The following is a 57,671-nucleotide window of genomic DNA, read 5'->3' as shown; positions in this document are numbered from 1 at the left end:
TTACTGTTTTACGGTGGTAATTTAGTTTTGGTGGATAAGTCACTCGACGGCTCGTTGTTTATCGCTTACATTGGCTTAGCTTATAACATTTTGACTCCTGCCAAAGCCATTTCCAAAGCCTCTTATCAAGTTAAAAACGGATTGGCTGCAGCCGAACGTGTTTTTGAAGTCTTGGAAGTGGAAAACACCATTACGGACAAAATCGATGCTGTTGCTGTTACGCAATTCAATCATCAAATCGAATTAAAAAATATCACCTTCGCTTACAATGAAGAACCGGTACTGAAAAAATTCTCGCTCACTATACCAAAAGGAAAAACAGTGGCCTTGGTTGGACAATCCGGTTCCGGGAAAAGCACCATTGCCAATTTATTAACTCGTTTTTACGATGTTAACGAAGGTGAAATTCTAATCGACAACCACAACGTGAAAGACGTAACGATGAAGTCGTTGCGCGGGCTAACCGGTTTAGTGACGCAAGACAGCATTATGTTTAACGGTTCTATCAGAGACAATATTCGTTTGGGAAAATTAGATGCCACTGATGCAGAAATCATCGAAGCCTTAAAAATTGCCAATGCTTACGAATTTGTTAAAGATTTACCGGAAGGCATAGAAACCAATATTGGCGACAGTGGTAATAAACTTTCGGGCGGACAAAAACAACGCTTGTCTATCGCTCGTGCGGTATTGAAAAATCCTCCGATCATGATTTTGGACGAAGCTACTTCCGCTTTGGATACGGAAAGCGAAAAATTTGTACAAGTTGCTTTGGAAAACATGATGCAAAACCGAACTTCCGTGGTGATTGCGCATCGTTTGTCTACCATTCAAAAAGCCGATGTGATTGTAGTAATGCACAAAGGGGAAATAGTTGAACAAGGCACACACGACGAATTATTAGCCAAAAACGGAACCTATTCGAAATTGGTGGCCATGCAGTCGTTTGAATAAACCGCTCACTTTTTTACAGTAAAATGCTAAAATATTTATCCCTTTTGTATGAATATATTTTCTATTTTAGGGCAGTAAAACAGACTCACTATGGAAAATATCCTTTGTAAAAACTGTCAAACTACTACCGGTGGTAACTTCTGTTCCAATTGTGGTCAAAAAGCCAAAACCCTTAGATTGGATTGGCAGTATATTAAAGACGAAGTAAAATATACAATACTTCACGTAAACAAAGGTTTCTTTTTCACTTTAAAAGAATTATACACTCGTCCGGGAGACACCATCAACGAATTTATTCAAGGTAAAAGAATCAACCATTACAAACCTATTCTCCTCTTGTTTGTTTTGGCGGGTATAAGTGGATTTTTATCGCTACAAGTAGACATGAACGCCCTTATGCAAGGCTACAATTCTCAAACCTTAAACTCCAAAGCCATGATGGAATACAACAAGGCGATGACTTGGATGTTTAGCCATTACGCCCTTTTTGAAATTTTAGCCTTGCCCATAGTCTCTTTTTTATCGTGGTTATCCTTTAAAAAATGGGGATACAACTATATAGAAAACATCATTATCAACTGTTTTGCCGGTGGCCAACGATTGGTTTTCAGCATTATCAGTATTTTATTGTATCTAGTGGTTCCAAAAGAAGCTTTGGTAAAGTTTTCTTCTATTACAGCCATAATGACTTTTGGTCTTACAGTTTGGACTTATGCTTCTTTATACAAAGACAAGCCCAGAACGGCATTGATTCTGAGAATTTTATTATTTCTCTTCTTACTTATGCTGGTGTTCTTTATTTTCCTTGTAATCTTCACCATCATCTTTATGGTGTACTTGATTAAAGCCGGTATAGTGCCGATGCCCGGAAAATAAGTTTATTGTAAAGACTTAATCTCAACCGCTTTCCACTCTTTCGCCAGTAAATCTAGGTAGAAATAGTGCAAACGGTCTTCTTTATCGAAAGCGCCGTTTTTGTTGGTATCTTCCACCGTTCTAAAGTACAAACGATGGCGACTGTCGATTACATTCCAATCGATTAATTCTTGAAAGTCAACCGAAATTTTGGTGAAGTTTTTCCCTGAAATCTCGCTTAAATACAACGATTTGATGTCGTTGTTATCCAGTTTGCTGTCTTTGTTAGTATCCATATCGGCCACGGTATAAACCATCAGTTGCTTTTTGGTTTTATCGGCAGTCGATTTTAAATAAGTAGCCGTTTCGATTAGTAAATTGGCATCACTTAGGGCATAAATGGTGTCCTTCCCTATTTCCTGAAACTTCAAATTCTTGAGATAGCCCGAAATTTGATACTCGCTGTAATTGGAAACAGTGTAACCTGTATTAGAATCGTAAGAAGCTTTGATGCCTTTTTTATCACCGGATACAGTACCAATAGGAAAAATCAAATAATTAGTACCGTCCATGTTTATTGGTAAATCGGCTATCTCAATTTGTGTGGTATCCTCGGGAACTTCCGTTTTGGTTTTGGTCGTTTCTTGATAAATCACTTTAGGTTTTGGTGCTTCTTCTTTTTTACAACTAACAAACATTACTCCTAAAACCAAAGCTATACAGAAAGGGTACTTTTTCATCTCAATTCAATTAGTCTTTCAAAAATACAGATTTATTTTTAGAGTTTGGCCGTCAATTTCACATTGAAGACACGCGTAGTCATATAATTCGGAATACCATACTGATTTTTGGTATACACATCGCGCACCCAAGTATTGGTAATGGCGTTTTGGTTGTTGAATAAATTGAAGATTTCAAAACCTAATGACAAATCTTGGAATCTTTTAAGCCAATGTCCGTTTGGACGTTCATTATTTCTTTCGGTTAACACATAAGAAAAACCAACATCAGCTCTGCGATAATCGCGCAATCTGCTTTGATACACATAAGCATCTGCATAAGATGGCGAACCTCCGGGCAATCCGGTGTTATAAACCAAATTCAAATACAATTTCATATTGGGTAAATTCGGCATATAATCTTGGAATAAAATCCCAACTTTCAATCGCTGGTCGGTTGGACGCGCAATAAAACCTCTGCCATCCTGATTCTCTTCTGTTTTCATGTATCCCAAACTCAACCAAGATTCGGTTCCCGGGACAAACTCACCGTTCAAACGCATGTCCAATCCATAAGCATAAGCTTCGGCATTATTATTAGCACGATAACGAATACGAACATTTTCCAAAGTATAGGTATTTACATCGGTCATCGACTTATAATAAGCTTCTGTTACCAATTTAAATTGACGTTTACTCATTTTGAAATTGTAATCGTTACTCAACACAAAATGCAGCGATTGTTGGGCTTTAACATTCGGATTCACCACTCCGTTCAAATCTCTCAACTCCCTGTAAAATGGCGGTTGGTGGTATAAACCTGTGGCAAAACGAAATACCATGTCGCGATCCCAATTGGGTTTTAAAGTAAATTGGGCTCTCGGACTCACTACAATCTGGCTTTTCGCATTCGAAATTCCGTCACCCGAAACCGTCCAGTTATGGAAGCGCGCTCCGGCAGTAATCCAGAAATCGCTGTTGCCCAACTTAGTTTCTGTTCGCCATTGGGCAAAACCGGAAATGCGGTCGATATCAATAAAATTAGTCGCTCTCACATTTTGGTAAGGCACCAATGGTCCGACATACGGATTGTACGGCTGATCGTTCGGAATGTCAATGATAGGCGGATTGATGGAAAATCCGGCAGAATCAATCACTTCCCATTCGACTATACGGTCGCGGAAATTCTCACGCGTGTATTTAATACCCCAATCGATTTGGTGTTTTTTAAGATTGATAAAATGCGTTCCCTTCACTTCAGCATTTACAATTAAAGCATCCAAATCGTTGCGCGCATGATTCAATTGGGTACCGATGCCTTGGGAAAAAGTCACTTCACCCAGGGTTTCCGAACCAATGTTGGTATCGACTTCGCCTAAAAAATAAGCCGCGAATATATCAAAGTACTCTTGTTCTTGAGTATGGTAAACCGAAGTAATCAAACGGTAATTGTTGTTGTCATTCGGACTAAAAGAAGATTTGAAAGCCCCGAAAAGGGTTTGGTATTTGTCGTTTTCCTGACCTTCGTAAAAAATTTGCAGGGCAATTGGTTCGTCTATGGTTCCGAAGTTGGTTTGACGCGTTAAAGGCTGGTAATTGTATTTATTTTGCGACGCATTTCCTAAGAAACTAAAGTGCCATTTGTCGTTAGGGGAAAAATTCACATTGGTTTGCACATCTACAAAAGTCGGCCTAAAATTAGTTTGCGTTTCCTGACTGTTCACCAAAAGTGAGTTGTCTCGATAACGAATTCCGGTTATAGCAGACCATTTTTTATTTTTAGAAATGCCTTCTCCGGTTAAACTTCCGCCCAGGAAACTGGCTTCAGCGGTTAGCCCGAATTTGGTTGGTTTTCGGTAAGTAATGTCCAAAACCGAAGACATTTTATCACCGTATTTCGCTTGAAAACCACCGGCGGAAAAGTCAATTTTCTGCACCATATCGGTGTTGGTAAAACTCAATCCCTCTTGTTGACCGGAACGAATTAAAAAAGGGCGATACACTTCTATTTCGTTCACATACACCAAGTTTTCGTCGTAATTCCCGCCGCGTACGTTGTAGCCTGAACTCAATTCGTTGTTGGCATTCACGCTCGGCAAAGCTTTTAAAACACTCTCCACTCCGGGCATAGCACTCGGATTGGTTTTGATGGTTTCAGGTTCTATAGAAGTTATGCCTTGTACTCTTCTTCGGTTGCTGGTGATGATAACGTCTGAGAGCTGCTCGGCTTTGTCATTCATCATTACGTGGTATTCGAATTCCTCGTTAGGCTTTAATTGCAAAGTTACCGTAATGCTTTTGAGCGAAGTATGGGTAAAAACCAACACTACTTTTTGATTGGCCGGCACCACGATTTGGTAAAAACCGTTTTTATCGGTAGAAGACGTTTTGGTTTGATAGCTGACATTAACATTTTCAACGGGTTGGTTGTTTTCGTCTAAGACAACTCCGGCCACTTTAGCCGTTTGATTTTGGGCCGAAACCACACAACTGAACGCCAAAAAAAGAAGCGTAAAAAGGATTTGATTTGTTTTCAAACTGTGATTTTAAAGTTTTTGACTTCTAAAAAATTGTGTTTCAAAGATAGTAGAATTTCCAACATTATCGGTAATGACGATTTTTAAATCATTTTTGCCTTCCACCACTATGCCATCGTCAAAATGATGGACCAGCTTTTTGGTTTTCGGCTCATATTCCAATAAAATCCATTGACCATTCAAGTATCCTTCCCAAGTTTTGATACCTGATAAATCGTCGGAAACCGTAAATCTCAACTCTTTTTGTTGGCTGATCCATTGGCCTCCAATACGTTTATCTGACTTGATTTTGGGTGGCATACTGTCTTTAAACAACTTGTAAGTTCCCAAATATTTGGTGTAAGTAGTAAACGAATTTTTGTACCGTTTAGTATAATTGTAATAGGTCTTTTTACCATCTACTGTACCGATAAACATACGTTGACGCTCGGATTCAGTGGTTAAACTATCTTCAAAAGTAATGGTCAGGTTGGCAAAAGCCGGTTCCACATCGTCATGTAGGTAAGCAATACCGTTTTTAACCTCAAAATCCATTTTAAAATCCTTCAAAAAAGCTTTAGGCGGAATGGTAACAGTTACATTTTCCAAAGCAAAAACCGATTCCTTATCGGCTTTGACCCAATATTTAGCAGTTACCGGCTCTTCCGTAACTTTAACCGTCATAGGCGAATATTCAATCGGAATAAAAACGCGAGTGATGTTTTGACTGTAATCAGCAATTTCAATCTTGTAATTTTGGGTGATGTTTGATGCTATTTCCAAGACACCGTTTTGGGTTCCGTGTTGGATTATGCTTAACGGATACGGTTTTTCAGCGAAGAGTTTTTGGACGCGTTGACCCGTTTTTTTGTACCTGCCATAATCTATCAAAGCATTCACATAACGCGTTTCATCAAAGGAAAATGTATCAAATTGGTATTGAAAATCGAGTTTGCCGTTTTTAAAAGTTTGGACTTTGTAAATGCCGTTTCCGTTCCACGAAACATCGTCGTAATCAAAGGCTGTGATTCCAAAACCAACAGTGCCGTTTACCAATACTTTATCAGCTATATAACTGCCGTCGTCTTGTTGCGAAATGGCCACAGCAACCGGTCGTTGTGACTGATTTACCACCGTATTTTTGCCCAAGGGATAAACTATCAAATTACTCAACATCGGCCGTTTTGAATCGGTAATTACGGAATCGAATCCAAAAAACATCGGATTGATAATTTTTTCCGACGCAGTATCGCGAATTTCAAAATGCAAGTGCGGACCGTCAGAACCACCTGTATTTCCGGATAAAGCAATCACATCGCCTTTTTGAACTTGCAATTCATTCGCAGGCAAATACACATCAATTTCATACGATTTGGCTTGGTATTGTTCGGCTTTGATTCGTTTTTCAACAGCACCGACACCGGATTGTAAGTGACCGTAAACCGTGGTGTATCCGTTAGGATGGGTGATGTAAATAGCCTTTCCGTATCCGTTTACGGCAATTTTAATACGTGACACATAACCATCGGCAGCAGCATATACCGCCAATCCTTCTTTTTGTTGGGTTTTAAAATCGAAACCTGAATGAAAGTGATTCGGGCGCAATTCACCGAAATTTCCGGAAAGCTGTAACGGGATATCCAAAGGCGAACGAAAATAGTCTTTCGGATACTGATTTTGACCAAAAACCAAAGTGCAAAAACACAAAAACAAGCCAATTAATTTCATACAAAAGAAGTTTAGGCTAAGATACTTAAAAGTAAGTTTAAATTTACATAAAAATAAAAATCGATTATAATTCTCTCAAAAACAAGAAATTACAAAGCGGTTAAATTTAGTGAGAAATAATCATCAAAACTATTGTGCAAACAAAATAGAATCCTAACTTTGTAAAGTAAGTAATGAATAAAGAAATTTATGAGTGAAATTGCAGAAATAATTGATTCTGTTGAGAGTAGAATTCAAAAACTTTTTACCAAAATAAATAGTTTAGAGCAGAATGCTGCGGCTTTACGAACAGAATTATTAAAAGCTGCAACTTTGATTCAGCAACAAAATGAACAAATCAAGACGTTGCAGTCTGAATGCGAATCACTCAAAATGACCAATTCATTATTAGGCGGTGAAGAAAACAAACGAGATACGAAGCTTAAAATAAATTCATTAATCCGAGAAATAGACTATTGTATTGCGCAACTAGCTGACTAAGATGGAAAATAAGCTTAAAATAAAGTTATCAATTGCCGACAGAGTTTACCCGTTAACGGTTGACCCTTCGCAAGAAGAAGGACTGAGAAGTGCTTCGAAAAAAATTGAGGCTATGATTAAGCAATTTGAGGAAAACTATGCGGTACGTGACAAACAGGATGTATTGGCCATGTGTGCTTTACAGTTTGCCTCGCAAGTAGAACAGAAGCATGTTGACAATGCCATAGACGGAAAACAAACGCAGGAAAGACTGCAAAAGCTTAATGATTTATTGCTCGATTATCTCGAAAAAAAATAACGTTCTTAACATAGATTACGACACTGCCTACATTAGATTTTAATTGGTAAACTCAACACTAACAAATTAGAATGAGCAAATCGTCGCTACTAAAGCAAGCCGCTGAAACCGCGGATCCTTGAACAGCGAGTTAGCTCAAAACTTGTCTTTACGAGTTTATGCATTCACCTAATGTGGGCTTTTTTTATAGATAAATACTAACTTAAACATGGAAATTACACTAATAATAATTGCACTAATTGCCGGAATCGGCGGAGGTTTCGGAATTGCCAAATTCCTGGAGAAAAGCAATGTCTCCAACATGATTAAAAACGCCAAAAAAGAAGCGAGCTCTATTTTGAGAGACGCCAATATCGAGGCTGAAAACATCAAAAAAGACAAGCTACTTCAAGCCAAAGAGAAGTTTTTAGAGTTAAAATCGGAACATGAAAAAGAGATTTTAAACAAAGACAAAAAAATCGCTGAAGTAGAAAAAAGAACGCGCGACAAAGAATCGCAAGTATCCAGCGAATTGGCCAAAGCCAAAAAAGTAAACGACGATTTTGAAGCCAAAACTAAAGAATACGAAGCCAAAATCGAATTACTTGACAAGAAACACCAAGAACTAGAAAGATTACACAAAAGCCAAGTAGAACAACTGGAAGTGATTTCAGGGTTGTCTGCGGAAGACGCGCGCGAGCAATTGGTAGAAAGCCTCAAAGCAGAAGCCAAAACCAAAGCGATGTCGCATATCCAAGACACTATTGAGGAAGCGAAACTTACTGCACAACAAGAAGCTAAGAAAGTTATCATCAATACCATCCAACGCGTCGGCACCGAAGAAGCCGTTGAAAACTGTGTATCAGTATTTAACATCGAATCTGATGACGTGAAAGGTAGAATTATCGGTCGTGAAGGAAGAAACATTCGCGCTTTAGAAGCCGCTACCGGAGTGGAAATTATTGTAGATGATACGCCGGAAGCTATTATTTTGTCTTGTTTCGATCCGGTGAGAAGAGAAATCGCTCGTTTATCATTACACAAATTGGTAACCGATGGTAGAATTCACCCGGCCAGAATTGAAGAAGTAGTAGCCAAAACCACCAAACAAATAGAAGAAGAAATTGCGGAAGTAGGTAAACGTACGGTAATCGACTTAGGTATTCACGGTTTACACCCGGAATTGATTAAAGTAGTTGGCCGTATGAAATACCGTTCGTCTTACGGACAAAACTTATTACAACACTCGCGTGAAGTAGCTAAATTGTGTGGTATCATGGCGGCCGAATTAGGCTTGAATGTAAAACTAGCCAAACGTGCCGGTTTGTTACACGATATTGGGAAAGTACCAGATACCGAAAGTGATTTACCACATGCTTTGTTAGGAATGCAATGGGCTGAAAAATACGGAGAAAAAGAAGAAGTATGCAACGCCATCGGAGCACACCACGACGAGATTGAAATGAAATATTTAATTTCACCAATCATTCAGGTTTGTGATGCGATTTCAGGTGCAAGACCGGGCGCTCGTCGTCAGGTATTGGATTCTTACATCCAACGTTTGAAAGACCTAGAAAACATTGCATTCGGGTTTAACGGTGTGAAAAACGCTTATGCCATCCAAGCCGGACGCGAGCTACGTGTAATAGTAGAAAGCGAAAAAGTAAGCGATGATATGGCGGCTAACTTATCGTTTGAGATTTCACAGAAAATCCAAACCGAGATGACTTATCCGGGTCAAGTTAAAATTACGGTAATCCGCGAAACACGAGCGGTGAATATTGCAAAATAAACATCAAAAAAGGCGACTTAACAGTCGCCTTTTTTATTGGAATATATCTTTAATGAGTGCTACGGTTACCGGCTTGGTGTAGTATTTATGAATTTCTTCCTTAAACAACTCAGCTTTATTCAAATCTTCCTTATCATCTGAAGAGGTCAGTATGTTAATCACGATGTCTTTGGACAAATTATTTTTGATGGTTTTGTATTCTTCCAAAAACTGCCAGCCATCCAGCACAGGCATATTGATATCTAATAAAATCAAATCGGGCAAATTGGCACCGCTGTTGATGCAATTTTTCAAACCATTAATAGCTTCAAATCCATTTTCAAAAAAACTGGGATTGACCTCTATTTGATTGTTTTGCAATAGTTTTTTGATCATAAAATGATGAATCTTATCATCATCCACCACAAAAATTTGGTTAAATTTCATTGTAAACAGTTTGGGGTTATTGTTGTTTGACGCGGCAAAAATAACAAAAAATCGACAAACTACACTTTTCTCGGATGAAATGTATGTATTATTTGTGTTAAGTGTTTGCGATCCAAATGCACATAAACCTCTGTAGTGGTAATAGATTCATGTCCAAGCATCATTTGAATGGAACGCAAATCGGCACCGTTTTCCAATAAATGGGTCGCAAAAGAATGCCTCAACGTATGGGGACTGATATTCTTTTGCAAATTGATTTTAACGGCTAAAGTTTTGATAATCGTAAAAACCATCGCCCTAGTGAGTTGCTTTCCTCTTCGATTTAAGAACAAGGTATCTTCGTGACCTTTAGCAATGTTGAGATGATTTCGAATGTTATTTTTATAACTCTCGATATAGCGCTGTGTGCTTTGAGCAATGGGCACAAAGCGCTGCTTATTGCCTTTACCGGTAATTTTTACAAAACCTTCATCGAAAAACAAATCGGATATTTTAAGTGAAACCAACTCCGAAACCCGCAAACCACAACTGTACAGCGTTTCTAAAATAGCACGATTGCGTTCGCCTTCGGGTGTGGATAAATCGACCGCAGCTATTAAATTGTCAATATCTTCCACACTGAGTGTATCAGGTAATTTCCGACCAATTTTAGGCGCTTCTATCAATTCCATCGGACTGTCGGAACGATAATCTTCGAAAATTAAATAAGAAAAAAAACTTTTCAATCCGGAGATAATTCTGGCTTGCGAGCGGGCATTGACTTCTTTTGAAACGGCATAAATGAATTGTTGAATGGTTTCTTCAGCAATTTTTTCCGGAGCCACGCTAATGTTGTTGTCATTTAAAAAAGCGCACAAACGCTCTAAATCGAAGGTGTAATTGGCTATGGTGTTTTTTGATAAACCCCGTTCAATTTTGAGATACGATTGAAAACTCTTGATATAAGGACTCCAGTTCATACCACAAAGAAACGAAAAGTGAAGGTATAAAAAAACCTCTCGAATGGAGAGGTTGTAAAGGAATACCGGATTTTTAAAAAATATACCCTAAAGACAACGAAAACACGCTATTCTTCATTTTTGTATTATCACCGGGTTCTGTATCCGCTATGTTAGACAAACCGAAATTGTATCTGGCACCAACGAGTACATTTTTAGAAAAATTATACCCTAAACCAACATTCATTCCGAAATCAACGGTTTTAAAAAATTCTTTCACATCATCACTACCGGAACCAAAACCGACCACATCAACATCAACTTTGGCAGAGGTTAACAAACCCAATTGCGGTCCTGCCTCAAAATAAAATTGACTTTGCGGATAATATTTAAACATCAACGGAATATTCAAATAGGCAAATTTCAAAGTATTATTAGTATCGTAATTAGTACCCTCAACATTTATAATTTGGCTATACTTAGCGCCTTGCATAGAGTAAAGCAATTCTGGTTGAAAAGCTACTTTTTTGTTTATTTTAAATTCAGCAAAAGCTCCAATATGGAGATTTACAATTGAATTCATGCTTGGTGATGCTTCCCCGGAAACATTAAGATTAGCAATGTTCAAACCGCCTTTCAATCCGTACTTAACATTTTGGGCTTGGAGTGATCCCAAACCAATGAACGCTACGATAGCCACAAAAAATTTTTTCATTATCAGTTGTTTTAAGTTTGACGGTAAAAGTAGTATTTTATTCACACAAAAACTATTAGACATAAAAAAACCTCTCAAATTGAGAGGTTTTCTGTTATAATCTTTGGTAAGATTAGAATCTGTATCCTAAACCTACGTTCAATGAATTCTGTGTGATTTTCGCAGTATCAAATCCAGAACCAGCAGGAAAATCGTTTAAATCAGAGAAACCTAAGTTATATCTAGCGTCAAAGAACAAACCTGACTCTAATTCATAACCGGCACCAATTCCTAAACCAAAATCAAAAGATTTTAAATAATCTTTTGCTGCACCTCCACCCGCAACAAATCCAAATTGAGGACCTGCTTGTAGGTTGAAACCATCGGCAACATAATACTTAGCCATAACTGGGATTCTAACAAAATTTAAATCAAAATCAGTTTCACCATTACCTTCCATAGTATATAATAACTCTGGTTGCACGTGGAATTTTTCCGAAACTGAAAAGTCTACTAAACCTCCCAAATAAAAACCTGATCTTGGATCACCGTCGTTCGCATCTGATCCATAATTAGCGTTAACATATCCAGCTTTAACACCAAATTTCATGTCGCTAGAACCACCTTTTTTGTCTTGTGCATTTGCAAAAGATACAGCAAATACAGCAGCCATAGTTAAAATAATTTTTTTCATGTTTGTTTAATTTTAAAATTAATTGAGACAAAGTTATAAGTTTAGTCCAATAGGAATAATCAGAGGATTTGTACTTATCAACAAGGTTATTAACAATAAAAAAGGCTGAATCAACTGTTTTACAGCATTTTAAATAGAATAAGCCATAATTAGGTTTTTGTTAACAAATTTAAAAACCCCGCTTTTTATAAGATTTTTTTCAATAAAGTCTAAAATTTCACCGCCAAATAATAAAAGTCTATTTGCGCCGTTTATATATAAACTTAAAACTAGTACACTATGAAAAGAGCAATTGTTTTATTAGTATTATTGAGTAGTATGGCCGGTTTACAGGCGCAAACCTTGAAGTTCGGACTCAAAGCCGGAGCCAATTTTGCCAACTTAGAAGGTAACAATGTGGAAGGTTCAACATACACCAGCTTCCATTTTGGAGCTTTGATGGAAGTAAAAGTATTTGAGAACTTGTCGTTACAACCGGAATTGGTTTACTCCTCGCAAGGGACTAAAGTGGACGAAGCTGCTTTTGACGACATCAATTACAACTACATTACTGTTCCCGTGTTAGCCAAATTCTATCTAACCAAAAACAAGTTGAGTTTTGAAGCCGGACCGCAATTTTCCTTCTTGGTCAATGAAAATGTACCGGATCAGTTTGAAGGCGAAACGTTTGATTTTGGATTAGCCGGTGGTTTGGGTTACAATATCACGGATCATTTCTTACTCCAAGCTCGCTATGTAGCCGGTTTAACAGAGGCCAACAAAAATGCTGAAGTCAAAAACAGAACGATTCAACTTTCGCTAGGTTATCGATTCTGATAAAAAAAGAAAGTTTACCGCTAAACCGTTGTCCGTTCGACAGCGGTTTTTTATTTTTACTTAAAATTCATCCTATGAAAATCATCATCATTAATGGTCCCAACTTAAACTTACTGGGCAAACGCGAACCGGATATTTACGGTGCCGCAACTTTTGAAGACTTCTTTGCCGACTTACAAAACAAATATCCTAACGTGGAGTTGCGTTATTTCCAAAGTAATGTAGAAGGCGAACTCATTACCAAAATTCAGGAAGTCGGATTTTCATACGATGGCATCATTTTAAATGCCGCAGCTTACACCCATACTTCGGTTGGCATAGGCGATGCTGTTAAAGCAATCATAACACCGGTTATTGAAGTACATATTTCTAATACATTTGCTCGTGAGTCTTTCCGCCATCAATCGTTTATCTCACCAAACGCCAAAGGAATTGTAATTGGGTTTGGTTTGAAAAGCTATGAGTTGGCATTGCAATCGTTGCTGTAGTTTCACAGAGATTCACAGAGCAAACGGAGATACACAGAAAATTATGGAAACTGATTTATTAACTGAGAAAATCATCGGATTAGCCATCGAAGTGCATCGTCATCTTGGTCCGGGTCTTTTAGAATCTGCTTACAAAGAATGTCTTTTGTATGAAATAAAAAAACATGATCTTGATGTAGAATGTGAAAAAACATTTCCTTTAGTTTACAAAGAAATAAAGCTAGATCAAGGCTACAGAATTGATTTATTAGTCGAAAACAAAATAGTAGTAGAACTCAAAACAGTAGAAGCTTTCACCGATGTTCATTTTGCCCAAATTCTTACCTACATGAAACTTGGCAATTACTCCACCGGATTGCTCATAAACTTTAACACCAAAATGCTGAAACAAGGAATAAAAAGATTCAAACTATAAGCTCAGTGTATCTCATTTTTACTCTGTGAATCTCTGTGAAACTCTATATCGCTGTATAACAAACTATTAAACATGAAAAAAAAACTAACACTCTTCTTTCTTTTTATTATTGCTTTAACCAATGCCCAAGTCCGCGGAAAAGTCACCGACGAAAAAGGAAATCCGCTACCCTTTGTCAACATCTTTGAAGAAAACACCTATAACGGAACTACGACCAACGAGCAAGGTCGATTTGAAATCAACATAAAAACACCGGGAAATCATACCTTGTTGTTTCAATATTTAGGATACAAAACCGCCAAGCAAGTCGTTACACTCGACAAAACGCCCGTGGAAATAGAAGTGGTTTTAGTAGAAGAAAACATCATCTTGAATGAAGTAGTCATTAATCCTAAAGACAATCCGGCCAACGAAATCATCCGAAACGCCATAAAAAACAAAAAAGATAACTCGGCCAAAACAGCACGTTACACAGCCGATTTTTATTCCCGTGGGATTTTCAGAGTTAAAAATTTACCCAAAACCATACTAGGACAAAAGTTAGATTTTTTTGACGAAATTATCGATTCCACCCGCAGTGGTATATTGTATTTATCTGAAACGGTTTCCAGAATTACGTTCCAAAAGCCGGACAAAATGAAAGAAGAAATCATAGCTTCTAAAGTTAGCGGTCGCGACAACGGTTTTAGCTTTAACAATGCCTCATCGGCTAACTTCGACTTTTACGACAACTACCTGGAGTTTGACGCCAATGTGGTTTCACCCATAGCCGACAATGCGTTTAACTATTATCGCTATCAGTTTGAAGGTTCCTTCTTTACAGAGAACCGCCAGCAAATCAATAAAATCAAAATCATCCCGCGCCGCGAAACCGAACCGGTGATGTCGGGTTACATCTATATAGTAGACGATACCTATGCGATTTATGCTGTGGACGTGAATTTTACCGGAACCCAAATTCAGAATCCGGCTTTAAATACTTTAGCCTTAAAACAAAACTTCAGTTACAATAGCGCTACTAAAGTTTGGGCCAAAAACACCCAAACCCTAGATTTCGATGCCGGTATGTTTGGCATCAATATGTCGGGGCGATTTACGTATGTGTTTACCAACTTTACGTTTCCGGAAAAGTTTGAAAAGAAAACTTTTACTGCCGAAGTCATCAAATTCGAGGAAAATGCCAACAAAAAAGAGGATAGTTTTTGGAACACCATTCGTCCGGTGCCGCTAACCGGTGAAGAAACGACCGATTACATCAAAAAAGACGCTTTGCAAGAAAAGAAGAAGTCGAAAACCTACTTGGATTCGATTGACGCCAAGAGAAATAAATTCGGTTTTACTGATATTTTAAATGGCTACAGTTATTCTAATTCGTTTAAAAAATGGTCGATTAACTACAACGGACCTTTATTAAATACTTCGTTTAACACGGTTCAGGGTTGGAATACCAATATTGGTTTGTCTTACTTTAAACGAAACGAAGACAAGAACACCTATTACGGATTTGGCTCTTCCCTAGCCTATGGTTTCTCAGACGAGCGATTCCGACCAACCGCTTTTTTCTCCTCGAAACTCAGCAATAAAAGCAAAACTTACTTATCCGTTTTCGGCGGTAATTCGGTAAACCAATTCAACCGAGAAGAACCGATTTCTAAGTTAATCAACTCGGTGAGCAGCTTGTTCTTTAAAAACAATTTTATGAAATTGTACGAGAAAAACTTTATCGCCAGTAACTTTTCCCGAGAAATTTTAAATGGTTTAGACATGAGTTTAGGGTTGGAATATGCCGAAAGAAAACCGTTGTTCAACACTACCGATTATGCCGTTATCAAATCGGAAGACCAATACAGCTCGAATCATCCGTTGTTGCCGTTGGATGAAACTGCCGCCATTATCGACCGTCATAATTTGGTGAAAATGAATATTGGGGCAAGAATCAAATTCGGCCAACAGTACATTACTCGTCCGGACGGCAAATACAATTTGGGCAACGACAAATACCCGTCGATTTCCATCAATTACGAAAAAGGTATGGCCGGCAATGAAGACAACTACAACTACGACAAAATTTCGGCGCGCTTGCAATATTCGCTGACCTTAAAAAACAAAGGCGAAATTGATATCAATACCAAAGCCGGGAAGTTTTTCAATGCTGACGGTATGTCATTTGTAGATTTCCAACACTTTAACGGCAACCAAACGCATGTGGTTTTCGGCAGCTCATATACCAATCAGTTCAACTTGTTGCCTTATTATGCAGCCAGTACAAACGACAGCTATTGGGAAACACACATGGAATACAACGACAAAGGATTTATCATGAATAAAATTCCGTTACTGAATAAGTTGCAATCCAAATTGGTGTTGGGCTTTAAAAACCTTTCCATTCCTAACCGCAATCCGTACCAGGAATTCTCTGCCGGTTTGAGTAACTTAGGGTTTGGCAAATACCGAATTTTACGCATCGATTACGTCCGCTCTTACCAAAACGGTTATCAAGGTGACGGGATTATGTTTGGCTTGAATTTTTAAGCGAAGAAAACATCATACCCAAAACGCAAGAGCGTAAGGATTACAACAAAAAGGAAAAACTTTCTAATGAAGGTATTTCCTTTTTTTATGGCCAATTTAGCGCCCAACCAGCCACCAAAAGCATTACAAAATGCCATAGGAATGGCAAAAGCCCAGATGATTTTGCCTTTTATTACAAACAAACAAATCGAACCGAAATTGGTGGCCAAGTTCACCATTTTGGCATTGGCCGAAGCGTGCAAAAAATCGAATCCCAAAATCGACACAAAACCCAAGACCAAAAAACTGCCTGTACCGGGACCAATAAAACCGTCGTAAAAACCCACCAGTATACTGATGACGACAGCGTACACCATTTGGCGTTTAACCGAATGTGATTTTTCTTGTTGCTGCCCGAAGTTTTTCTTTTTAAACGTATAAATCGCCAAGCCTATGAGAATGAAAAACAATAGCGGCTTCATAAAATCGTTACTCACTACGGTAAGCAAAGCCGAACCGCCAAAAGCAGCACCAAAAGCCAGAACCGACATTAATATCAGCAATTTCCAATTCAGCACCACTTGTTTCAAATACTGAAAAGCGGCAAAACTCGTTCCGCTGAAAGCCGGAATTTTAAGCGATCCGATGATACTCGCCACCGACAAATTCGGCATCAATATCATGGCTACGGGAGTTTGGATTAAACCTCCTCCGCCCACGATAGCATCGACAAATCCGGCGAAAAAAGAGGCAATACAAAGTAAAACGATGATGTAAGTTTCCATCTGACTAAAAAAACAAAATCCCAAATCTTAATAAGTTTTGGGATTTCACATATACTATTTAATGTTTATAATCTACTATTCCTTAAACTCTAACAATATTGGCTCCTAGAGCACGCAATCTCTCATCGATTCTTTCATAACCTCGGTCAATTTGCTCGATGTTTTGAATGGTTGACGTTCCTTTAGCAGAAAGTGCCGCAATCAACAACGAAATTCCCGCACGAATATCCGGTGAAGACATCGTAGTGGCTTTTAACTGCGATTGGAAATTGTGCCCCATAACTACAGCTCTGTGCGGATCACACAACATGATTTTGGCTCCCATATCAATCAATTTGTCTACAAAGAACAAACGGCTTTCAAACATTTTTTGGTGAATCAACACATCGCCGTTGGCTTGCGTAGCTACCACTAAAACGATACTCAACAAATCCGGTGTAAAACCGGGCCAAGGCGCATCGGCTATCGTTAAAATCGAACCGTCGATATCGGTTTTCACGGTGTATCCTTTGGTGTGTGCCGGAATGTAAATATCATCCCCTTTTTGCTCTAAGGTAATTCCCAATTTGCGGAACACATTCGGAATGACACCCAAGTTTTCCCAGCTTACATTTTTAATGGTAATTTCACTACGAGTCATAGCAGCCAGACCAATCCACGAACCAATTTCAATCATATCCGGTAGGATTCGGTGTTCGCATCCGCCTAATTTCTCAACGCCTTCAATGGTTAGTAAGTTGGAACCAACTCCGGTGATTTTGGCACCCATCGAGTTCAACATTTTACACAATTGTTGCAAATACGGTTCACAAGCGGCATTGTAAATGGTGGTTGTCCCTTCGGCCAAAACCGCTGCCATTACAATGTTAGCTGTTCCGGTTACCGATGCTTCATCTAACAACATGTAGGCTCCTTTCAAACGGGTTTTGGTTTCTACGCCGTAAAAGTGATCTTCTCTTTCGTAACGGAATTTAGCCCCCAAATTGATAAAACCTTCAAAGTGCGTATCCAATCTTCTTCTTCCGATTTTATCACCGCCAGGTTTCGGAATATAACCGCAACCAAAACGAGCTAATAGCGGACCAACTATCATAATCGAACCTCTCAAACTACCGCCTTCTTTTTTAAAAGCTTCTGTTTTCAAATAATCGATATTCACTTCATCGGCTTGAAAAGTATAATCGCCCGGACCGTTTTTCTGAATTTTAACGCCCAAGTTTCCTAACAATACGATCAACTTGTTGACGTCGATAATATCCGGAATATTGGTTACTCTAACTTTCTCCGAGGTTAATAAAGCCGGACATAATACTTGTAACGCTTCGTTCTTAGCCCCTTGCGGTTGTACTTCCCCTTTTAGTTGGATACCGCCTTCTATTTTGAATGTTCCCATATTATAAGTTAATAGGTTGTGTGTTATAAGTTGTAAGTTACATTGGATTAAACATAGAACCCAGAACTTACAACCTACAACTATTTCTGATTGTTATTGTTATTATTTTTCTGAAACGGCTTCTTCCCGTTTTTGTTTTTGTTCTGCTTGTTGTTGTTTTGTTGCGGTTGGTTTTTGTTGGACATTTTTTTATTGGTTCGCATCAAATCATTAGTGTTTAACAACTCTTCACTGCTTTGCAATAAGTTCAATTTCCCGCCGGACAATTCATACAAATGCTCAAAAATTACGGTATCGGTCACCGTGTCTTTGTTCCAACTCAAATACGATTTTTTCATGTGATTGGCAATCACTTTCACCAAGGCACTCTTCATTTCACCTTCTTCCCAGCTGTTGGCCACATCAATCATGTTCGTAATGTTATTGCCGTAAAATCGGTATTTCGGATTTCTTTGCGGATAAGGCAAACGCTCCGGTTTTAAGTTGATGACGTCACGCGTTGGAATAGGATATGGCGAATCAACATCCAAACGAAAATCAGACATGATAAAAATCTGATCCCACAATTTGTGCTGAAAATCGGGTACATCGCGCAAGTGCGGATTCAAGGTACCCATCACTTGTATGATGTATTTAGCGGCTTTGTTGCGCTCTTCCCTATCCGGAATTTCAGTAGCCTGATCGATCAACTTTTGCAAATGACGACCGTATTCCGGTATAATCAAATGCGGTCTTTCGGCATTGTATTCCAAATGACAAACCACATCATTGGCATTCTCTTTTATATATTTTTCTGCCATTACAGTGAAATTATTCCTTCAATAGTTGATACTTCAATATACTTTTCTACCACGCTGTCCGGATTTTCCATCATCACATTCACCGACAAACTGGTGTACTTGCCGTTTTTGGACTGTTGGGTTTGGATTACGGCACCCATATTGTCGAAAGCATTTTCCACTTCCTCAATCTTCTTGGCATCTGTTGGCACTATAAACTTGTATAAGTACTCGTTCGGCCAAGTAGAAGTGTTCGCCAACTCCTCGCGCAATCTGATATAAAATTCTTCTGTCTTCTTGTCCATTACATCAAAAATAAAGGCAAATATACAGTATTGCTTTCAGATTCTGTTGCAGAAATCCATCCGTTTTAGTTATTTTTTTGAACGAAAGGTTCGGGCTTTATCGGCCTGCCGTATTCCCGCTTTCCATCTCGTCTGACAACGAGACTCCAATCGGAGTTAAGGGAGCCGCTTTTGGCACTTTGGGCAACGTCCGAAATAAAAAACCAAAATCCTTTTCAATATCCCATTAGTTTGAATAAATTTGCGCCTTATTTCCAAAAATCTTGAAAAAAGAACTCATTGTCATCACCGGAGGTCCCGGCACCGGTAAAACCACCATCATCGATGCACTCATCGAACAAGGTTATGCGTGTTTTCCCGAAATTTCAAGACAAATAACCCTCGAAGCCAAAAAGCAAGGCATAGAACAATTGTTTTTGGAAAAACCACTGCTTTTCAGCGAATTACTACTTGAAGGCCGCAAAAAGCAACACCAACAAGCCCACGATGATGTATCGGAAATTGTATTTTTAGACCGAGGCATTCCGGATATTTTGGCATACATGCACTACATAGGCGATAGTTATCCGGCGTTTTTTGACCAAGCCAGTAGAGAACATCAGTACTCCAAAGTGTTTGTTTTACCGCCTTGGGAAGAAATTTACGAAAGTGACGAAGCCCGTTATGAGAATTTTGAACAAGCCAAACTCATCTTCGGACACCTTTTGGAAACTTACCAAAAATACGGGTACGAACTCATCGAAGTACCGCGTGGAAGTGTGGAAGAACGCATTCAGTTCATATTGAACCAGTTGGTTTAGCAGTTTGATGGGTTAAAAGTGTAAGCTGTAGGTCAAAAAAAATAAGTAGTTTTGAGAACATACAACTTACAACATAGAACTTACAACAAACAAAATGTCTAAACCACTCGAAATCCTTAAGCAATACTGGAAGCATACAGCTTTTCGAGAGCCACAAGAAGCCATTATCCAATCGGTATTGGCAGGAAACGACACTTTTACCTTGATGCCAACGGGCGGCGGAAAATCGATTTGTTTTCAAGTTCCGGGAATGATGATGGAAGGCATTTGCTTGGTCATTTCGCCTTTGATTGCTCTGATGAAAGACCAAGTGCAAAACCTCCAAAGTAAAGGCATCAAAGCCATCGCTTTAACCGGAGGTATTCATCAAGACGACATCATCGATTTGTTAGACAACTGTCAGTACGGCAACTATAAATTCTTGTACCTATCGCCCGAGCGTTTGCAAAGCGACTGGATTTTGGAACGCCTCAAAAATTTACCTATTAACCTCATCGCTATTGATGAAGCGCACTGTGTGTCGCAATGGGGACATGATTTTCGACCGGCTTACCTGAAAATTGCCCAACTGAAAGAATACTTCCCAAAAGTGCCTTTTTTAGCACTGACAGCCTCGGCTACACCGCGAGTGAAAGAAGATATTGTTACACAGTTACAGCTGAATAATCCTCAAACTTTCTCGAAGTCGTTCTACCGCGAGAACATCGCTTACATGGTGTTTGAAACCGAAGATAAATTGCATTTGTTGCAACAAATACTACAAAAAAACCCACAACCTTCCATAGTGTATGTAGGCAACAGAAAATCTTGTTCAGACATAGCCAAACAACTCGAAAGCTTAGGCTTTACGGCTACCTTTTACCACGGGGGTTTATCGGCTAAAGACAAGGAAAAACAGATGCAACTTTGGATGACAGAAAAGGCCCAAGTTATTGTAGCTACTAACGCCTTCGGTATGGGCATAGATAAGGCAAATGTAAAAACCGTTGTGCACTTGCACTTGCCGCAAAACCTGGAAAATTATTATCAGGAAGCCGGTCGTGCCGGAAGAAACGGCGAGAAAGCATTTGCAGTATTGTTGCAAAACCCTTCCGATATGATACATGCCGAAGCGCAGTTCATCAATGTTTTACCGGACAAGGCTTTTTTGAATACGGTGTTTTCAAAATTATGCAACTATTTTCAAATTGCTTACGGCGAGGGCATCGATGAACAATTTGGTTTCAATTTGCATCAGTATTGCACTAAGTATAACTTCCCTACACTAAAAACGTACAATGCTTTGCAGTTTCTGGACCGACAAGGCATCATTACCTTATCCCAGGAGTTTTCGGAAAAAATCAGTTTACAATTCATTATACCGTCTAAAGAAGTCATTCGCTATATGAGTTTGCATCCCAATGACGAAGTCATACTGTTAACCATTTTGCGGACTTATCCCGGGGTTTATGAAATGCAAACCGCTTTGAACATTTCGTTAGTCGCCAAAAAATCCAATCGAACCGAAACCGAAGTCCTTTCACTGTTGGAAAACTTAAAAGAAAAGAACATCATCGAAATGATTGCCAAAAACAATGATGCTACCATTACTTTTAATGAAGTCAGAGAAGACGAGCGCACGATAAACCGGGTTTCCAAATACCTCGAAGCCCAAAACAAATTAAAAACCGAACAACTCAAAGCTGTTTTGGCGTATTGCGAAGACCAAAAGACTTGCAAAAGTAAATTGCTGATGGCGTATTTCGGCGAAGACCAAAAGAAAGATTGCGGCATTTGTTCGTATTGTATCCATCAAAATAAGAAAACAGTAGCGCCGGAAACAGTCGCTGAAAAAATTGTGGACTTATTAAAGTTACAAGACTTTAATTCGAGAGATATTCAAAAACTCACCAAACTTCCCAAAGACGATGTTATCTTTGCCCTGCAAAAACTGTTGGAAGAAGAAACCATCAGCATTAAACCTAACAATTTGTACTCCTTAAAATAAATCATGGAAAAATTACGCATTGTTTTTATGGGCACGCCCGAGTTTGCCGTTGGCATTTTGGACACCATTATCAAAAACCATTACGAGGTTGTAGGTGTGATTACTGCCGCAGACAAACCGGCCGGTCGCGGTCAGAAATTGAAATATTCAGCCGTTAAAGAATACGCTTTGGATAACAACTTGAAATTGCTGCAACCTACGAACCTCAAAGACGAAACTTTTTTAGCGGAATTGCAAAGCTTGAATGCCAATTTACAAGTCGTAGTAGCCTTCAGAATGTTGCCTGAAGTGGTTTGGCGTATGCCGAAATTGGGCACTTTTAATTTACACGCTTCGTTATTACCGAATTACCGCGGTGCTGCCCCTATCAATTGGGCGATAATTAACGGTGAAAGTAAAACCGGCGTAACCACTTTCTTTATCGACGATAAAATAGATACAGGCGCTATGATTTTGAGTAAAGAAACAATGATTGGCTCTGAAGAATCGGCCGGAGAATTGCACAACCGTTTGATGACCATAGGCAGTGAAGCCGTGATCGCAACTTTAGCCTTGATTGAAAACGGAACTGTTACTACTACTATACAAGTAGATAATGCTGATATCAAAACGGCATACAAACTCAACAAAGACAATTGCAAAGTGGATTGGCACAAATCAGCTGCTGAGATTCACAATTTAATTCGAGGCTTATCACCTTATCCTGCAGCTTGGTGTTTTTTTAAAGACAATGGCGAAGAATGGAACGTTAAACTATATGAAGCCAAGGTCATTTCAGAATCGCATGCCTTGCCAGTAGGTCAACTCATTACTACCAAAAAAGAGATGAAAGTAGCGGTTAAAGATGGTTTTATTCAGATTTTGAGTTTGCAATTGCCCGGAAAGAAAAAAATGGCGGCGCATGAGTTGCTAAATGGGGTATCATTTTCCGAAAGAGCGCAAGCAGAATAAGGTCTGACACCGCTTTCAAAGAAAAAAATCGCCAAAAAGCAACTGTTTATCAACAAAACCCTGAAGTTATCAACAAAACCCTGAAAAAAACGCCAAATCTCTTGTGTGGTAAGGAATTCCTATTAAATTTGTTATCATTAACAGAATGTTTAACCAACAATTAATAACTAACATTATGAACAAATCAGAATTAATCGATGCAATTGCAGCTGACGCTGGAATCACAAAAGCTGCTGCAAAATTAGCTTTAGAATCATTTTTAGGAAATGTAGGTAGTACTTTGAAAAAAGGCGGAAGAGTATCTTTAGTAGGTTTCGGTTCTTGGTCAGTATCTAAAAGAGCTGCCAGAGACGGAAGAAATCCACAAACTGGAAAAACTATCAAAATTTCTGCTAAAAATGTAGTTAAATTCAAAGCTGGTGCTGAATTAGACGGAGCAGTAAACTAATAAATTAGTACTTCTGATATATAAAAACCACCTCAATATATTGAGGTGGTTTTTTTGTTTTTGTTAAAATCATTTGGATTTGTAAAAAAAATTTCCCAACTTTAATAAAATTTTTTGAAGGGAATGATTTCAGAAAAATTACAAAAAGGGCAATTATTAATCGCAGAACCTTCGATTATAGGAGATTTATCTTTTAATCGGTCAGTAATTTTATTAGCCGATCACAACGAAGAAGGATCGGTTGGCTTTATACTGAACAAACCTTTAAAATACACTATCAAAGATGTACTACCGGAAATTGAGGCCAAGTTTAAAATTTACAATGGCGGTCCGGTTGAACAAGACAATTTGTACTTTATCCACAATGTTCCCCATTTGATTCCGAATAGCATTGAAATATCCAACGGTATATTTTGGGGTGGGAATTTTGAATTAACCAAAGACCTAATCAATCAAGGCTTAATCAAAAAGAAAAACATTCGTTTTTTCTTGGGCTACACCGGTTGGGATTCCGAACAATTGGAAAGCGAAATGCAATCTAACTCTTGGATACTGTCTAAAAACATCTACAAAAAAGACATTCTGGGAAAATCTTCTGCTCACTTTTGGAAAGAAAAAATTCTGGAATTGGGTGGCGACTATCTCATTTGGTCGAATGCCCCCGAAAATCCTATTTTAAACTAAGCTTGTATTGCTTGGTTTAGTTTTTCCAACAACTGTTTGTCAATTGTTTGTTCAAATTCCTTTTTGCGGTATTTAGTTACGGATTGGATACCTACAATGACATTGGTAATAAACAGCTCATCGGCTTTTTGTAAATCGAAGGGTGATATAGGCTGTTCTAACACCTCAATACCATCCAATTCTTTAGCTAATTTTAGAATTTGCTTACGCATAATGCCGTTCAAACATCCTTCTGATATTGGCGGTGTTATCAATTGTCCATTCAACAACACAAACAAATTACCATAAGCTGCTTCGATTACATTTTTATCGTCATTTATTAACAAGCATGTATCGAGTCCATTTTCTTGAGCAAAAATACTGGCCGTAATTTGGATGAGTTTGTTATTGGTTTTTAAAGTTGACAACAACTGTTTAGGCACTATAAAATCTTTGTACAAATCTACTTCAAAAGGTGTTTCACTTGCGGTATATGATTTTACAGATAAAGCAGAAGTCTGAATCACAAAAGAAACCTTATTATCAGTAGGCGTATAATAACCGCCGTCATTTCTAAAAACAGTTAATCTGACACGAGCGGAATCTTGAACACCTTGTTTTCTGACTAAAGTCAGAATTTGCTCTTCAAGATATTCTAGGGTAAAACTCATTGGGATTTGCATGCGTATAATACGCATAGAAGCCAACAATCGGAAATAATGATCTTCGAAAAATAAAATTTGATCGTTCAGTACTTTCAGCGTTTCAAAAACACCATCGCCGTATAAAAATGAACGGTTGGATACTGACAGCTGTACTTCTTCCTCTGTTATAACACCATTAAAATTCACCATAAAAAAACCCGTCTTGTATTTAGAATAAGACGGGACAAATATAAGTTTTAAATAGGATTTAGATAGAACCTATCACATGTTTTAAATCGGAGATTTGATTTTCCCACAATAATTTGGACTCATCAATTTCATCTTCAAAAGCATAATCCACTACCATTAAAGAAACGTCTTTTGTGATTTCATCTTCTAAAATACGTAATTCAAAATAGTAATCAGTGTCTTTCTTATTGTCGTCAACCCATTTGAATTTTACTTTTTCTCCAGTCTTTTTAGAGGCCAAACGTGCATTTTCCTCCACATCATCCCAAATGAACGTAAAAAATTCACCTCTGGAATTTACGTTATCGGCAAACCACTCTTGCAAACCTGATGGTGTTGAGATGTATTGATACAACAATTGTGGTGATGAATTTACCGGAAACTCGAGTTCGTAACGTACTTTTTGATCCATGATTAAATAAATTTTTGGGAAATATATAGAATATAAAGTCAAAAAAAAAACGTTTTTTAAAAATAAAAAAAATAACCAATATATGTTTGCAACCAATGATTTTAATTTTATATTTGCACCCGCATTCAGGGAATGCAAAGTCTTGGCGAGGTAGCTCAGTTGGTTAGAGCGCAGGATTCATAACCCTGAGGTCGAGAGTTCAAATCTCTCTCTCGCTACTATTAAAGGTTCGGTATTTTCCGAGCCTTTTTTTATTCTCTTAAACCCTTTCCTACACTTTAACCTTCAAATAATTACTGAATTGACCCTCATTGAGTTGTGATTATTTTGTAAGTTTTTTATATTATTTTAAATTAAAAAAATGTATTTCATCGATTTTATCTTGCTTTTAATCGTTTAAAAAATGAATGTCCGTAGATTTGATATATCAAACAAAAGAAATGTATTTAAAAAAATCATTTCACAATAAAATTCATTAACTAATCCCCCTACAGTTATGAAAAAAACTACCCCTAATCTATGTGCAAATTTTGCTTTATCTGTGGCTTGCCTTTGCACCACATTAACCTTTGGTCAGAATCTTTATGACTCTAACGGAACTTTAATTTGGGATGCAGCAAATAATAGCCCCTACAACAACAGTATTGATTTTATAGGAAGAGATGATAACGCCTCGTTACTTAAAAAACAAAACACTGACATCTTCCCGCAACCAATGCTCCTAATCGGACTTGGAACCATAGCAGCGGACAATGATTCTAATCCCAACACCTTCGTAACAGACAAAAACTTTTTAGTTTGGGGCGACAACAATGGCGATATGAACGACACAGATGGCGAATTAAATTTTACTTTTGCCGGCGGATCCGGAATGTCTACAATTGTAGACACCCCTAACAGAAAGTGGAAAATTGTTGAAAGTGGTGGAGACGTTGGTTCTACAAAAATTTCCATTCCAACTGCCAGTTTGAGTAGCCTACCTGCTTTATTGAGCAATGATGCTTACGTCCTTATAGTTGCAGATGACGAAACCTTTTCTACAAACACAGAAACCGTATTTCTTACCCAAAGCGGACTAAATCAAATTGCTGACTATGATTTTGATGGTGTGAAATACTTCACATTCGGAGTAGCTAAACAAAACAGAGGGTCTCGTCAGATAGTATTCGATGGCACTAACGACCTTATAAGATTTGGAAACAACAATAATCTAACCTCCTATTTTACGATGATGTTTTGGATTAAATCCAACGGACAGAATGACGCTAACAATGACAGAACAATTGTTTCCAAAAATGACGGGAATACAGGCTATAAAGTTTATTTAAGCAATGACAATAAATTAAATATAATCTGGAGTGGTGGCAATTTACTAACCTCTAATACGTCTATACCCGATGGAAAATGGTATAACATAATTTTGACATTTACCAATAATAATTTAAGTCTATTCATCGATGGTGTTTTAGATCGAACAATCTCAACTCCTCCCCCAAGTACTAATAACCATACTTTTTCCATTGGGGCAGAATATCGAAATAAAGCCGATATACAAAACTATTTTAATGGAGAAATTGATGAGTTTAGAATTTGGAACAAATCACTGGGGGCAAATCAACTACGATTTATTATGAACCAGGAAATTGAGCAAAATAATCTTTACACCAAGGGTGCTTTAATTCCGTCTAACATTTCGCTAAACAACATAGGAAATGTAAAATGGGCGTCCTTAACAGCTTATTATTCAATGAATTCATTTATCGGAACACACATTAATGATGATTCATTAAACAACAATCGTGGTTATTTAGTAGCATCAGGTAATGTCGTTGTCAAAAATCAAACCACACCCATTCCTTTTCAAACAAGCTCAAATGGTTCTTGGAATAATTTAGCAATATGGTCAAATGACGCATCAGTTACAGAACCTGGTGGCGCATCTATTGTCAATAACTCAGTCATTACATGGAATATTGTAAAAACGAATCATGCTCTTTCTTCAACAGTAAATAAAAAAGTTTTAGGCTTGATTGTTGAGGAAAACACATACTCTGTTGAAAATGACTCAAAAATTGAAGTAACCCATTATTTGAAACTGAATGGTAAGATTGACTTAGTTGGTAAATCTCAATTACTACAACAAATAAACAGCGATCTTGATCCAACTAGTACAGGTTCTTTGGAACGTGATCAACAAGGGCAATCCAATAAATTCAATTATAATTATTGGTCATCTCCTGTAAGCACAATAAACAACACATCCATTAATCATGGCTTTACCGTTAGTGATATTTTTAAAGACGGCACTACGGCTGTGCCACAAAATTTAAATTGGACTTCAGGAGTCAATGCATCTCCTACGAGTCCGCGTACTTTATCAAAATATTGGATTTTCAAATTCCAAGATTTACCAAACGGAACTGCTAACTGGTCATATGTTGGGAATACCGGATTATTGTTAGCAGGACAAGGTTTCACGCTAAAAGGCAGTGGAGCTGCGAGTTCCAATCAAAATTATACTTTTGTAGGGAAACCTAACAACGGTAATATTTCGTCTTCTGTATTACCAAACAATCTTAATCTAACCGGCAACCCTTATCCATCTGCCCTTGATGCCAATAAATTCATTGATGATAACTTAAATAGTATTTCAGGAACATTATATTTTTGGGAACATTACAATACTAACAGTTCTCATACCACTGTACAGTATCAAGGAGGTTATGCAACCTACACTAAAACAGGTGGTACTGCTCCAGTTGCACCAACAGGGGTTAGTGGTTTGGGAACAAGTTCTAAAACACCTAAAAGATATATTCCGGTGGGACAAGGTTTCTTTGTTAAAGGATCAGCTACAGGCGGCAACATTATTTTCAAAAATAGTCAGAGAACTTTTGTCAAAGAAAACGCAAGTACCTCTTACACTTTATTCCGCTCTATGAATAACAGTACAGAAGAAAACGACACAGAAGAACCGGAAGAATCATTCATGAAGATCCGCTTGGGTTACGATTCAGCCAATCAGTACCACAGAGAATCTCTAATAGGTTTTATGAATCAATATGCCTCTGAAAATTTTGACGCTGGATATGATGGTATCAGCTTAGAAACATTATCAAATGATATGTACTTCATCTTAGGATCACACAATCTAAATATTATGGGTGAAGGTTATTTTAATCCCAACAGAATCTATCCTATTGGAGTAAAAAATGCAATTGCCGGAAATGTAAAATTTAGCATAGGCGAATTGGAAAATGTAGATGAAACATTAACTGTTTACATATATGACAATGAAACCGGTGTCTACCATAACATATTGGAAGAAGACTTAAAAGTGTATTTACCTGCCGGTACATTTGAAAACAGATTCTCTTTACGCTTTAGCACAAGCGCTTCCCTATCAACACAAGACAATCTATGGAGTAGCTTACAAATCACTCATACACAAAACACTCAAGAAATAACCATCAAAAACGATGCGTTACAATTGAATATCAATGGTGTTGAATTGTATAACTTATTAGGACAAAAAATTAATACTTGGCCTATAGAAAACCAACTACAAGAGGAAATTAACCTTAAAGTTAATATTACCACAACCGGAACATACTTAGTAAAAGTAATTACCAACAAAGGAAATATTACTAAAAAGATAGTATTCTAAAACAAATCACAATAAGTAAAAGTAATTCATTTGTTTTTTAATGGGCGACTCGGTTTATACGAGTCGCTTTTTTTAACCGTTAGTCTAAAAAACCAACCGTTAATCGATTAAATGTGTTAATACAACGAAGAAGAAAAAGAAAAAAAGTACTTTTTTTTGTAAGTTTTTTATATATATATAAAATAATATAATGCATTTCATCGATTTTTTTGTGCTTTTTGTCGATAATTTAAATGATTTTGTATAGTTTTGAAACGTCAAATAATCAAATGAAGAATTTAATTAATCTTCAAAAAACAATTAAGCATAATTAAGCCCAGAGTTATGAAAAAATTATTAAAAGTATTGGAAAAAGGAAGTTACTTACTATTGTTTTTTTGCTCTATAGCAGCATTTTCTCAGGTAACTATAAAAAGTCAAAGCTTTGAAGGTGTAGCATCAGATAATCTGACCTATACAACTACAAGTACAACTTTAGTTACTGTTGCATCCGGAACGGGGGTTTCAGGAAGCAGATCGCTATCTCTAAGAGGTAACAATCAATATGCAACTTTTGAGAACATTAACCTAACAGGCTACACTAATGTGGAAGTTGCTCTCTCATTTGCATCTTTAGGTGTAGACAATGATGAGGATTTATTCATCCAGTTTTCTTACGACAATGGCAGCAATTATCAGAGTGCCATAAAACTAGTGGATGGAAGCAGTAATAAAACGCTTTCTTATGGCACTTCAGATGCTTCTGCAAATCCTTATGTATTCAATGTACCTTCAGGCAATAACAACGTACAATTTCGCGTATATTGTGTTGGTGTGGACGGTGGTGAGTTTTATTACATAGACAATGTAACAGTAAGAGGATATGCCCATCCAGAAATCAATCTGCAAGCCAGCAGCACTAATATCCTAACAGGAAGTACAACTATTTCAACAGCTATCAACACTGATTTCGGATCAACCGATATCAACAGTGGAACTGTTTCAAAAACCTTTACGATTCAAAATACTGGAACAGCTAACTTATCTATTTGGTCTGTTTATACAAACTCCGGAGACTTTTCGGCTTCTGCATCTTCATCAACAATAGCACCGGGCAGTAGCGCTACGTTGACTGTGGTGTTCAATCCAACAAATGCAGGAACCAGAAACGGGGTGATTTCAATTTCTAATAGTGACAGCGATGAAGGTACCTACACCTTCGCCGTTAGTGGAATAGGAACAGAGCAAGAAATTAATCTCCAAGGAGGAAGCCCACTTACAAACATTCCTAATGGCTCAACCTTAATAGCAAACAGCATAGATACTAATTTTGGCAGTACTCCAGGTACTAAAACTTACACCATTCAAAACACCGGTACAAGCAACTTATCATTGTGGTCAGCATGGTCATCATTAACAGATTACACAGTAACCTACTCTCCTTCAACAATTGCTCCGGGTGCTTCAGGCACATTAACCGTAGTATTTAGTCCAACCGCAGCAGGAACAAGAACTGCAACCATTTCACTATCTAACAATGATGCTGATGAAGGCACATATTCATTTAACGTGTCAGGAACTGCATCAGACAGAGAAATCAATGTTAGAGGTAACGGAAATAACATTGCTTCCGGTAGCACAGCGATTGCGCTTACCAACAATACTGACTTTGGAACAACAGACATCGCAACAGGAACCGTAACTAAAACTTTTGTCATTGAAAACACAGGAGGGCTATCACTTTCCATTTGGTCTGTTTACAGTAACAGTGGTGAGTTCACTCCTACAGTATCAGCATCCAGTATCGCTCCGGGCGGAACAGCTACATTGACAGTAGTGTTTGATCCAAATACCTTAGGCTTGCGCAATGGGATTATTTCAATTTCAAATAATGATGCTAACGAAAGCACTTATACATTTGCGGTAAGAGGTAATGCAACTGACAAAGAAATTAATCTTCAAGGTGGTTCCCCACTAACCGATATCCCCTCAGGTTCAACTACTATTTCTAATACCATCGGAACCGATTTTGGAAACTCAGCAGGTGTTAGAACATACACTATACAAAACACAGGTTCAACTGCTTTAACCATTTCTTCTGTGAGCTCTAACCTGACTGATTTTTCAGCATCTGTATCGCCAACAACAATTGCAGCAGGAAGTACAGGCACATTAACCGTAAACTTCAATCCAACAACTTCCGGCACAAGAACAGCTACCATAACCATAGCAAATAATGATGCTGACGAAAGCAACTATACCTTCAGAGTATCCGGAAATCCTGCCGATAAAGAAATAAACATACGCGGCAACGGCACTACAATTTCAACAGGGACTTCAGTTATAAGCACTGCAAGATTCACCGACTTCGGTTCACAAGATATTAACACAGGAAGCTTAACTAATAATTTTGTCATTGAAAATACCGGTAACTTAAACCTAACCATTTCATCGGTAACATCCAACAACCCTAGTGACTTTACAGTTTCAGTAGCTTCAAACACTGTTGCCGGCGGATCTACTACTACACTTAGTGTAACTTTTAACCCATCTACAGCAGGAACTCGTGATGCAATTATCACTATCAACAATAACGATAGTAATGAAGGCACCTATACCTTCGCTGTAAGAGGAATTGGAACAGAACAAGAAATTAATGTACAAGGAGGTTCCGGACCAAGTAATATAACTAATGGCTCTACAACAATTTCTAATACCTTAGGAACCAATTTCGGGAGTGCTTCCGCAACAAGAACTTTTGTAGTTCAAAATACCGGAACCAGTAATCTAAACATTTCATCTGTTTCTTCTACTTCAGCAGAGTATGCAGTTAGTATTTCACCAAGTGTTGTAACTCCGGGTAGTACTGCTACACTCACAATTGTATTCAACCCAACTACATCTGGAACAAGAGCTGCTACCATCTCTATTGTTAGTAACGACTCCGACGAAAGCAATTATACTTTTGCCGTTTCAGCAAACGTAACCGACAGAGAAATCAACGTTAAAGGAAACGGTGTTAGTTTAGTCAATGGTCACACCATAATTAGTACTGCAAGAAATACTGATTTTGGAAGTGTACAAGTTGATGGCGGTTCAGCAACCAATAACTTCGTAATTGAAAATATTGGTGGACTTCCTCTAAGTATTTCAACTATCACTTGCAGCAATACCTTTGATTACATTATAAACTTTACACCAACAGTAATTCCTGCCGGTGGAACTATGACGTTCTCAGTAGAATTTAACCCGATAACCAACGGAGTAAGAACGGGAACAATATTTATAACAAATAACGATGCCGATGAAGCTAACTATCGTTTCAATATTTCAGGTAGAGGTTTACAAGACAACGATGGCGACTCAGTGGACAGCAGCACTGACATTGACGATGACAACGATGGGATAACCGACATCATAGAATGTGGAACCTGTTTGAGTGACCCATTCGTAAACGGAGGTTTTGAAACACCTGTAATTGCCGCATCAAGTTATGCTATTTTACCTACCAGTAGTGTTAACGGTTGGCAAACCAGTGCTGAAAACTTTATCGAAATTTGGAGCAGTGGCTTCAATGGTGTGCCGGCAGCTAGTGGCAACCAATTTGCCGAATTAAATGCAAACGTACCGGGCACATTATACCAAACGTTTTGTTTGAACGGTGCCGGAGGAACCATCAACTGGTCAATCAAACACAGAGGAAGAGGTGGCGTGGATCAAGCTTTCGTAAAAATGGGTAGCACTTTAGCTAACGCTCTAGCTTCAACTCCAATTGTTGAGATGGTTGACGATAATACAGCTTGGGGAACTTATTCGGGAATTTATGCAATTCCAGTAGGGCAAACTCAAATCGTAATTACATTCCAAGCGGGTTATACCGGCTCAGGAAGCGCCTCAGTAGGAAACTTTATCGATGACGTTCAAATTGTAATCAACCAAGGTTGTATCGATTCAGACGGTGATGGTATTCCCGACACTGAAGATTTAGATTCTGACAATGACGGTATTCCGGATATCGAAGAAGCCGGTTTCAAACAGTACAGCAACAATACAGCTACTTTCGACAAAAGTAACCCTTCATTGTGGACTGACACTAACAGCAACGGAATGAACGATTACATCGCCAGTATGATTACTGCAGGAACTTACAATGTACCTGACTCTGACGGTGACGGATTGAGAAACTATTTAGATTTTGATAGCGATAACGATTCATTCTTTGACGTAAATGAAGGTGGTATTTTAAATGGCGACGGTGACATCAACGACGACGGTAAAGGAGATGGAATTGATACCGATAAAGATGGAATCTTGGATTTATACGACAACACTTCCGCCTTTGGGGTTGTGGCCAAAAGCTACGCACAAGATACTGACGGAGACGGAATAGCCGACTTCTTAGAATTAGACGCTAATAACGATGGTATTTTCGATATTACAACTTCTTTATACGACAATATCGACACTAATAATGACGGAAAAGTGGACGGAACTGCGGATGTTGACCGTGACGGAATCTTAGACGCTTTCGATACTAATCCGGCTGTAAAAGGCTCGCCAAGAAACTTGAACAAAAAATTGTTATTGGATTTTGACGGAAGAAACGATTATGCAGAAAGCACTCCGGTAGTTGGTGGATTAACCAATGCTACCTTAATGGCTTGGATTGATTTAAGAAACGGTTACACTAATGAAGGCGTTGTAGTAGGTCAGGACAAATTCCAAATCAAAGTGAACAGCAACAGAAAAGTAGAAGCTGTGGTTAACAATACCTCTGTAACGAGTACTGACGCACTAAATACAGCACAATGGTACCACGTAGCTGCAGTTATGGGCAATGGCGAATTAAAATTGTACTTAAACGGAACAATGATTAAAACTAAGGCTGTTTCAGGTGGTATTGAAGCCGATGCAACCAACTTTACTTTGGGTAAAAATCCATCTGCTTCAAACAAATTCTTTAACGGAAAAATTGATGAAGTTCGCTTATTCAATGTAGCTTTAACGGATACTCAAGTGCAGAGAATGGTCTACCAAGAAATTGAAAACAATGGTGCTCAAGTTCGCGGTACTGTAATCCCTAGAGACATCCAATCGTTACCATATGCTAACTTAATTCGTTACTACAGAATGGACACCTACAAAGATGACATTGTAGATGATTTAGTAACTCCTGGGTTCGATACCGGAACCGGAATGAAAATGTACAACCACAAAAACATTTATGCACAACAAGCTCCTATGCCTTTTGTAACCAGAACTACCGGTAGTTTTGCAACGGCTGTTAACGATACTGCAAATGACATCAGAGGATTGGATTTAACAGAATATGATTATGCTATAGTAAGAGTAAATCACAACATTACTGAACCTTCTAATGTATCTACAACGGGTATGTTTGTTAGCTCTGATGTAACTATCGATATGAATAACGACAATAAGTTAGAGAATAAATGGTATTTGAAATTAGATGGTAAAATCGACTTAAGCGGCAAATCACAATTGGTGCAAACTGTAGACAGCGAACTAGACGTAACCAGCACAGGATTTATCGAAAGAGATCAAACCGGACAATCTAATAAATTTAATTACAATTACTGGGCTTCACCGGTAAGTTCCATCAACAACACTACAGTAAACCACGGTTATACAGTAGCCGGTGTTATGAAAGACGGAACAACCGCAACACCGCAGAACATACAATGGACAACCGGCGTAAATAGTGTTGCCTCCAGCCCGATAACTTTGAGCAGCTACTGGATTTTTAAATTCCAAAACCTAACCAACAGTTATGCTAACTGGACCAGCGTTGGACAAAACGGGACTTTATTAGCAGGACAAGGATTTACTTTAAAAGGTTCTAATGCTTCTACACCGAAACAAAACTACACTTTTGTAGGTAAACCAAACAACGGAACCATTACTTCAACAGTTGCGGCTAATAATTTGAATTTGTGTGGTAACCCTTATCCATCGGCTATTGACGCTGATAAATTTATCGATGACAACATCGGTTCTATTTCAGGCACATTATTGTTCTGGGAACACTACAACACCAATACGTCTCACAACACTATTCAATACCAAGGTGGTTATGCTACTTATACCAAAGTGGGTGGAACGCCTCCGGTAGCTCCGGCAGGAATCAGCGGATTAGGAATGAGTAACAGATCGGCCAAAAGATTCATCCCCGTAGGACAAGGATTCTTTGTAAACGGAAACACAACAGGCGGTACAATTACCTTTAACAACAGCCAACGTATTTTCATCAAAGAAGATAACGGACAATCTCAATACTTGTTTAGAAATGGTGGCATGATGGCTACAACACAAACCGCTATCAATGCTGAAGACTCATTTGAAACTGAACAATTCACTAAATTGAGATTAGGCTATGTGTCGGCTAACAATTACCACCGACAACTATTACTAGGATTTATGAACCAATATGCTACCAGCGGATTCGATAACGGTTATGATGCTTTGAGTACCGAAACTTTGGCCAGCGATATGTATTTCCAACAAGGAACTGTAAAACAAAATATCATTGGGGACAGTTACTTTAATGCCAATAACAGCTATCCGTTAGGAATTAAAAATGCTACCGCGGGTAATGTAAAATTCAACTTGGATGCCAAAGAAAACTTAGCGGAAGACCAAGAAGTATATATCTTCGACAACACTACCGGTATTTATCACAGCATCAAGTCGCAGCCGTTTGAAATTAACTTACCGGCCGGAACCATAGAAAACAGATTCTTCTTGAGATTCTCAACTACCGGTTCTTTGGGAACCAACGACAACGAAATGCAAAATAGTATCTCAGTAGCACACACACAAACTGACAACACCATCCACATCAAAAACGAATTGATGGAAGCTACTATCAAATCAGTGGAATTGTATAACTTATTGGGACAAAAAGTTGCCGACTGGTCATTAGAAAACCAATCCGAAACTGAAATGCACTTACCGGTTAATAATGTAAGTACAGGAACTTATATTGTAAAAATCGCCACAGACAAAGGTGATATCAGCAAAAAGATATTGACTAAATAACCGTTTGATTTTGACAAAAAAAACTCTCCGTCCGGAACGGAGAGTTTTTATTTTAACCCTACTGTAAAGCTATGTTACTCTTACTTACCCTTAAGCTAATTTCGCTAAAATACCCGCTACATCGGTTTCCGATTGTTCGCCGGTTTGCAAATCCTTCAAAGTAAATAAATCGCCTTTGATTTCTTTAACTACAAATGGAATCATACGACGTTCAGCGTGTTTGAACTGCTTGTCAATCTTGGCCGCATCCGGATAAACCTCTGCTTTAACGCCTTTGGCTCTTAAGTTTGTTACTGCTTTCATCGCTTCAAAAGCCTGACTTTCGCCAAAATTCAGAAACAACACCTGCGTCGACGTAGTAACCGTGGGTGGAAACAAATTCAACTCTTCCAACACCAAATAAATACGATCTAAACCAAAAGAAATCCCAACACCACTCATATTTTTCAATCCGAAAATGCCGGTCAAATCATCGTATCGACCGCCACCGCCAATGGAACCCATAGCGACGCCTTCGGGAGCGGAAACTTCAAAAATGGCTCCGGTATAATAATTCAATCCTCGCGCTAAAGTCACATCCAAATCCAATTGGGCTTTTTGCAATCCTAATCGAGTGACGTTTTCACAAATAAAACGCAGTTCTTCAATACCCTTTTTGCCTTCTTCAGATGTGGCTAACAACTGTGACAATTTTTCTAATTTATCCGCTATGCTACCGGAAAAACTGAATAACGGCTGCACTTTTACCAAAGCGTCCTCCGAAATACCTTTCTCCAACATTTCTTTTTTAACGCCTTCCTCTCCTATTTTGTCGAGCTTATCCAAAGCCACCGTAAAATCAATCAATTTATCCGAAGCGCCGATAACCTCAGCAATTCCGGATAAAATTTTGCGATTGTTAATTTTTATCGTCACGCCTGCTAATCCCAAAGCCGTAAAAACCGAATCGTACAATTGCACCAACTCGACTTCCTGCCACAACGAAGTAGAACCTACCACATCGGCATCGCATTGGTAAAACTCTCTGAAACGTCCTTTTTGGGGACGGTCAGCACGCCAAACCGGTTGGATTTGGTAGCGCTTAAACGGAAACTCAATCTCGTTTTGGTGTTGCACTACATAACGCGCAAAAGGCACAGTTAAATCGTAACGCAAGGCTTTTTCGGAAATTTTTCCCGTAAGTTTTTTATAGTTGATGTTTTGTAATTCTTCCACCGGAACTTTATCCAAATAATCCCCGGAATTCAATATTTTGAAAATCAGCCTATCTCCTTCTTCCCCATATTTCCCCATTAGTGTTTCAGAGTTTTCAAACGAAGGCGTCTCTATCGGTTGGTACCCAAATTGTTCAAAATGACGACGCATAATCGAAATGATATAATTGCGTTTCGACACTTCAACAGGTGAAAAATCTCTCGTGCCTTTGGGAATACTTGGTTTTTGTGCCATTTTGATATTAGATTTTTAAATATTAGATTTTAAATATTTCATATCTGATATTTGATATTTAAAATTCATTTGCAAATATCTTATTTTTTAAAACTATTTCCACCCGTGTTGTAATATTCTTGTAACAAAAGCTGTATTTTCGTGTCAAATAACCGTTATGATTGGATTATTCAGAGAAAACGTCAAAATAGCCATGGGTTCAATCAGAGCCCAATTGCTTCGTACCATATTAACGGTAATCATTATTGCCATCGGAATCACAGCTTTGGTGGGCATTTTAACCGTAGTCACCGCCATCGAATACAACCTCAACTCGAGTTTTGCCTCTATGGGTTCGAATACTTTCAATATCAACCAATACGAATCTACCGGTAGACGCCGTGGTAATGAAGAAATCGAAAAAATAAATCCCATCATCAGTTATCCGGAAGCCAGAGCTTTCAAAGAAAAATTTAATACCCCTTTTACCCAAACTTCCTTATCCTTTATTGCGACTTCCAACGCCGAAGTAAAATTTGAAAACAAAAAAACCGATCCGGAAATTTCCGTTTTAGGTATCGACGAATTCTATTTAACCAATTCAGGATTAGAAGTAACCCAGGGTCGAAATTTTAACTCTTTTGACATTTCCAACAATGTATATTCGTGTGTTGTTGGCTCCGACTTTGCGACCAAAGGTTTGCTGAAAGACACTAACCCTATTGATAAAATAATCTCCGTGCGTGGCGCCAAGTTTAAAGTCATCGGTGTTCTCAAAGAAAAAGGTTCCACTTTTGGGAACAGTCAAGATTTGCGTGTGATGATTCCGATTCAAGTGGCGCGATCTATGTTTTCGGCGCCTAACATCAACTACTCTTTGAGCACCATGGTATCTAAGAAAGAATTGCTCGATGAATCTATCGACAACGCTATTATTACCATGCGAAAAATTCGCAAATTAAATCCTGTGGAAGAAAACAATTTCGGAATTTCCCGCAGCGACGATTTGATCAATCGCATTGGAGAGTTAACCGGTTTTTTATCGTGGTCGGCTTGGATTATGGGGATTATTACCATTTTAGGTTCTTCCATCGCCTTGATGAATATTATGGTGGTTTCGGTTACCGAAAGAACTCGTGAGATTGGTGTTCGCAAAGCTTTGGGCGCTAAGAAAAGCACTATCGCCTTTCAGTTTTTCATCGAAACTTTAACCATCGGACAAATGGGCGGCTTTTTCGGGATTATCTTAGGAATCCTAATTGGTTTTATCATTTGTTTGGCAGCCGGCTGGGATTTTGTCATTCCTTGGGGGGCAATTATAGCTGCCTTTATTACGAGTTTTATTGTAGCCTTGGTTTCCGGTTTGTATCCTGCCATTAAGGCTTCTAAACTTGACCCTATAGAAGCGTTGCGTTACGAATAAGTTAGACTTTCGTTGCCGAAATCATTCGGTCGTTCCCATAAATATCTTGGTGCAATTGCACTGCAGCAAACCCAAAACTTTCTACCAAAGCAACTGTTTCTTTGCCGAGATATTGATTGATTTCGAAGTATAACTTTCCGTTTGACATTAAATGTTTTTGTGCTAAAGCCGCAATTTTTCGGTAAAATAGCAAGGCATCGTTATCTGCTACAAAAAGTGCTAAATGCGGTTCATACTCCAACACATTCGGTTGGATTTCGATTTTTTCCAAATGCCTAACATACGGCGGATTGGACACTATGATGTCAAAAGATGACTCTAATTCTTCTGTCGCTAAAACATCTTGCAATCTAAAATGAACGGCAACCTGATTCAACTCCGCATTCTTCATAGCCGTAGCCAATGCCTTTTCGGAAATATCAATAGCGTAAACCTCCGCTTCGGGTAAATTTTTCTTCAACGCAATCGGAATACAACCACTGCCGGTTCCTATATCAAGAATACGAGCTTTCCCCTCTTCCATTTTCCCTTTTTCCTCTGCAAGAATCAACGCAACTAACTCTTCCGTTTCCGGTCTCGGAATCAAAACATTCTCATTGACTAAAAACGGCAAGCCGTAAAATTCCGTTTCGCCTAAAATATATTGAATCGGTTTTTGCTTTTTCAGTTCCGCTAAAGCACTTTCCCAGCGCAAAAACTGTAAAGCATCCATTTCCATCTCAGGTTCCAAAGCCAAATCGATTCGCTTTTTGCGATGGAAGCTTTCCAAAATCAAGTAAAAAAAACTTTCAATCTCCTTTTCGTCATACCAAGAAGAAAGTTCATTAAGAAAAGTGGCCTTATAGTTTTTAAGCAACATGGGGATATCGAATTTATTTTTTGGGATCTAATGTTTTAATCATCCAAACCGGACAAGTAGAATGACCGGTATTGCCCAAAGGTTCGCAAAGGTATTCAAAACCAGATTTTTGATACAAATATTGGGCAGCTTTCATTTCGGGTAAGGTTTCAAGATAACATTTTTCATAGCCGAATGTCGCTGCTTGAGCCAAACAAAGTTGAATCATTTGAAAACCCAAACCTTTCCCTCGGGCTTCGGGCAAGAAATACATCTTTTGCAATTCGCAAATATTCTCGGTTGAATTCTCCAACTGACTAATTCCACCACCGCCAATTATTTTGCCCTCGTTTTCAACTACAAAATAAACAGCCCGCGGTTGATCATAAGTTTCAAACATAAAATCGAGTTGAACATCGGCAAAAGCGGTACCCGTTTTAGGATAGTTATCTACCGTAAAGACTTCCCGTATAACGGCAGCAATTTTCGGATTGTCTTCCTTTTGGATTTCACGAATTATAATGTGACTCATTCTAAAAGTAATGTCTTATTTTTGTGTGGTGAAGATACATGAAAAATACCTGTCGCGCTGTATTCAATTGGCCAAAAATGGTTTGGGCAGTACTTATCCTAATCCGTTGGTAGGCAGTGTTATTGTTCACAATGATAAAATCATAGGCGAAGGCTGGCATCGAAAAGCAGGCGAACCTCATGCAGAAGTACACGCTATAAATTCGGTAAAAGACCAATCGCTGCTAAAAGAATCTACCATTTATGTTTCGTTAGAACCTTGCAGTCACTTTGGCAAAACGCCGCCTTGTTGCGACTTAATCATTGCACACAAAATTCCGAAAGTCGTGGTAGGCACCATTGACCCTTTCAGTAAAGTAGCCGGATCCGGCATCCAAAGGTTAAGAGACAATGGCTGTGAAGTTACCGTTGGTGTTTTGGAAAAAGAATGCCTTGAGTTAAACAAACGCTTTTTCACCTTTCACAATAAAAAAAGACCTTATATTATATTAAAATGGGCGGAAAGTCGTGATGGCTTTATAGCTCCGTTATCAAAAGACACCAAAGCACCGATATGGATTTCCAACGAATATTCACGACAATTAGTCCACCAATGGCGGGCGGAAGAACAAGCTATTTTAGTGGGTACACAAACGGTTTTAGACGATAACCCCAAACTGGATGTACGCGATTGGACCGGAAAAAATCCTACGCGAATCGTTTTAGACCGACAAGGAAAAATCGACTCAAACTACTTTGTAAACGACGGAAAAACTAAAACTGTGGTGATTACCGAACAAGAAAAATTAATTGAAAGCGAAAATGTTAGAGCAGAAATTATTACATTTGATAATCAACTATCGCAAAAAATAGTTGATGTGGTTTACCGATTGGGATTACAATCCATCATCATTGAAGGCGGAAAACAAACACTGCAAACGTTTATTGATGACCGTCTTTGGGATGAAGCCAGGGTTTTTGTGAGTGATACAATCTTAGAAAAAGGTATTACGGCACCGCAACTGAATCGCATCGGAAAAACCACAAAAATTAAAACCGACCAACTAACTATAAATTTGAACCATGATTAACACTATTATTTTTGATTTTGGCGATGTTTTCATCGATTTAGAAAAAGAAAAATCCATAGAAGAGTTCAAAAAATTAGGATTAGATGGTCCGAACGAAACGTTATTGGCTCAAAACGATTTGTTTGAAAAAGGCAAAATCACCGAACTCGAGTTCATAGAAAGTTTTCAAAAATTCATTCCGAACGCCTCAATACAAGAAATCATTCAGGCATGGAATTCACTCATAGGCGATTTTCCATTGCACCGTTTGGAGTTCTTGCAAATGCTGTCCAACAAATACCGTTTGTTTTTGTTAACGAATACCGATTCTATTCACATCAGTCGTTTTGAACATAAAGTTGGGATGTCCTTTTACACCGATTTTTACCGTTGCTTTGAAAAAGTGTATTACTCCTATGAAATGGGCATGCGAAAACCCGAACCGGAAATTTTCACTACCATACTCAACAAACACGATTTGTCACCTAAAAGAACGCTTTTCATAGACGACAAAAAAGACAACACCGACATAGCCGAAAGTTTGGGATTACATGTTTGGAACCTACAACCCGGTGTGGATGATGTTGTGAACCTATTCGAACAAAAACACCTGCCGTTTTAACATTCTCTGTTACCCATTCCAAGTTCCGTTTCATTGAAAGATACCTACCAAACCTTAGCAGAGCCGGCGCCGGAAATACTGTACAAAGAAAAAAACAGTAAGTTTTACGGTTACGCCTTTCCGGTTACTTCCGAGGAGGAAATCAAAATACACTTAGAACAGTTGCGCAAGCAACACCATGGCGCAGTGCATTTTTGTTATGCTTTTCAATTGGGTACAGATACGATATATTACAGAGCTAATGACGACGGTGAGCCCAGCAATTCTGCAGGCATGCCCATTTACGGCCAAATTCAATCATTCGGACTAACCAATGTGGTGGTCGTTGTAGTTCGGTTTTTCGGTGGTGTAAAATTAGGTGTTGGCGGCTTAATTTCAGCCTACAGAACAGCCGCACAAATGGTATTGCAAGAAGCAGAAATCGTCGAAAAAACAATCGACATCTATTATAAGGTATCTTTCGATTACAAAAACATGAACAAAGTGATGCGCATCATTAAAGAGAATAATTTAGAGATTGTGGCGCAAAAAATGAATGAAAGTTGCGAAATTGACCTCGCTACCCGAAAAAAAAATGCCGAAAAAATCTTCGACATTTTTAATCATTTGTTTGAAATAGAGATTGAAAAAATTTAACTGTTCATCACATCCAAAATATATTGCGGCGGCGGAATAGCTTTTCCCAATTTTACATCCACAAAAACCAATATGAAATGTGCAGTTGTTAATAACTCATCGTTTTCATTGCGAATTTCGCAATCAAATTCTATCTTCACTGAAGATTGACTTTTAAACTTGGTTATCACTGTAAGTAAGTCGTCATAACGCGCTGGCTTTTTGTAATTTATCGTCATGGATACTATGGGCAGTGCAATCCCGCTTTCTTCCAGTGATTTATATGAAATCCCTTTATTTCTAAGCCATTCCACGCGTCCCATCTCAAAATAGGGCACATAATTCCCATGGTAAACTACACTCATTTGATCGGTTTCGGAATAACGAACCCTAACTTGAATTTGATGTTCTTTCATCTGTTTTTTTTGCTTTTAATCTATTTTCAAAATTCTCTTTACAACAATATTTTTAAAAAATCAATACCGCATAAATTTTTTTTAACGAATTTTATTCACATATTTGTTATCCCAAAATTAAGATGATAATCGCTATCATTTTTTGTTGAAAAACCTAACAATAATTACAATAATTTTATCCAAAATATGAGCAAAACTGCGCAATCGGTATGGGAAAACTGTCTTGAGTTCATAAAAGACAACATTCAGGAACAAGCTTTCAAAACTTGGTTCGAGCCGATTAAGTCAGTGGAACTTACTGATAATGCTTTGTACATACAAGTACCCAGCAAATTCTTTTATGAATGGCTCGAAGAGCATTACGTAAAATTATTGAAAGTAGCGTTAACCAAAGAACTCGGGAAAAACGCAAAGTTACTCTATAAAATCAAAATGGAAAACACTTATGGCAACAAACAACCGTTTACGGAACAATTGCCAAGTGCGCACCGCAGTCCTATAAAATCGCAAGATGTTGACGCTCCGTTCAAAAACCTGAATCCGGAACTGAAAAACCCTTTCGTAATTCCAGGCATCAGAAACTTAAAAATCGAGTCGCAACTCAATCCAAACTACAGTTTCGATAATTTTTTAGAAGGTGATTCCAACCGTTTAGCGCGCTCTGCCGGTATGGCCGTAGCCAACAAACCGGGCGGAACCTCTTTCAATCCGTTGTTAATATTCGGCGGTGTTGGTTTGGGAAAAACGCACTTAGCACACGCGATAGGGGTTGAAATTAAAGACAAATATCCCGAAAAAACGGTGTTATACATTTCTGCTGAAGTGTTCACCCAACAATACATCGATTCAGTTAAGAAAAACAACCGAAACGATTTCATCCATTTTTACCAATTAATTGATGTACTAATTATTGATGACGTTCAATTCCTATCCGGAAAATCAGGAACGCAGGATGTTTTCTTCCACATCTTTAATTACCTACACCAAAACGGCAAACAGGTCATCCTTACCTCCGACAAAGCACCGGTTGACATGCAAGACATCGAACAACGTTTGTTGTCACGTTTCAAGTGGGGATTGTCTGCCGAATTGCACCAACCGGATTACGAGACCCGTATTTCTATCTTGAAAAACATTTTATACCGCGATGGCGTAGACATGCCGGAAGAAATTGTGGAATATGTGGCCCGCAACATCAAATCTAATGTTCGCGAGTTGGAAGGCGCCATCATTTCGTTGATAGCTCAGTCTTCTTTCAATAAAAAAGAAGTGACTTTGGATTTGGCCAAAAGCGTGGTAGAAAAATTCGTGAAAAACGTAAAACGCGAAATTTCCATTGACTATATCCAAAAAGTAGTTTCTGATTATTTCCAACTGGACGTAGATACTTTACAATCCAAAACCAGAAAACGTCACGTAGTACAAGCCCGTCAATTGGCGATGTTCTTTGCTAAGAAATTCACCAAATCGTCTTTGGCTAACATCGGTTCACAAATTGGCGATCGCGATCACGCCACGGTATTACACGCTTGTAAAACAGTGGACAACTTAGTCGCTACCGACAAACAATTCAAGAAATTCGTAGAAGACATTCATAAAAAATTATCGCTGTAATACGGTTCAGCCGAATTACAACTTACAATAAACAATATGCCCGTTAAGATTTTAATGGTATGCTTGGGTAATATCTGCCGATCACCTTTGGCAGAAGGCATACTCGCGTCTAAATTACCTCAGGACAAATTCATCGTCGACTCTGCCGGAACAGGGAACTATCACACAGGCAGACAACCGGACCAACGGTCGATTTTAGTCGCACAAAAAAACGGTTTAGACATTACGCACCAAAAAGCAAGACAATTCTCGTCGAAAGACTTTGACGAATTCGATTATATATACGTTATGGACAGTTCCAACTACGACAATGTGATTGAATTGGCAAAAAGCGAAGCCCACAAAGCCAAAGTTGATATGATACTCAACCATCTTTTCCCCGGCGAAAATGTAGATGTCCCTGATCCTTATTACGGATTGCAAAACGGCTTCGATATGGTTTATGAAATGCTCGATGAAACTTGCACCATTTTAGCCCAAAAGCTACAAGAAAAACACTCTTAACGAAAGTCATCTTCTCTAAATAAAGCCTTGTATACTCATGAAAACGGACAACCCAAAAGGAAAGTTATATTTAATTCCAACCACTTTGGGCGAAAGCGATCCTATGGATGTACTGCCCCAAACCGTAAAAAGAGCGATTGACTTTATTGACCATTACATTGTAGAAAACGAAAAAACAGCCAGACGCTTTATCAAAGCAGTGAATGCGCAAAAAGTACAAGCCGAACTGAAAATTTCCCTGCTTAACAAACACACAGAAGTTTCAGAGCACAATGCCATGATTAAGCCTTGTTTAGAAGGTATCAATGTAGGTTTGATGAGCGAAGCAGGCTGTCCCGGCGTAGCTGATCCGGGCGCTGTGATAGTGAAAATAGCACACGAAAAAGGCATTCAGGTTGTGCCTTTAGTTGGTCCTTCATCCATCCTACTAGCCATGATGGCTTCCGGTATGAATGGACAAAGTTTTGCTTTTAACGGCTATTTACCTATTGACAAAAGCGATAAAAAATCGGCACTCAAAAACTTTGAAAAAATGTCGAGCGACAAAAATCAGTCGCAAATTTTTATTGAAACACCCTATCGCAACAACAAACTTCTAGAAGATATTCTTTCGGCTTTGCAACCCAACACCCATTTGTGTATTGCGGCAGATATCACCTTGCCGACTGAATATATCAAAACTTTGCGCGTGACCGATTGGAAAAAAACAAAGGTCGACCTGCATAACAGACCGACCATTTTTATCATTCACAAGATGTAATTTAATTTATCTTGGCGTTTTTTACGGGTTGTATGGCTTTGGTATCAAATCCGCCAAAGTCTCTAATGTAAGTTCTGACCGAAGTACCGTAATCGTCTTTCATCTTACGTTCTCCATTGGAATTCAAAAAACGTTTCACCGAACCGGTACCGCCTAGATGTGCTGCTGCCAAAATTCCGGATTCTGTAATTTTAACACCGTCTACTACTTTACCTTCAAAGTATTGGATATAATGTCTTAGCTCGTATTTGTTTTTGGAAAGCAAGGTCACAAAGGCCTTTTCTTGAAGTTTCGGATTATTCAAAAAACCTAAACTATCGTGAATACCAATAGACTTTAGGGTACCAACACCAAATTGGTATTTCCCTAAATAACCAAGCGTATTAATTCTTCTGTATTTTCCTTGAGATTCTTTGTGCGCAATGGCTTCCTTGTAGCCAATAAAATACCTTCCGGTATACGGCACTTTTAGATTGACATAATCTATGTTGTTTTGAGAAGGAAAAACGTATTGCAGTTCTTCATTTTTATCAAAACCGAAACGAGCATTGATTTGGGAGTTGTAAGGTTTAAAACCTGAGCTTATAAAAGCTACTGTTAGTAGGATAGTTGAGTAAAAAATTCCTTTTTTGATCATTAATTGTTATTTCTCAAGCGCTGTCACCGACATGAAATTACCGGGGGCAAATATACAACTAATTTTATAAAATTGACTATCAATAAGTTAAACTACTCTAAAAGTAGACCAAATGCCATTTCGTCCCTCCTGAACCCTTGATTTCAAACGTTGGAGCGGGAATCTTAATCGTGTTGCAAATTGTTAAAATAGTCTTAAGGAAATGCGATTTGGTTTCGATTTTGGTCAAATCAACGTCGAAACTGAGGTAAAACTGACGGTATCTTTGATTATCGGGAAGGAAAATAGTATTGACAAAAGCATCATTACCGGTAATCATCCCTTCTGCACCGTAACCAACGGCTACATTCAACCATTTTGGCATTTTGCTTTTAGGCACAAAAGAATGCATATTAAAAGACAACCAATAGGTCTGACCATTGTAATCTTTTAAAATTTGCTCTTGAATCGAACTCCCCAAAACTTCCGGCCGAGCAGCGGCATAAGGTGTAGTATGAAAAGAAAACTTAGGTACAATGCGCTGTTCTTTCCAAAGTAATTCTTGGGAAACATACAAAGCGGTGCCGGAAACATTGGCTACCACATCGCCCAAAGAAGCACCCCAATTGGCCGAATAGCCATCGAAAACCTCAACAGTAGTCAAAAAAGCCAAGCCTAAAGTCGCCCCGTAAAGCAACTGACTTTTTTGATTGGCGCCGGTCCATTTCATGGCATTGGCACCAAAACTTCCCAAATGATAAGCCGAAAACACATGACCGGCTTTGTCCATTTGCAGCCATTCGGCATTGTCATTGATAAAATGAAAGTCGGACTTCGGATAATCGGCATACCATACTTGGTTCAAGCCCACTAAGGCAGCCGTTCCTAAAGAAACCTCAGAAATTACCAGAGTTTTTAGTCGGCTTTTGTGTAACGTATCCGACGGCTTCAAAAAAGCATTCAATCCTTTTTGTCCCCAAAGAAAGGAAGTGCAACAAAGCCAACACAGTATGTAAACCTTGTGTTTCAAAAACTATCGCTTGGTGCCTTGAGCGTTCAACCAATCGGCATATTTTTTGGCATTTACATCATGTTGCGCCATAGTAGCGGCAAATTCATGATAACCAAAACGTTCAACGCTGGCGCAGAAATACAAATAATTGTGTTTTTCGGCATTCAATACAGCATCAATAGCATCGATATCCGGCATGGCGATTGGCCCGGGTGGTAATCCTTCGTTTTGGTAAGTATTATAGGGAGAAGCGATAAACAAATCGTTGTACAATACGCGTTTGATAACCTGCTCAAAATCGTTGTCACGCAACTTTAAAGCGTAAATCACTGTTGGATCGGCTTGTAATTTCATCCCGTCTTTTAAGCGATTCAAATACACACCGGCCACTGTTGGACGTTCGCTTTTCTTAACGGTTTCTTTGTGAACAATCGAAGCCAAAGTAATTACTTGCACTGGCGTCATGTTCAATTCGGTTGCCTTAGCCAATCGCTCTTTGGTCCAAAAACGATTGTACTCTTCCAACATTTTATCTCTGAATTTTTCCGCCGAAACATTCCAATAGAACTCGTAAGTATTGGGCAAAAACATCGCAAAAACAGTCTCTTTGGTAAAACCATTCTTTTGCAAAAAGATACTATCGCGGAAAGTCGCCAACAATTTTGTGGTATCAGGTTCTATTTGCGAACTGATGCGTTCGCATAAATTCTCCAATCGTTCTTGGTTGTTAAAGGCCAATTTAACCGGCACATTTCTTCGCATGGCGCTAACCAATTGAAAAGCACTCATTCCTTTTTTTAACAAAAATCTTCCCGGTTTAACATTATCCGGATAAGACCGAAGTTGGGCAATAAACTCAAAATCGGACATATTTGTTACATAAGGTGAAATGATTTTTTGCACCTCATCGTATTTGGAACCGGTTGGGATTTCCACATAAACTTCTTCTTTGTCAAAAGTAGTATTGGATGTAAAGAATTTGATATATACTAATAAAACGACCAATACGCCAACGGCCGCTGTGATTTTAAAGATTTTACTTTTGTTCAAAACCGAAACTGTTTTTAGATTTATTTTTTAATTAATTGAAAAAGGGCTTCGTCATGAAAGCGATTTCGGGTAAAATTCCAATCCTTCTTTACCCCTATTTTTTCAAACCCAAAGGTAGTAAAAAGCGATAGACTCGCCGAATTTTCGGTACTGATATTAGCGTACAATTGATGCAACTGTAATTGGTTAAAAGCATAATCAATCACCAAACCCAAAGCTTCTTTGCCGTAACCCGAGTGACGGTCATTTTCGTCTTGGATAATAATGCCGACACCCGTACGTTTGTTTTTAGGATCGAAATCGAACAAATCAATCAAACCAATCGCGTCAGCCGAGTTATTTTTACAAATGCCCAAACGCAATTGCTTGGCTTCATAAATATCCTGATGGGCATTCTCTAAATACTGACGAATAAGAAACCTGCTGTAAGGCGTTTGGGTATTGCTGACTTCCCAAATGGCTTCGTTATTTTCTACGGCATACACAAACTCCAAATCTTCGGGTTCGAGCGCGCGCAAATAAATTTTACTTCCCTTTAGTGTCATCATACAACTTAGATTTCGATGGTTCCACTAAACACAAAGGTGGCCGGACCTTTCAAAAAAACATTGGTGTATAGATTGTTTTCTTTCACGAATGAGACTTCTAATTTTCCGCCTTGCACCTCTAAATAAATATGATGGGCATTGGTTCTACCCGTAGCATGCATCGCAATAGCTACCGCTGTGGCGCCTGTTCCGCAGGACAAAGTTTCATCTTCTACCCCGCGTTCGTAGGTTCGCAACGCAAAATGATTTTCTGACAGTTGCTTGACAAAATTCACATTACTCCCCGGTTTTCCGTATAAGTCGGAATAGCGAATTTTAGCGCCTTCGGTTTTCACGTCAAAATGCACCAAATCTTCCACCATAGTAACATGATGCGGTGAACCGGTATTGAGAAATATATAATCTTCTTTGATGTGCACTTCGCTTACCGCTTTCATTCCCAAAGAAACCAATCCATTTTCAAAAGCAGTAGCGTGATGCGGTCCGTCGGTAGCAATAAAATTGGTATCGTTTTGAATGACTTGCAAACTTTGGGCAAAAGCAACCAAACATCGACCGCCGTTACCGCACATCGAACTTTCGTTCCCGTCGGAATTATAGTAAACCATGCGAAAATCAGCATCCGCATCTTGCTCTAATAATATAAGTCCGTCCGCACCTATACCGAAACGACGGTCGCACAACTTTTCAATCAGCGTCACATCGTTTTTGGGAAATAAGTTTTCGCGATTGTCAATCATGACAAAGTCGTTCCCGGTGCCTTCGTATTTGTTAAAATTGATTTTCATAGCCTAGATAAGTACCACAAATATAGCAAAATTTAAGATTGACTTAAAAATTGTTAAACGACCGTTAAAGGGTATTGACAACGAAAATGAAACTTTTTAATTTTACTCTGGATAACTTAAAACCGTAAAACAATGAGAAGAATATCGAGTTTATTTTTAGTTTCTTTATTGAGCGGAGCTACTACTTTGGGAGCGTACAAATTATTATTTGATCATAACGGAAAAGAGGGCATAGTTACCACGGCGTCCGGTTCCTACGGAAGAAATGTTGGTTTATCAGGCGAAGCGGTCGACTTTACGGAAGCTGCTGAAGCCGCTGTTCATACCGTTGTACACGTTAAAAATGTTTCCATCAGAACAGTTTCAAATCCAATTATGGAGTTATTCTACGGACAACGCGGAGGCCAACAACAAGAACAAATCGGCACAGGTTCGGGTGTTATCATTTCCGAAGACGGCTATATCGTCACCAACAATCACGTGATTAAAGATGCCACTGAATTAGAAGTGACTTTGAACAACAACAAATCGTATAAAGCCAAACTCATCGGTACTGATTCAAAGATGGATATTGCCTTACTAAAAATCAATGCCGATGAAAAATTACCGTATTCTACTTTTGCCGATTCTGATCAGGTTAAAGTAGGCGAATGGGTTTTGGCGGTAGGAAATCCTTATAACTTAAACTCCACGGTAACTGCCGGAATTGTTTCGGCCAAAGCCAGAAATTTAGACAACCGCAACAGCATCCAATCGTTTATCCAAACCGATGCCGCTGTGAATCCCGGAAATAGTGGTGGTGCTTTGGTGAATACACGCGGCGAGTTAATCGGAATCAACACCATGATTTCCTCGCCTACCGGAAGCTATACCGGCTATTCTTTTGCGGTTCCTTCCAACATTACCCGAAAAATTATTGAAGATATTATGGAATTTGGCGGTGTACAACGTGGTATTTTAGGTGTGGAAGGCAACGAATTGAACAGCAAAGCTTCTAACGAATTAGGCATCAAAGACACCGAAGGTTTCTACATTAACAACATAACCAAAAACTCAGGAGCGGAAAAAGCCGGATTGCGCAAAGGAGATATCATCAAAAAATTAGATAATCAAAAAATAAGCTCCTTTGCTGAATTGACCGGTTATATCAACACCAAACGACCAAACGACAGAGTTCAAGTAACATTTGTTAGAGATGATGAGACCAAAACAGCCTGGGTAACTTTGCTTAAAAATGATATTTTCATCAGAGAATTTAAAGGTTTAGAGTTGGAAGACATCGACAATGCCGACAAGAAAAAATTCAGAATAGACTACGGCGTTCGCATCAAAGAAATCAACAACGACAATTTAAAACCTTACTATGACCAACTTAAAGGCAATATTATTTTATCTGTAGACAATGTAAAAGCAACCGATTTGGAAACTATTTCAAAGTTCTTAAATCGAAAAGACGAAAACCAAAGTGTCAGCATCCAAATGATTAACCGATTGGGACAAGTGATACAAATTATCATCTAAACACAAAATCATCTTACTTATTTTTCTGAAAAACCAGCCTTAGTTCAAGGTTGGTTTTTTTTATGTTAAAAAGTTACGAAATCGTTTTCGTAACACATTGGTATTTTATACTTTTGCGCCACCTAAGACCTACAAGTCTTTTACAAATAGGTTAAATTTATAAAACACAACTAAACATTTTCTTTTTATGAGCAGCAACAATTTGTACGAGAAGGAATTATCGTTCCAAGCCGACAGACGAAAAGCAGGAGTAGAATTCATCAAAATCATTAGCGATTTGTGGTACGACAAATCCATCGAATTGGTACTTTTCAGAAACCAATTGATCGACCGCAACGTGAGTGACATCATCAATTTACACGAATATGCGGGTGAATTTGTACAAAAGCCTATCAATGTTTTTGACTCGGTGGAAATTGCGAGAGCGATTTTAAACTTAGACTTACCGCCGTCTCGTATCGACATCGGAAAACTAACTTACGAATACCATTTAGAAGACAACAAATACCATGATGCTCGTGCATTTGTGATTGACAAATTGAAGAATGCCAAAAACTCTAAAAATATCCAACCGAAAGATGTGGTATTGTACGGTTTTGGTCGTATCGGTCGTTTGTTAGCTCGTGAGATGATGAGTAAAATCGGAAAAGGACAACAACTTCGTTTGCGCGCTATTGTAACTCGTGACCGCAATGATGCTTCTTCATTGGAAAAAAGAGCTTCGTTATTGCGCTACGATTCGGTTCATGGCGACTTTGAAGGTTCTGTTCAAGCCGATGTAGAAAACAATGCCTTAATCATCAACGGTACTACGGTACACATTATCACAGCGGCCGGTCCGGAAGAAATTGATTATACCCAATACGGTATTAATGAGGCGCTGGTGATTGACAATACCGGTGCTTTCACTACAGAAGAAGCTTTAAAACGCCATCTAACTTCAAAAGGCGTTGACAAAGTATTGCTTACTGCTCCGGGTAAAGGCGTTCCGAATATTGTTTACGGCGTTAACCACAACGATTACAATCCGGATGAAGTAAATATTTATTCTGCTGCCTCTTGTACCACCAATGCCATTACGCCTATTTTAGCCGCTGTAGAAGAAACACTTGGCGTAGTAAAAGGGCATTTGGAAACTATCCATGCCTATACCAACGACCAAAACTTGGTGGATAACATGCACAAAAAATACCGTCGTGGTCGTGCCGCTGCCTTGAATATGGTAATTACCGAAACCGGTGCCGGAAGCGCCGTAGCGAAAGCCTTGCCGAGTTTGGCCGGAAAGTTAACTTCTAATGCGATTCGTGTTCCTGTACCCAATGGTTCCTTAGTAGTACTTAATTTAGAAGTAGGCAAAGAAACTTCCATCGAGGAAGTAAACGGCATCATGCGCAAATACGCTTTAGAAGGCGAATTGGTAGAACAAATCAAATATTCTTTAAATAACGAATTAGTGTCTTCAGATATTGTAGGCACTTCTGCCCCGTCTATTTTTGACAGCAATGCCACGATAGTTTCCGGTGACGGAAAAAACATCGTATTGTATGTTTGGTACGACAACGAATACGGCTACAGCCACCAAGTAATTCGTTTGGCCAAATACATTGCTAAAGTAAGACGCTATACTTATTATTAATAGTAATTATTAATTCCTTCAAAAATCTCGTTTGTCCGGTAGGGTTAAACGAGATTTTTTTGTTAATAAGCATATAAATCGTTAATAAAATTAGGTTTTAGAAAAATATTTACTATTTTTCGCCTTCCAAAAACAACGCCCTACAACCTGCTTATGAAAAAATTAATTTTGAGCTTGTCAATTCTGACTTGTTTTGCGTTCTCCAATGAGGAGCCAAAAGTAACAACCTACAACTATGGTCACAACGGAATGGAATATGTGGCGCGCAACAAAAACGGCACTGTAATCATCAGTACATTTAATTCTAAATTCACCATCCGCCAAGAAATTGCGACCCGAATTTACGAGATGTACTTGGACCGAAAATTAGAAAACAACAAAACGGTTACCGTATTTGGTTCGGAGGCCGATGTTACCGGAAAATGCGTCATCAAAAAGAAAGACAACCTAACCACAGTCGACTTTTACTATGAAAGCGTACAATGGTGTTCCGGACTTAAAGAGATTTATCAAAAGAAATCATAATAAAAAAGCTCAACATTTAGTTGAGCTTTTTTTATATTCAGTAATGAATAGCTTAGGCTTTACCCGCAGCAATTAAGTTCAAGGCTGAACCGGCTACGAACCAACCAATCTGGCTTTCGTTGTACGTGTGGTTGGCCAAGATGGTATCTTTAGAACCATCTGCATGAACAAACTCTAACCTTAACGGTTTGCCCGGAGCAAATTCAGTTAAATCTAAGAAGTTGATGGTATCGTCTTCTTGAATTTTGTCGTAGTCTGCTTCGTTGGCGAAAGTCAAGGCCAACATACCTTGTTTTTTCAAGTTGGTTTCATGGATACGCGCAAATGATTTTACCAATACCGCTTTTACACCCAAGAAACGTGGCTCCATCGCAGCATGTTCACGAGACGAACCTTCTCCGTAATTGTGATCTCCTACTACTATAGAAGGCACTCCGGCAGCTTTGTAAGCTCTTTGTACTGCAGGAACAGCATCGTAAGCACCGTTCAATTGGTTTTTCACTTTATTGGCTTCTTGATTGAAAGCATTAATCGCTCCAATCAACATATTGTTGGAAATATTGTCTAAGTGTCCACGGAAACGCAACCAAGGTCCGGCCATTGAAATGTGGTCGGTAGTACATTTGCCAAACGCTTTGATCAACAACTTGGCACCTGAAATATTTTTCCCGTCCCAAGCATCAAATGGCGCTAACAATTGTAAACGATCAGACGTAGGCGAAACCACAACTTCCACTGATGAACCATCAGCCGCTGGTGCTTGGAAACCGGCATCTTCTACATCAAAACCTCTGGTTGGCAATTCGTCACCCGTAGGCGGATTTAATTTTACGGCTTCCCCTTTATCGTTTAATAACGTATCGGTGATTGGATTGAAAGACAAATCTCCCGAGATAGCCAAAGCAGCTACCATTTCCGGTGAAGTCACAAACGCGTGTGTATTTGGATTTCCGTCGGCACGTTTAGAGAAGTTTCTGTTGAACGAGTGAACAATGGTGTTTTTCTCTCCTTTATCTGCACCTGTTCTGTCCCATTGTCCGATACATGGACCACAAGCATTGGTAAACACTTTAGTGCCCATTTTTTCGAAAGTGGCAATGATACCGTCTCTTTCGATAGTATAACGAATTTGCTCAGAACCCGGATTGATTCCGAATTCGGCTTTAGGGGTGATTCCGTGTGCTACGGCTTGCTCTACAATAGAAGCAGCACGCGCCATATCTTCGTAAGAAGAGTTCGTACAAGAACCTATCAATCCCCACTCTACTTTTAACGGCCATCCGTTTGCAGTAGCTTCTTCTTTCATTTTAGACACAGGCGTTCCTCTGTCCGGCGTGAAAGGTCCATTGATATGTGGTTCTAATTCAGATAAATTAATTTCGATTAATTGGTCGAAGTAATCGGCAGGATTAGCATACACTTCGGCATCGGCAGTTAAGTAAGAAGCTACTTTATCAGCAGCATTTACCACATCTTGACGACCGGTAGCGGCTAAGTATCTTCTCATAGAATCGTCGTAACCGAAAGTGGAAGTAGTGGCTCCGATTTCGGCACCCATATTACAAATGGTTCCTTTTCCGGTACACGACATAGAAGTAGCACCTTCTCCGAAATATTCAACAATAGCACCAGTTCCGCCTTTTACAGTCAAAATATCAGCTACTTTTAAGATTACGTCTTTTGGCGCAGTCCAACCGTTTAATTTTCCGGTCAATTTTACACCGATTAATTTAGGGAATTTCAACTCCCATGACATGCCCGACATTACGTCTACAGCATCGGCACCACCAACACCAATGGCCAACATACCCAAACCACCGGCATTAACCGTGTGTGAATCGGTACCAATCATCATTCCGCCCGGGAACGCATAATTTTCTAAAACGATTTGGTGGATAATTCCTGAACCCGGTTTCCAGAACCCGATTCCGTATTTGTTAGATACAGACGACAAAAAGTCGAATACTTCTTTGGATTGGGTATTAGCAACAGCCAAATCGGTTTTAGCACCAACTTTAGCTTGGATTAAGTGATCACAGTGTACCGTTGTTGGCACAGCTACTTTGCTTTTTCCGGCATGCATAAATTGCAACAAAGCCATTTGAGCAGTAGCATCTTGACAAGCTACTCTATCAGGAGCAAAATCAACATAATCTTTTCCGCGGGTAAACGATTGAGAAGGTGTTCCTTCCCATAAATGCGAATATAAAATCTTTTCAGATAAGGTAAGCGGACGCCCAACCAACTCTCGCGCTTTGTCTACACGAGCCGCCATGTTAGCGTACACTTTTTCAATCATTTCAATATCAAAAGCCATAATAAATTTGGTTAATTTGTTTGCCTCGCAAATTTACGAAAACGTTATACTTCTGGAAAGTTTTTACCAAAATATGTTGCGCCAAACGACTATTTTAAGGAATCGTAATTTTTGACACTTCTTTTTTAACAATAACGTATTTTAAAAGTCATAAATTGGCAATTATTAATTTTTATCCCTCAAATTCATCAATGGTAATTCGTAGAAACGATAAAGTAAATGACTCAAAACTAAGGTCATTGTCAAATAGCCGAAAATAAAAACGGCTACTTGAAAAAGATTTTGAGCGTCATAGGAAAGGTATTGCTTCATCAACAGCAAAATAACGCTGTAGTGAAGCAAATACATAGAATACGATATTTTGCTGAGCCAAACGATGGGTTTTTCCCAAAACAATTGGCTGCTTTTCCACTCCGACAAAAAAGGCAAAAAACAAGCAACAGCTAGAGACAATAAAGGCAAATATATGACGTTCCACAACCACGGATGTGTTTCAATTCCCCAACCCAAATAACCGATTACGAAAAACTGAAAAAAGAAAAGCAACGTCCCGATTACCATCACCAACACCTGATATTTTTTCCAAAGCAGTTCGAATTGATAAAAAAGCCAACTGCACAAAACCCCAATAAAAATGCTATCCAAACGGTAAATCACTACCGCTTTTAGCGAGAGGTTCCATTGGGTTAAAGTGGTGTTTTGAGTGGTAATATGATAGCCAATTTTGGCACAAAAGAAAATTACAATCAGCACCAGTACCGATCCTAAGAAAAATAGTGATTTATTTTTAGGCTTAATAAAACTACCTGAAATCAACAAAAAGAAAGGCAACATAAGATAGGCAAATTCTTCTACTGATAAGCTCCAGGATTCCGGAAAAAACGGCAACATGGTGGTATGGAGATTTTGCCAAAAGAAAAAATACTTCCACCAAGACAAAGCAGCATAACCAACAATGGAAGCGATGAGTAAATTGAGTATTAAGACCAGAAAATAATTCGGTAGCGTTCGGAACCATCTTCGTTTGAGAAAATAAAAAACAGTGGCCAAACTGAAATCAGATTTCAGGTACAATTGGTAGAGAATTTTACCGATAAGAAAACCACTCAAGACAAAGAAAATCTCCACACCTAAAAACCCGGACAACTCCAACAATTGAAATAACAAGCTATCGTTTTCGGGCACTATCCATGCGCAATGCCCTATTACCACCATCAGTATGGCATTGGCTCGCATTAGGTCGAGTCCGAAGATTCTATGAGTGTCGGAATGTTGGTTTACTATTTTATTCATTGATTAAATGTAATAAAATACTAAATCCCGATTACAATAATTTACTGATGATTTGCTCTTCTGTAATTCCTTCCGCGTCGGCTTTGTAGTTTTTGATGATTCTGTGACGCAAAATGCCGGTAGCGACTGCTTTTACATCTT

The 57,671-nt window shown here is 38.6% G+C and carries 51 protein-coding genes, 1 tRNA gene and 1 other RNA gene (2 of these 53 running past the window's edge); 28 read left to right on the top strand and 25 right to left on the bottom strand.

The annotated features are described in order from the left end of the window. Both SK086_RS05535 and SK086_RS05530 read left to right on the top strand, forming a co-directional pair. Positions 1-954 carry the 3' portion of an ABC transporter ATP-binding protein gene (locus SK086_RS05535; RefSeq protein WP_290875369.1) on the top strand. 876 nt of this gene lie to the left of the window's left edge, so the window shows 954 of its 1,830 coding nt (coding positions 877-1,830); the start codon falls outside the window, past its left edge; the stop codon is at positions 952-954. Positions 955-1,044: 90 nt separating this feature from the next. Continuing rightward, positions 1,045-1,830: a DUF3667 domain-containing protein gene (locus SK086_RS05530; protein ID WP_324690341.1), complete on the top strand. Its 786-nt coding sequence runs from the start codon at positions 1,045-1,047 to the stop codon at positions 1,828-1,830. Between the two features lie 2 nt (positions 1,831-1,832). Here the strand turns inward: SK086_RS05530 and SK086_RS05525 are convergent, their stop codons facing one another. Genes SK086_RS05525 through SK086_RS05515 form a run of 3 tightly spaced genes read right to left on the bottom strand, consistent with a single transcriptional unit; the run spans position 1,833 to position 6,772 of the window. Then, positions 1,833-2,549: a hypothetical protein gene (locus SK086_RS05525; RefSeq protein WP_324690340.1), complete on the bottom strand. Its 717-nt coding sequence runs from the start codon at positions 2,547-2,549 to the stop codon at positions 1,833-1,835. A gap of 38 nt (positions 2,550-2,587) precedes the next feature. Then, entirely contained in the window at positions 2,588-5,065 is a 2,478-nt protein-coding gene (locus SK086_RS05520; protein WP_324690339.1) for a TonB-dependent receptor, read from the bottom strand. A gap of 9 nt (positions 5,066-5,074) precedes the next feature. Beyond that, positions 5,075-6,772 (bottom strand): M23 family metallopeptidase, encoded by a 1,698-nt coding sequence (locus SK086_RS05515; RefSeq protein ID WP_324690338.1) that lies wholly within the window; start codon positions 6,770-6,772, stop codon positions 5,075-5,077. A 189-nt stretch (positions 6,773-6,961) separates the two neighbouring features. On the opposite strand from SK086_RS05515, the gene SK086_RS05510 reads away from it, so the two are divergent. The 4 genes from SK086_RS05510 (at position 6,962) to rny (ending at position 9,321) form a co-directional block, all read left to right on the top strand. Further along, positions 6,962-7,252, top strand: coding sequence for a restriction endonuclease subunit S domain-containing protein (locus SK086_RS05510; protein WP_324690336.1), 291 nt, complete (start codon positions 6,962-6,964; stop codon positions 7,250-7,252). A 1-nt stretch (position 7,253) separates the two neighbouring features. Then, positions 7,254-7,550 carry a cell division protein ZapA gene (locus tag SK086_RS05505; protein WP_290877917.1) on the top strand — a complete coding sequence of 99 codons (297 nt, stop codon included), beginning with the start codon at positions 7,254-7,256 and terminating at the stop codon, positions 7,548-7,550. Positions 7,551-7,600: 50 nt separating this feature from the next. After that, positions 7,601-7,708, top strand: a non-coding RNA gene (ssrS, locus tag SK086_RS05500) — 6S RNA. Between the two features lie 50 nt (positions 7,709-7,758). After that, entirely contained in the window at positions 7,759-9,321 is a 1,563-nt protein-coding gene (gene rny, locus SK086_RS05495; RefSeq protein WP_324690333.1) for a ribonuclease Y, read from the top strand. A gap of 33 nt (positions 9,322-9,354) precedes the next feature. On the opposite strand, the gene SK086_RS05490 is transcribed toward rny, so the two are convergent. The 4 genes from SK086_RS05490 to SK086_RS05475 form a co-directional block, all read right to left on the bottom strand. Beyond that, entirely contained in the window at positions 9,355-9,747 is a 393-nt protein-coding gene (locus SK086_RS05490; protein ID WP_324690332.1) for a response regulator, read from the bottom strand. 59 nt (positions 9,748-9,806) lie between these two features. Beyond that, on the bottom strand, positions 9,807-10,706 hold the full coding sequence (gene xerD, locus SK086_RS05485) for a site-specific tyrosine recombinase XerD (protein WP_324690331.1): 900 nt from the start codon (positions 10,704-10,706) through the stop codon (positions 9,807-9,809). A gap of 73 nt (positions 10,707-10,779) precedes the next feature. Then, entirely contained in the window at positions 10,780-11,400 is a 621-nt protein-coding gene (locus SK086_RS05480; protein WP_324690330.1) for a porin family protein, read from the bottom strand. 112 nt (positions 11,401-11,512) lie between these two features. Further along, positions 11,513-12,073, bottom strand: a complete 561-nt coding sequence (locus SK086_RS05475) for a porin family protein (protein ID WP_290873994.1) — start codon at positions 12,071-12,073, stop codon at positions 11,513-11,515. 279 nt (positions 12,074-12,352) lie between these two features. Here SK086_RS05475 and SK086_RS05470 point away from each other — a divergent pair, with 279 nt between their 5' ends. The 4 genes from SK086_RS05470 to SK086_RS05455 all read left to right on the top strand — a co-directional run bounded on the left by SK086_RS05470 (position 12,353) and on the right by SK086_RS05455 (position 16,324). Then, positions 12,353-12,889, top strand: a complete 537-nt coding sequence (locus tag SK086_RS05470) for a porin family protein (RefSeq protein ID WP_324690328.1) — start codon at positions 12,353-12,355, stop codon at positions 12,887-12,889. Positions 12,890-12,963: 74 nt separating this feature from the next. Further along, complete coding sequence (gene aroQ / locus SK086_RS05465; protein ID WP_324690327.1) at positions 12,964-13,377, top strand: type II 3-dehydroquinate dehydratase; 414 nt, start codon at positions 12,964-12,966, stop codon at positions 13,375-13,377. A 43-nt stretch (positions 13,378-13,420) separates the two neighbouring features. Next, complete coding sequence (locus SK086_RS05460; protein WP_324690326.1) at positions 13,421-13,792, top strand: GxxExxY protein; 372 nt, start codon at positions 13,421-13,423, stop codon at positions 13,790-13,792. Between the two features lie 72 nt (positions 13,793-13,864). Next, entirely contained in the window at positions 13,865-16,324 is a 2,460-nt protein-coding gene (locus tag SK086_RS05455) for a DUF5686 and carboxypeptidase regulatory-like domain-containing protein (protein ID WP_324690324.1), read from the top strand. Here the strand turns inward: SK086_RS05455 and SK086_RS05450 are convergent. The 4 genes from SK086_RS05450 to SK086_RS05435 all read right to left on the bottom strand — a co-directional run bounded on the left by SK086_RS05450 (position 16,321) and on the right by SK086_RS05435 (position 19,565). Further along, positions 16,321-17,088: a sulfite exporter TauE/SafE family protein gene (locus SK086_RS05450; RefSeq protein WP_290873979.1), complete on the bottom strand. Its 768-nt coding sequence runs from the start codon at positions 17,086-17,088 to the stop codon at positions 16,321-16,323. The genes SK086_RS05455 and SK086_RS05450 overlap by 4 nt on opposite strands. Positions 17,089-17,170: 82 nt before the next feature. Next, positions 17,171-18,481, bottom strand: a complete 1,311-nt coding sequence (gene murA / locus SK086_RS05445; RefSeq protein WP_290873976.1) for a UDP-N-acetylglucosamine 1-carboxyvinyltransferase — start codon at positions 18,479-18,481, stop codon at positions 17,171-17,173. A gap of 80 nt (positions 18,482-18,561) precedes the next feature. Then, positions 18,562-19,281: a DUF4290 domain-containing protein gene (locus SK086_RS05440; protein WP_290873973.1), complete on the bottom strand. Its 720-nt coding sequence runs from the start codon at positions 19,279-19,281 to the stop codon at positions 18,562-18,564. Continuing rightward, on the bottom strand, positions 19,281-19,565 hold the full coding sequence (locus tag SK086_RS05435) for a DUF493 family protein (protein ID WP_290873970.1): 285 nt from the start codon (positions 19,563-19,565) through the stop codon (positions 19,281-19,283). The genes SK086_RS05440 and SK086_RS05435 overlap by 1 nt, the downstream gene beginning before the upstream one ends. Positions 19,566-19,828: 263 nt before the next feature. Between SK086_RS05435 and SK086_RS05430 the strand changes: the two genes are divergently transcribed. The 5 genes from SK086_RS05430 (at position 19,829) to SK086_RS05410 (ending at position 24,435) form a co-directional block, all read left to right on the top strand. Next, the gene (locus tag SK086_RS05430) at positions 19,829-20,365 is read left to right on the top strand and encodes an AAA family ATPase (RefSeq protein ID WP_290873967.1); all 537 of its coding nucleotides are present in this window, start codon (positions 19,829-19,831) and stop codon (positions 20,363-20,365) included. A 94-nt stretch (positions 20,366-20,459) separates the two neighbouring features. Further along, positions 20,460-22,352: a RecQ family ATP-dependent DNA helicase gene (locus SK086_RS05425; RefSeq protein WP_324690318.1), complete on the top strand. Its 1,893-nt coding sequence runs from the start codon at positions 20,460-20,462 to the stop codon at positions 22,350-22,352. Between the two features lie 3 nt (positions 22,353-22,355). Then, a complete protein-coding gene (fmt, locus tag SK086_RS05420) occupies positions 22,356-23,303 on the top strand; it encodes a methionyl-tRNA formyltransferase (RefSeq protein WP_324690317.1) in 948 nt (315 codons plus the stop codon). 175 nt (positions 23,304-23,478) lie between these two features. Beyond that, a complete protein-coding gene (locus SK086_RS05415) occupies positions 23,479-23,751 on the top strand; it encodes an HU family DNA-binding protein (protein ID WP_290873956.1) in 273 nt (90 codons plus the stop codon). A 123-nt stretch (positions 23,752-23,874) separates the two neighbouring features. Beyond that, positions 23,875-24,435: a YqgE/AlgH family protein gene (locus tag SK086_RS05410; RefSeq protein ID WP_324690316.1), complete on the top strand. Its 561-nt coding sequence runs from the start codon at positions 23,875-23,877 to the stop codon at positions 24,433-24,435. Here SK086_RS05410 and SK086_RS05405 read toward each other — a convergent pair. Both SK086_RS05405 and SK086_RS05400 read right to left on the bottom strand, forming a co-directional pair. Beyond that, positions 24,432-25,268 carry an aminotransferase class IV gene (locus SK086_RS05405; protein WP_324690315.1) on the bottom strand — a complete coding sequence of 279 codons (837 nt, stop codon included), beginning with the start codon at positions 25,266-25,268 and terminating at the stop codon, positions 24,432-24,434. The two genes, SK086_RS05410 and SK086_RS05405, sit on opposite strands and share 4 nt — an antisense overlap. 58 nt (positions 25,269-25,326) lie before the next feature. Continuing rightward, positions 25,327-25,719, bottom strand: a complete 393-nt coding sequence (locus SK086_RS05400; RefSeq protein WP_290873947.1) for an START-like domain-containing protein — start codon at positions 25,717-25,719, stop codon at positions 25,327-25,329. Positions 25,720-25,863: 144 nt separating this feature from the next. Between SK086_RS05400 and SK086_RS05395 the strand changes: the two genes are divergently transcribed. The 3 genes from SK086_RS05395 to SK086_RS05385 all read left to right on the top strand — a co-directional run bounded on the left by SK086_RS05395 (position 25,864) and on the right by SK086_RS05385 (position 36,424). Next, a tRNA-Met gene (locus tag SK086_RS05395) sits at positions 25,864-25,937 on the top strand. A 278-nt stretch (positions 25,938-26,215) separates the two neighbouring features. Further along, positions 26,216-29,386: a LamG-like jellyroll fold domain-containing protein gene (locus SK086_RS05390; RefSeq protein ID WP_324690313.1), complete on the top strand. Its 3,171-nt coding sequence runs from the start codon at positions 26,216-26,218 to the stop codon at positions 29,384-29,386. Positions 29,387-29,710: 324 nt separating this feature from the next. Then, positions 29,711-36,424 (top strand): choice-of-anchor D domain-containing protein, encoded by a 6,714-nt coding sequence (locus SK086_RS05385; RefSeq protein ID WP_324690311.1) that lies wholly within the window; start codon positions 29,711-29,713, stop codon positions 36,422-36,424. Positions 36,425-36,514: 90 nt separating this feature from the next. On the opposite strand, the gene hisS is transcribed toward SK086_RS05385, so the two are convergent. Further along, positions 36,515-37,873, bottom strand: a complete 1,359-nt coding sequence (hisS, locus tag SK086_RS05380; RefSeq protein ID WP_324690309.1) for a histidine--tRNA ligase — start codon at positions 37,871-37,873, stop codon at positions 36,515-36,517. Positions 37,874-38,030: 157 nt separating this feature from the next. Between hisS and SK086_RS05375 the strand changes: the two genes are divergently transcribed. Continuing rightward, positions 38,031-39,275, top strand: coding sequence for an ABC transporter permease (locus SK086_RS05375; RefSeq protein WP_324690308.1), 1,245 nt, complete (start codon positions 38,031-38,033; stop codon positions 39,273-39,275). 1 nt (position 39,276) lies between these two features. Here SK086_RS05375 and prmC read toward each other — a convergent pair whose 3' ends face one another. Continuing rightward, the gene (gene prmC / locus SK086_RS05370) at positions 39,277-40,134 is read right to left on the bottom strand and encodes a peptide chain release factor N(5)-glutamine methyltransferase (RefSeq protein ID WP_324690307.1); all 858 of its coding nucleotides are present in this window, start codon (positions 40,132-40,134) and stop codon (positions 39,277-39,279) included. A 13-nt stretch (positions 40,135-40,147) separates the two neighbouring features. Beyond that, a complete protein-coding gene (locus tag SK086_RS05365; protein ID WP_290877343.1) occupies positions 40,148-40,645 on the bottom strand; it encodes a GNAT family N-acetyltransferase in 498 nt (165 codons plus the stop codon). A 28-nt stretch (positions 40,646-40,673) separates the two neighbouring features. On the opposite strand from SK086_RS05365, the gene ribD reads away from it, so the two are divergent. The 3 genes from ribD to SK086_RS05350 are packed head-to-tail and all read left to right on the top strand — an operon-like array spanning position 40,674 to position 42,951. Next, entirely contained in the window at positions 40,674-41,714 is a 1,041-nt protein-coding gene (ribD, locus tag SK086_RS05360) for a bifunctional diaminohydroxyphosphoribosylaminopyrimidine deaminase/5-amino-6-(5-phosphoribosylamino)uracil reductase RibD (RefSeq protein ID WP_324690445.1), read from the top strand. Continuing rightward, positions 41,707-42,315, top strand: coding sequence for an HAD family hydrolase (locus SK086_RS05355; RefSeq protein WP_324690306.1), 609 nt, complete (start codon positions 41,707-41,709; stop codon positions 42,313-42,315). The genes ribD and SK086_RS05355 overlap by 8 nt, the downstream gene beginning before the upstream one ends. 33 nt (positions 42,316-42,348) lie before the next feature. Continuing rightward, entirely contained in the window at positions 42,349-42,951 is a 603-nt protein-coding gene (locus SK086_RS05350) for an IMPACT family protein (RefSeq protein WP_324690304.1), read from the top strand. Here the strand turns inward: SK086_RS05350 and SK086_RS05345 are convergent. Then, positions 42,948-43,346, bottom strand: a complete 399-nt coding sequence (locus tag SK086_RS05345) for an acyl-CoA thioesterase (RefSeq protein WP_290877352.1) — start codon at positions 43,344-43,346, stop codon at positions 42,948-42,950. The genes SK086_RS05350 and SK086_RS05345 overlap by 4 nt on opposite strands. Positions 43,347-43,532: 186 nt before the next feature. Between SK086_RS05345 and dnaA the strand changes: the two genes are divergently transcribed. From dnaA to SK086_RS05330, 3 genes are read left to right on the top strand one after another with little or no spacing between them, the layout of a single operon-like run. Further along, positions 43,533-44,960: a chromosomal replication initiator protein DnaA gene (dnaA, locus tag SK086_RS05340; protein WP_324690301.1), complete on the top strand. Its 1,428-nt coding sequence runs from the start codon at positions 43,533-43,535 to the stop codon at positions 44,958-44,960. Positions 44,961-44,996: 36 nt separating this feature from the next. Then, positions 44,997-45,464 carry a low molecular weight protein-tyrosine-phosphatase gene (locus SK086_RS05335; protein ID WP_290875820.1) on the top strand — a complete coding sequence of 156 codons (468 nt, stop codon included), beginning with the start codon at positions 44,997-44,999 and terminating at the stop codon, positions 45,462-45,464. Between the two features lie 37 nt (positions 45,465-45,501). Beyond that, positions 45,502-46,224: an SAM-dependent methyltransferase gene (locus tag SK086_RS05330; RefSeq protein WP_324690299.1), complete on the top strand. Its 723-nt coding sequence runs from the start codon at positions 45,502-45,504 to the stop codon at positions 46,222-46,224. Between the two features lies 1 nt (position 46,225). Here SK086_RS05330 and SK086_RS05325 read toward each other — a convergent pair whose 3' ends face one another. The 5 genes from SK086_RS05325 to dapF all read right to left on the bottom strand — a co-directional run bounded on the left by SK086_RS05325 (position 46,226) and on the right by dapF (position 50,238). Beyond that, on the bottom strand, positions 46,226-46,861 hold the full coding sequence (locus SK086_RS05325; RefSeq protein ID WP_290875824.1) for a peptidoglycan-binding protein LysM: 636 nt from the start codon (positions 46,859-46,861) through the stop codon (positions 46,226-46,228). A 97-nt stretch (positions 46,862-46,958) separates the two neighbouring features. After that, positions 46,959-47,870: a DUF2279 domain-containing protein gene (locus tag SK086_RS05320; protein WP_290875826.1), complete on the bottom strand. Its 912-nt coding sequence runs from the start codon at positions 47,868-47,870 to the stop codon at positions 46,959-46,961. A 3-nt stretch (positions 47,871-47,873) separates the two neighbouring features. Continuing rightward, positions 47,874-48,902 (bottom strand): endolytic transglycosylase MltG, encoded by a 1,029-nt coding sequence (mltG, locus tag SK086_RS05315; RefSeq protein ID WP_290875829.1) that lies wholly within the window; start codon positions 48,900-48,902, stop codon positions 47,874-47,876. A gap of 20 nt (positions 48,903-48,922) precedes the next feature. Continuing rightward, positions 48,923-49,450, bottom strand: a complete 528-nt coding sequence (locus SK086_RS05310) for a GNAT family N-acetyltransferase (RefSeq protein ID WP_324690297.1) — start codon at positions 49,448-49,450, stop codon at positions 48,923-48,925. A gap of 5 nt (positions 49,451-49,455) precedes the next feature. After that, entirely contained in the window at positions 49,456-50,238 is a 783-nt protein-coding gene (gene dapF, locus SK086_RS05305) for a diaminopimelate epimerase (RefSeq protein ID WP_324690295.1), read from the bottom strand. Positions 50,239-50,370: 132 nt separating this feature from the next. Here dapF and SK086_RS05300 point away from each other — a divergent pair, with 132 nt between their 5' ends. From SK086_RS05300 to SK086_RS05290, 3 genes are all read left to right on the top strand, one after another. Beyond that, on the top strand, positions 50,371-51,759 hold the full coding sequence (locus SK086_RS05300) for a S1C family serine protease (protein WP_324690294.1): 1,389 nt from the start codon (positions 50,371-50,373) through the stop codon (positions 51,757-51,759). A gap of 187 nt (positions 51,760-51,946) precedes the next feature. Next, the gene (locus SK086_RS05295) at positions 51,947-53,395 is read left to right on the top strand and encodes a glyceraldehyde-3-phosphate dehydrogenase (RefSeq protein ID WP_290875837.1); all 1,449 of its coding nucleotides are present in this window, start codon (positions 51,947-51,949) and stop codon (positions 53,393-53,395) included. A gap of 153 nt (positions 53,396-53,548) precedes the next feature. Further along, complete coding sequence (locus SK086_RS05290) at positions 53,549-53,920, top strand: hypothetical protein (protein ID WP_324690291.1); 372 nt, start codon at positions 53,549-53,551, stop codon at positions 53,918-53,920. 52 nt (positions 53,921-53,972) lie between these two features. Here SK086_RS05290 and SK086_RS05285 read toward each other — a convergent pair whose 3' ends face one another. The 3 genes from SK086_RS05285 to SK086_RS05275 all read right to left on the bottom strand — a co-directional run. After that, a complete protein-coding gene (locus SK086_RS05285) occupies positions 53,973-56,237 on the bottom strand; it encodes an aconitate hydratase (RefSeq protein WP_324690289.1) in 2,265 nt (754 codons plus the stop codon). Positions 56,238-56,402: 165 nt separating this feature from the next. Beyond that, positions 56,403-57,530: an acyltransferase family protein gene (locus SK086_RS05280; protein WP_324690288.1), complete on the bottom strand. Its 1,128-nt coding sequence runs from the start codon at positions 57,528-57,530 to the stop codon at positions 56,403-56,405. A 31-nt stretch (positions 57,531-57,561) separates the two neighbouring features. After that, positions 57,562-57,671: the 3' portion of an AAA family ATPase gene (locus tag SK086_RS05275; protein WP_324690286.1), read on the bottom strand. It continues 844 nt past the right edge of the window; the window shows 110 of its 954 coding nt (coding positions 845-954); its start codon lies beyond the right edge, outside the window; it ends in the stop codon at positions 57,562-57,564.

Origin of the sequence: Flavobacterium cheonhonense (assembly GCF_035671315.1) — a bacterium.
In the GTDB taxonomy this organism is placed as follows: Bacteria; Bacteroidota; Bacteroidia; order Flavobacteriales; family Flavobacteriaceae; genus Flavobacterium; species Flavobacterium cheonhonense.
This window is presented reverse-complemented; position numbering and strand designations above follow the sequence as displayed.

Bases quoted from the DNA above. Each gene is read 5' to 3' on its own strand.
- SK086_RS05530 (WP_324690341.1), top strand. From the start codon at position 1,045: ATGGAAAATATCCTTTGTAAAAACTGTCAAACTACTACCGGTGGTAAC.
- SK086_RS05525 (WP_324690340.1), bottom strand. From the start codon at position 2,549: ATGAAAAAGTACCCTTTCTGTATAGCTTTGGTTTTAGGAGTAATGTTT.
- SK086_RS05515 (WP_324690338.1), bottom strand. From the start codon at position 6,772: ATGAAATTAATTGGCTTGTTTTTGTGTTTTTGCACTTTGGTTTTTGGT.
- SK086_RS05510 (WP_324690336.1), top strand. From the start codon at position 6,962: ATGAGTGAAATTGCAGAAATAATTGATTCTGTTGAGAGTAGAATTCAA.
- SK086_RS05505 (WP_290877917.1), top strand. From the start codon at position 7,254: ATGGAAAATAAGCTTAAAATAAAGTTATCAATTGCCGACAGAGTTTAC.
- rny (WP_324690333.1), top strand. From the start codon at position 7,759: ATGGAAATTACACTAATAATAATTGCACTAATTGCCGGAATCGGCGGA.
- SK086_RS05490 (WP_324690332.1), bottom strand. From the start codon at position 9,747: ATGAAATTTAACCAAATTTTTGTGGTGGATGATGATAAGATTCATCAT.
- xerD (WP_324690331.1), bottom strand. From the start codon at position 10,706: ATGAACTGGAGTCCTTATATCAAGAGTTTTCAATCGTATCTCAAAATT.
- SK086_RS05480 (WP_324690330.1), bottom strand. From the start codon at position 11,400: ATGAAAAAATTTTTTGTGGCTATCGTAGCGTTCATTGGTTTGGGATCA.
- SK086_RS05475 (WP_290873994.1), bottom strand. From the start codon at position 12,073: ATGAAAAAAATTATTTTAACTATGGCTGCTGTATTTGCTGTATCTTTT.
- SK086_RS05470 (WP_324690328.1), top strand. From the start codon at position 12,353: ATGAAAAGAGCAATTGTTTTATTAGTATTATTGAGTAGTATGGCCGGT.
- aroQ (WP_324690327.1), top strand. From the start codon at position 12,964: ATGAAAATCATCATCATTAATGGTCCCAACTTAAACTTACTGGGCAAA.
- SK086_RS05460 (WP_324690326.1), top strand. From the start codon at position 13,421: ATGGAAACTGATTTATTAACTGAGAAAATCATCGGATTAGCCATCGAA.
- SK086_RS05455 (WP_324690324.1), top strand. From the start codon at position 13,865: ATGAAAAAAAAACTAACACTCTTCTTTCTTTTTATTATTGCTTTAACC.
- SK086_RS05450 (WP_290873979.1), bottom strand. From the start codon at position 17,088: ATGGAAACTTACATCATCGTTTTACTTTGTATTGCCTCTTTTTTCGCC.
- murA (WP_290873976.1), bottom strand. From the start codon at position 18,481: ATGGGAACATTCAAAATAGAAGGCGGTATCCAACTAAAAGGGGAAGTA.
- SK086_RS05440 (WP_290873973.1), bottom strand. From the start codon at position 19,281: ATGGCAGAAAAATATATAAAAGAGAATGCCAATGATGTGGTTTGTCAT.
- SK086_RS05435 (WP_290873970.1), bottom strand. From the start codon at position 19,565: ATGGACAAGAAGACAGAAGAATTTTATATCAGATTGCGCGAGGAGTTG.
- SK086_RS05425 (WP_324690318.1), top strand. From the start codon at position 20,460: ATGTCTAAACCACTCGAAATCCTTAAGCAATACTGGAAGCATACAGCT.
- fmt (WP_324690317.1), top strand. From the start codon at position 22,356: ATGGAAAAATTACGCATTGTTTTTATGGGCACGCCCGAGTTTGCCGTT.
- SK086_RS05415 (WP_290873956.1), top strand. From the start codon at position 23,479: ATGAACAAATCAGAATTAATCGATGCAATTGCAGCTGACGCTGGAATC.
- SK086_RS05410 (WP_324690316.1), top strand. From the start codon at position 23,875: ATGATTTCAGAAAAATTACAAAAAGGGCAATTATTAATCGCAGAACCT.
- SK086_RS05405 (WP_324690315.1), bottom strand. From the start codon at position 25,268: ATGGTGAATTTTAATGGTGTTATAACAGAGGAAGAAGTACAGCTGTCA.
- SK086_RS05400 (WP_290873947.1), bottom strand. From the start codon at position 25,719: ATGGATCAAAAAGTACGTTACGAACTCGAGTTTCCGGTAAATTCATCA.
- SK086_RS05390 (WP_324690313.1), top strand. From the start codon at position 26,216: ATGAAAAAAACTACCCCTAATCTATGTGCAAATTTTGCTTTATCTGTG.
- SK086_RS05385 (WP_324690311.1), top strand. From the start codon at position 29,711: ATGAAAAAATTATTAAAAGTATTGGAAAAAGGAAGTTACTTACTATTG.
- hisS (WP_324690309.1), bottom strand. From the start codon at position 37,873: ATGGCACAAAAACCAAGTATTCCCAAAGGCACGAGAGATTTTTCACCT.
- SK086_RS05375 (WP_324690308.1), top strand. From the start codon at position 38,031: ATGATTGGATTATTCAGAGAAAACGTCAAAATAGCCATGGGTTCAATC.
- prmC (WP_324690307.1), bottom strand. From the start codon at position 40,134: ATGTTGCTTAAAAACTATAAGGCCACTTTTCTTAATGAACTTTCTTCT.
- SK086_RS05365 (WP_290877343.1), bottom strand. From the start codon at position 40,645: ATGAGTCACATTATAATTCGTGAAATCCAAAAGGAAGACAATCCGAAA.
- SK086_RS05355 (WP_324690306.1), top strand. From the start codon at position 41,707: ATGATTAACACTATTATTTTTGATTTTGGCGATGTTTTCATCGATTTA.
- SK086_RS05345 (WP_290877352.1), bottom strand. From the start codon at position 43,346: ATGAAAGAACATCAAATTCAAGTTAGGGTTCGTTATTCCGAAACCGAT.
- dnaA (WP_324690301.1), top strand. From the start codon at position 43,533: ATGAGCAAAACTGCGCAATCGGTATGGGAAAACTGTCTTGAGTTCATA.
- SK086_RS05335 (WP_290875820.1), top strand. From the start codon at position 44,997: ATGCCCGTTAAGATTTTAATGGTATGCTTGGGTAATATCTGCCGATCA.
- SK086_RS05330 (WP_324690299.1), top strand. From the start codon at position 45,502: ATGAAAACGGACAACCCAAAAGGAAAGTTATATTTAATTCCAACCACT.
- SK086_RS05325 (WP_290875824.1), bottom strand. From the start codon at position 46,861: ATGATCAAAAAAGGAATTTTTTACTCAACTATCCTACTAACAGTAGCT.
- SK086_RS05310 (WP_324690297.1), bottom strand. From the start codon at position 49,450: ATGATGACACTAAAGGGAAGTAAAATTTATTTGCGCGCGCTCGAACCC.
- dapF (WP_324690295.1), bottom strand. From the start codon at position 50,238: ATGAAAATCAATTTTAACAAATACGAAGGCACCGGGAACGACTTTGTC.
- SK086_RS05300 (WP_324690294.1), top strand. From the start codon at position 50,371: ATGAGAAGAATATCGAGTTTATTTTTAGTTTCTTTATTGAGCGGAGCT.
- SK086_RS05295 (WP_290875837.1), top strand. From the start codon at position 51,947: ATGAGCAGCAACAATTTGTACGAGAAGGAATTATCGTTCCAAGCCGAC.
- SK086_RS05290 (WP_324690291.1), top strand. From the start codon at position 53,549: ATGAAAAAATTAATTTTGAGCTTGTCAATTCTGACTTGTTTTGCGTTC.
- SK086_RS05285 (WP_324690289.1), bottom strand. From the start codon at position 56,237: ATGGCTTTTGATATTGAAATGATTGAAAAAGTGTACGCTAACATGGCG.
- SK086_RS05280 (WP_324690288.1), bottom strand. From the start codon at position 57,530: ATGAATAAAATAGTAAACCAACATTCCGACACTCATAGAATCTTCGGA.